We start from the raw sequence: 55731 nt of genomic DNA on the forward strand, positions 1-55731 counted from the left end.
CTTCTCCCTCTCCCCGCTTGCGGGGAGAGGGTCGGGGAGAGGGGCAGTATCGGGAGGTGGCGCTTGGTACTGCCCCACCCCAACCCCTCCCCTGAAGGGGAGGGGCTTTAGTAGCTTAAGCTTCCTTGGCCATCTTCTCGGCCTTGGCGACGACTTCGTCGATTCCGCCGACCATGTAGAAAGCGCTCTCGGGCAGGTGGTCATACTCACCGTCGACGACGGCCTTGAACGACTTCACGGTATCCTCGACCTGCACGAACTTGCCGCTGATGCCGGTGAAGACTTCTGCGACGTGGAACGGCTGCGACAGGAAACGCTGGATCTTGCGCGCGCGGCTGACGGTCGACTTATCTTCTTCCGACAGCTCGTCCATGCCCAGAATCGCGATGATGTCCTGAAGCGACTTGTAGCGCTGCAGCGTCTCCTGGACGCGGCGGGCGGTGTCGTAATGCTCCTGGCCGACGATCGCCGGGGTCAGAACGCGCGAGGTCGAGTCGAGCGGATCGACCGCCGGGTAGATGCCCAGCTCCGAAATCGCGCGGTTGAGGTTGGTCGTCGCGTCCAGATGCGCGAACGAGGTTGCCGGCGCCGGATCGGTAAGATCGTCTGCCGGCACGTAGATCGCCTGCACCGAGGTGATCGAGCCCTTGTTCGTGGACGTGATGCGCTCCTGCAGCGCGCCCATGTCGGTCGACAGCGTCGGCTGATAGCCCACTGCCGACGGGATACGGCCGAGCAGTGCCGACACTTCCGAACCCGCCTGCGTGAAGCGGAAGATGTTGTCGACGAAGAACAGAACGTCCTGGCCTTCGACGTCGCGGAAATACTCGGCGATCGTCAGGCCCGACAGCGCGACGCGGGCACGCGCGCCCGGCGGCTCGTTCATCTGACCGAACACGAGCGCGACCTTCGAGCCTTCGGGGGTCGGGTTGCCGTCGGCATCCTTGGCGATGACGCCTGCGTCGAGGAACTCGTGGTACAGATCGTTACCCTCACGGGTACGCTCGCCGACGCCGGCGAACACCGAGGTGCCGCCATGGCCCTTGGCGATGTTGTTGATCAGTTCCTGGATGAGCACGGTCTTGCCGACGCCGGCACCGCCGAACAGGCCGATCTTGCCGCCCTTTGCGTACGGCGCGAGCAGATCGATGACCTTGATGCCCGTGACGAGAATTGCGCTCTCGGTCGACTGGTCGACGAACAGCGGGGCAGGCGCGTGGATCGGCATCGTCTCGGTGTGACCGACGGGCCCACGCTCGTCGATCGGCTCGCCGATGACGTTGAGAATGCGGCCGAGCGTCTGCGGGCCGACGGGAACGCGGATCTGCGAGCCGGTGTCGGTGACTTCCTGGCCGCGGGTCAGACCTTCGGTCGAGTCCATCGCGATCGTGCGGACGGTGTTCTCACCGAGATGCTGAGCGACCTCAAGCACGAGGCGGTTGCCGTTGTTCGACGTTTCGAGCGCGTTCAAGATCGCGGGGAGGCGATCCTGCTCGAACGTCACGTCGACGACGGCGCCGATGACCTGGCTGATGCGGCCGACGCTGTTGGTGGTAGCCTTGGGAGGCGTGGTCATTTCGGGGGCGGTTGCCATGGTTCTTTCCTCGTATCGACTGCTTAGAGCGCTTCGGCGCCCGAGATGATTTCGACCAGCTCTGTCGTGATCGCGGCCTGACGTGCGCGGTTGTACTGGATGCTGAGACGCTTGATCATGTCGCCCGCGTTGCGCGTCGCATTGTCCATCGCGGTCATGCGCGAGCCCTGCTCCGACGCTGCGTTCTCGAGCAGCGCGCGGAAGATCTGGATCGCGACGTTGCGCGGGAGGAGATCGGCGAGGATCGTTTCCTCGTCGGGCTCATATTCGACCGCAGCGCCGCCGTCCGAAACCGGGGCTGCATTGGTGTCGATCGCGACCGGGATGATCTGGTTGCCGACCGGGGTCTGCACCAGCGCCGACTGGAATTTCGCGTAGAACAGATGCGCGATGTCGAACTCGCCCGCTTCGAAGCGCGCGATGACGTCGTCGGCGATCGCACGGGCGTCCGTGAACGACACCGTCTTGATGTGGCTCATTTCATGATCGGCGGCGATCTGCGTCGGGAAGAAGCGGCGGATGACCCGGCCCTTCTTGCCCGCGACATAGAACTTGACGGTCTTGCCGGCGGCTTCGAGTTCCTCGGCCTTGCGGCGCGCGGCGCGGACGATGTTCGAGTTGAACGCCCCCGCGAGGCCACGCTCGCTGGTCGCGATGATCAGCAGATGGACCTGGTCCTTGCCGGTGCCCGCGAGCAGCTTGGGGCTCGATTCACTGACCGAGACCTTCGACGCGAGGCTCGCCATCACCTGCTCGAGCCGCTCGGCATAGGGACGACCGGCGACGGCCGCTTCCTGCGCGCGACGCAGCTTGGCAGCGGCGACCATCTTCATCGCCTTGGTGATCTTCTGCGTCGACTTCACCGAGCCGATGCGGATCTTGAGGGCTTTCAAGGATGCCATTTAGTTCGTCACCATTCCCAACCTGCCGTCATAATTCGCCGTCATGCTGAACTCGTCCAGCACCTACTCCCAAACCCGCCGTCATGCTGAACTTGTTTCAGCATCCACTTCTCCACTTGCCCGCCCTGGGCCCGTTTCGCGGTGGACCCTGAAACAAGTTCAGGGTGACGGCGGCGTGGATCAGGCAAACGTCTTCGCGAAAGCACCCAGCGCCGACTTCAGCGCCTCGGTCGTCTCCTTGGACAGGTCGCGCTTGTCGCGAATGTCCTTGAGGAGATCGGCGTGATCGCTGCGCATCGTCGACAGCATCGCCTGCTCGTAGCGGACGACGGCGTTGACCGGGACCGTATCGAGGAAGCCGTTGGTGCCCGCGAAGATCGACACGGTCTGCTCTTCGAACGGCATCGGCTGGAACTGAGCCTGCTTGAGCAGTTCGGTCAGACGCGCACCGCGGTTCAGCAGGCGCTGCGTCGACGCATCGAGATCCGACCCGAACTGCGCGAACGCCGCCATTTCGCGATACTGCGCGAGCTCGAGCTTGATCGATCCCGACACCTTCTTCATCGCCTTGGTCTGCGCGGCGGAGCCGACGCGCGACACCGACAGGCCGACGTTGATCGCCGGGCGGATGCCCGCGAAGAACAGGTCGGTCTCGAGGAAGATCTGGCCGTCGGTGATCGAGATCACGTTGGTCGGGATGTAGGCCGAAACGTCGCCGGCCTGCGTCTCGATGATCGGGAGTGCGGTCAGCGAGCCGCCGCCTTCCTTGTCGTTCATCTTCGCCGCACGCTCGAGGAGACGCGAGTGAAGATAGAAGACGTCGCCCGGATAGGCTTCGCGGCCCGGCGGGCGGCGCAGCAGCAGCGACATCTGGCGGTAGGCGACGGCCTGCTTGGAGAGATCGTCATAGACGATGACCGCGTGCATGCCGTTGTCACGGAAATACTCGCCCATCGCGCAACCGGTATAGGGCGCGAGGAACTGGAGCGGGGCGGGGTCGGATGCGGTCGCCGCGATGACGATCGAGTAATCCATCGCGCCTTGCTCGGTCAGCGTGCGGACGAGCTGTGCGACGGTCGAGCGCTTCTGGCCGACCGCGACGTAGATGCAATACAGCTTCTTCGACTCGTCGTCGCCCTGATGCGCTGCCTTCTGGTTGATGAAGGTGTCGATCGCGACCGCCGACTTGCCGGTCTGGCGATCGCCGATGATCAGCTCGCGCTGGCCACGGCCGACGGGAACGAGCGCGTCGATCGCCTTGAGCCCGGTCTGGACCGGCTCGCTGACCGACTGGCGCGGGATGATGCCCGGTGCCTTGACCTCGACGCGGCTGCGCTGGTCCGAGACGATCGGGCCCTTGCCGTCGATCGGGTTGCCGAGGCCGTCGACGACGCGCCCGAGCAGGCCCTTGCCGACGGGGACGTCGACGATCGTGCCGGTCCGCTTGACGACGTCGCCTTCCTTGATCTGGCTGTCCGAGCCGAAGATCACGACGCCGACATTGTCGGCCTCGAGGTTGAGCGCCATGCCCTGCACGCCGTTCGAGAACTCGACCATTTCGCCCGCCTGGACGTTGTCGAGCCCGTGGATGCGCGCGATGCCGTCACCGACGCTGAGCACCTGACCGGTTTCCGAGACCTGCGCCTCGGTGCCGAACGATGCGATCTGGTCCTTGATGACCTTCGAGATTTCTGCGGCGCGGATATCCATTACGACTTCAGCCTTTCATCGCGTGCGCGAGGGTGTTGAGACGGGTGCGGATCGACGAATCGATCATCTGCGAGCCGATCTTCACGACCAGCCCTCCCAAAAGTGCGGGGTCGACCGACAGGTCGACCGAAACGTCGGTCCCGATCCGGGTGCGCAGCTGCTGCTTGAGCGCGTCGACCTGGTCTTCGGACAGCGGATGCGCCGACGTGACCTCTGCGGTCGTCTCGCCGCGATGGCGCGCGGCCAGATCGCGAAACGCGCGGATGATCGCGGGCAATTGCGCGAGGCGACGGTTGTCGGCGAGGACGCCGAGGAACTTGCCCGTCGTGTCGTCCACGTCGATCATCTCGGCCGCAGCCTCGACCGCCTTGGCGGCGGCGGCGCGCGAGATCACCGGGCTGGCGACCAGCGCGGCGAATTCGTCCGATTGCGCAAGCGCTTCGCGCACACGACCAAGGCTCGCCTCGACTGCGTCGATGCTACGGGTGTCTCGGGCAAGCTCGAACAATGCGGTGGCATAACGTCCGCTTAAGCTTGCTTGAATACCGCCGGATGTCTCCACGCGATTGGAATCCTCTTGGACGTCATAAGGTGGCCCCATGGGGAATGAAGGCGGCAAAAGCGCCTCCAGATGGGTTGCCGGTTCGCTAGCATCGGGTTGCCGGGGATGCAAGCCGCGCGCTGAAATGTGTCCGGGGCGGGACGGTTTTTCCCGTCCAATTTCTTTTAACTGTAATATTCGGTTAACTAGCTGTCAGCCCCTTGGTGCGCATTAGCGGCCCATGAAGATCGTTACGCCCCTGCTACCGACCCGCTTTCTGAAACCCCTGATCGGGGGTTTGCTTGTCAGATGGACGGATGGCGAACGCAATATGCGGGTGCAGCTGCGCAGGGTCGTCTGCGCGCTGCTCGCCATCCAGGCGCTTTTCGCGGTTACGCTGCTGGGCACGACGCTTGCCACCAGCCACCGCGTCACGGCGCTGGTGGTGGATCGGCTTTACCCGATCGGCGAATTGCAACGCGTCAACGCGAGCTACAGTACGGCGTTGCTGACCGCCAACAAGGTCCGCAGCGGCAATCTCTCCGCAGTGGGGGCGATTGCGATGATCGAGGCGACCCGCGGGGAGATCGCGAGCAGCTGGAACGCCTTTACCCGCCACAACCTCGACAGCCGTCGGGCCGGAGAAGTTGCCAAAGTCGCGACCGCGCGGCACGACGCGGACGCTGCGCTCGACAAGCTGCTGGCGCTGCTGCGCGGCGGGCACGTCGATCAACTCGACTTCTTCCTGAGCGGGGCGATGTACGCGGCGATCGACCCGCTGACGGTGTCCAGCGCCACATTGATCGCCGACCTGCGCGCCGACGCGGTCCGCGAGCGTGCTGCGCTGGAGCTGGGGTTCGGGCAGGTGTACCTGCTGGTGACGGTCATCACGGTCGTCGCGGTACTGGTGTCCTTCTGGGGGATGCGCATGTTGTCGCGGCGGGTCGAGCAGCCGCTGGCACAGATAGCCGCCGCGACGCGCGACATCACGCTGGACCGTCTGGACGCGGTGATCCCCGCGCTCGACCGCACCGACGAGATCGGCGAGATCGCCCGCGCGCTCGCCTTCGCGCGCGATCGTTCGGCCGAGGCGCGCCGGCTGAGCGAGGAAGCGCGCCGTACCGCGGACGCGCTCAACGCCAACGAACGGCGCGAGGATGCCGCGCGGGCGCGCCGCGCGGCGCATCTCGAAGCGCTGTTCCAGTCGTTCGAACAGGACGCTGGCACGTCGGTCAAGCGGCTCGCCTCGGCGGGCCCCGCGCTCCGCGAGACGGCGGGGGCAATGGCCGATGAGGCCGGGACGACCCAGGAACAGGCGATGGCGACCGCCGCGCTGACCGAGCAAAGCGCGAGCAACGCGCGCACGATCGCGCATTCCGCGTCGGCACTGGCGGGCGCGATCGACCAGATCAGCCGCGAGGCGAATGAATCTCGCGCCAGCGTGGCGACGGTGCGTTCGCGGACGCTGGAAGGCCGCGACCGCGCCGAATCGCTCGGCGCGCTGGTTTCGGAAATCTCGGTCGTGCTCGACATGATCGCCGCCGTTGCCGGACAGACCAATCTGCTCGCGCTCAACGCGACGATCGAGGCGGCGCGCGCGGGCGAGGCGGGGCGGGGTTTCGCGGTCGTCGCCGATGAGGTCAAAGGGCTGGCGCGCCAGACCCAGACCGCAGCGCGGCGGATCGAGGAACGGCTCGAGGCGGTCCGCGTCGCGACCGACACGGTGCTCGAGACGATCGAATCGGTCAACGGTCTGGTCGCCGAGCTCGACCGCTCCTCCGCCAATGTCGCGCAGGCGGTCGACCAGCAGCGCGGGATGACCCAGGCGATCGCTTATGCCATCGCCGAGGTCGAGGACGGCACCGCCGACGCCGCCGCCAACATGCAGACGCTGCGCGAACGCGCCGAACGCTCGCGCCATAGCGCCGACCAGGTGACTCGCACCGCCTGCGATGTGGCAGTCGGGGTGGAGACGTTGCGCGGGCAGATCAACGGGCTGATCGCCGACGTGCGCGCGGCGTGATACCTGTCGGCGGGTCGAGAGGGGGGCACGCTCCGTCACCCGCCGCCTCTACAGCTGCCGTCATGCTGAACTCGTTTCAGCATCCACCGCGCAACAGGCATAGTCCGGGCCCGTGGAGGGCTGGATCCTGAAACAAGTTCAGGATGACGGACGGTTACAAGAGGCGGGGGCAAGTATGATCCTCATCACGGCTGGGTTACGGCACCGCCCCGGCCTTCGCGATACCTCTGCGAAACCATAGGTGTTCTCCCGCGGAGGCGGGAGCCCAGGAGTCGCGAGAGCTGTACGCTGTTGCTTTAGCTTGGCCCCGGATACCCGCCTTCACGGGAAAACAGCCAAGGAGGGGGCCGCAAACCGACTGTCGGAGAGGTCTCGCCTTCGCCGGGGTGACGGGCGGGGGGCGTTGAACGTCCTTCGCCCGCGTCCGGCATCGCGCCGGCACGACGGTCCCTTGCGGCAGAAACCCGGCAAGAGACGACGCACCCCCTAGACCAATGCTCGCGGCGCGGTATGGCGCAGGCATCCCCAGCAGGAGCGACTCACATGCCCGCCACCACCATCAAGATGACCATGTCCGACGGCGCCGAAATCTCCGTTTATCACGCCGAACCAGAGGGCGAACGCCGCGGCGGCCTCGTGCTGGTGCAGGAGATCTTCGGCGTGACCGATCACATCCGCAGCCTTTGCGACGGCTATGCCGCCGACGGTTACGAAGTGCTCGCCCCCGCGGTGTTCGACCGCGAGCATCCCGGGTTCGAGGCCGAATATTCGGGCGAGGGCTTCGCGCGCGGCGTCGAGCTCGCGAGCAAGCTGCATCCGTTCGAGCTTACGCTCGCCGACGTCCAGACCTGCATCGATTCGCTTGCCGACAAGGGGCCGGTGTTCGTCGTCGGCTATTGCTACGGCGGGTCGGTCGCGTGGAAGGCGGCCACCAGCCTACGCGGCGTCGCGGCAGTCTCGGGCTATTACGGCGCGATGATCCCCGATGCCGCCGACGAGGAGCCAAAGGTCCCGACGATCCTCCACTTCGGCAAGGAGGACGACCACATTCCGCTGGCGGGCGTCGAGAAGGTGATCGCCAAGGATTGGCCCAACGCGACCGTGTATCTTTACGAGGCGGGTCACGGCTTCAACTCGGATCGCCGCGACGATTATGACGCGGAGAGCGCGAAGCTCGCCAAGCAGCGCACGCTCGACCTGTTCGCCGCGAACGGCGGCTGACACTTTGAGCGCAAACGGCGGGATGTGATCGCATCCCGCCGGAGCGTATAGCGTCGGCATGACGCAGACCTTTCTTCTCGATCCCGCGATGGCCTGGGCCGCGTTCGAAGCGCGGGACCGCCATAGCGACGGGCGCTTCGTCGGTGCGGTGAGGACCACCGGCATCTACTGCAAGCCGAGCTGCCCCGCACGCCACCCCAAGCGCGAGCACGTCACCTTCTACCGCGACCCGGCCGAGGCGCGCGCCGCGGGGTATCGCGCGTGCCTGCGCTGCAAGCCCGACGAGGTCGGGCGCGACCGGATCGCGGTGGCGCGCGCGGTCGCGTTGCTCGAGGCGGCGGAGGACATGCTCGCACTCGACGCGCTCGCGGCGCAGGTCGGTTATGCGCCGCACCATTTCCACCGCCTTTTCAAGCGCGCGACCGGGGTGACCCCGGCGGCCTATGCACGCGGGCTGCGGGCGCGGCGGGCGGCGCTGGCGTTGACTGGAGAGGCGAGCGTGACCGAGGCGATCTACGAAGCGGGCTATTCCGCGCCGAGCCGATTCTACGAAGACGGCGCGAAACGGCTCGGGATGAGCCCGAGCGCGTGGAAGCGCGGCGGGGCCGGGGTGACGATCCGGTGGACGATCGCGGACACCAGCTTGGGGGCGATGCTGGTCGCGGCAACCGACAAGGGGCTGTGTCGCGTCTCGTTCGACGAGGACGAGACCGCGTTGCGCGCACGGTTTCCCGAAGCCGAGATCCTCCCCGGGGGCGCCGCGCTCGCGGCGCTTGCCGCGCAGGTCGTCGCCAGCGTCGAATCGCCCGAGCGCGACCAGGACTTGCCGCTCGACGTGCAGGGTACCGCGTTCCAGGAGGCGATCTGGCAGGCGCTCCGGGCGATCCCGCTGGGTGAGACGCGCAGCTACGCCGAGCTCGCGGCGATGATCGGCAACCCTTCCGCGGTGCGCGCGGCGGGGACGGCGTGCGGCGCGAACCCGGTGTCGATCGTGGTGCCGTGCCATCGCGTCCAGCGCGGGGACGGGACGCTGGGGGGCTATGCCTACGGGATCGATCGGAAGGTGGTGCTGCGCAAGCGCGAGGGGGTGGTTTAGGGGGCCAGGTTTCTTGACGCCGCTTCCCCCGCGAAGGCCGGGGCCCGGTAGAAGTGGTCAAGGAAACGGGGCGCAGTCCCTCGCTGGCGCCAGTTGCGCCCCCGGACCCCGGCCTTCGCCGGGGAAGCGCAAAGGAAGCAGCGCGCCTTCCTTCCCTGACTGGCCGGTCGCGGCCCCGACCATTGTCTCCCGCCAAAACCGCGTTAGCGTCCCCCGCACAAGGGGAAACGCCAATGCTGCCGACCGAACCGAACACACCGCCCAACAGTCGAGTCTGGCGGTTTCTCCATTTTCCGCTCGTCCTTCTGTTCATCGGGTTCGTCTTCGTGTTCGGCGGGCAGATCGTGGCGAGCGCGTTCGCCAAGCTGTCGCCGCCGCTCAAGGGCTCGCCGGTCAGCGTGCTTCAGGCCGCCGCCTTCGCCGCGCTGATTGCGGGCGCGTATGTGGCGTTCGTCCGGCTGATCGAGCGGCGTCCGGTCTATGAATTCGGCGCGCAGGGGTGGGCGCGCGAGCTGGCGGCGGGGCTCGCCGGCGGGACGGTTTTGTTCAGCCTCGTCATCGGGATCATTGCGGCGCTGGGCGGGTATCGCGTGGTCGGGACCGGTCCGGTGTCGTCGATCTACGCCGCCGCGGCACTGGCGATCCTGTCGGGGGTGGTCGAGGAGATCGTGCTGCGGGGGTTGTTCTTCCGGTTGCTCGAACGGCTGCTCGGGAGCTGGATCGCGCTGGCGCTGTCCGCGGCGCTGTTCGGCGCGCTGCATCTCGGCAACCCCAATGCGACACTGTCCGCCGCAATCGCCATCGCGCTCGAAGCGGGCGTGATGCTCGCCGCACTCTACATGCTGACGCGGCGACTGTGGGCGGCGATCGGGCTGCACGCCGCGTGGAACTTCGCGCAGGGCGGGATCTACGGAATCGCGGTGTCGGGCTTCCAGCAGACCGGGTTGCTGCGCCCCGCGATCCAGGGGCCGGAGTGGCTCACCGGGGGCAGTTTCGGCGCCGAAGCGTCGCTGCCCGCGGTGCTGGTCAACACGGTGTTCGGGATCGGCTTGCTGGTCCTCGCGCAGCGGCGCGGCCTGGTCGTCGCGCCTTCATGGGTGCGACGGCGCTCAGCCGCCTGACGCGGCGGCGGGGGTGCAGCTGTAGACGATCTTCTCATTGGGTTGCGGCGGCAGCGCGGTGCGGATCGCGGCCTGCTGCGTGGCAAGGTTAGCGCGTCCCGCCTCGTCGGGCGAACAGGCCTTGAGCGTCACCTGCGAGCGGATCTTGCGGACCGACTCCATCTGGTCCGCCGACAGGAAATAGCGGCGCGTGACATAGGCGCGGGTGGCGGGGTCGAACTGCATCACCGACACGGTCTGCTCCTCGGCCGGGACGAGGATACGGTCCCATTTGCTGCCATTCTCGGCATATTGCGTGCGCCCGTTCATGCAGCCGGACGCGCCCCAGTCGATCGCGACGTCGCTCGTCTGCGACGAGACGACGCGGCTGCGCTCGGGAACGAAGCGGCACGTCATCCTGCCGAGCGCGGCGGTCGACGAGACGGCACCGGACGATGCCGGCGGCACGGTTGCCGCGACACCGCGTGGCAACATCGGTTCGCCCGAGGGCCGCAGCACGAACACGGCCACTGCGCCGAGCATCACCGCGGCACCGCCGATCCAGCCCCACACGGCGGGGCGGCGCTTTGCCTGCAACTCGAACAGCGTTCCAGCACCGACCCCCATCGCGCCGAGCACGAGCAGCAGCGTCGCGATCGCCATCACATTCTCGCGGTGCCGGTCGGCGGCGATCCGGGCGCTCGCCATCGTCGCCTGTTGCTCGGTCGCTAGGCGGCTGGCGGTATCGCGGCGCGCGGCGTCGGCGAGGCTCGAGGCCTGCGCGTCCGCGTCGCGGTCCGCCTTGTCGCTCTCGGCGATGCTGGTGCAGGGCGCGCCGACCGCAGCATAGGGTTGTTTCGCGCGGGTCAGGAACGCGGCGAGCTCGCTGTCGGCGATCGCGAAGCCGAAGCTGGTGTCGCCTTCCTCGCCCTGCGTGATCGCCGAGTTTACCCCGAGCACGCGCCCGCAGGGGTCGAGCAACGGCCCGCCCGAATTGCCGCGCGCGATTCCGGCGGTGTGGAGCAGGACGTCGGTCCCCGACATCTGACGGCGACCCGAGAACACGCCCTCCGAACGGATTGGCGACAGCGGGTGGATGTAGTCGGCGGCCGAACGCGCGGTCGCCATGTCGACATTGCCGGGATAGCCCAGCGCCGTGACCATCGCGCCTTCGTCCACCGGCCCGCTGTAAAGCGCGACGGTCGGGAGCCGCCCGCCGGTGAATTCGATCAGCGCGAGATCGTGGACCTTGTCGATCGCGATGACGCGGCCCTCATACCCCTTGCTGCCCTCCGACGGGACGACGCCGATGACGACGTTGCCGGGATAACGCGACGCGAGATCGACGACATGCGCGTTGGTGACGACCCGGTTGGGCGCGACCGCGAAGCCGCTGCCGTGGCCGAAGCCGACGACTTCGTCATCGACGATCGCGATCGAGACGACGCGGACGACGCTGCGGGCGGTGGCCGAAATGTCGTCGGCGCGCGCCGGGGGCGCGACGGCGAGCCCGGTCAGCAACAGCAGCGCGGCGGCGAGGAGCGGGCGAACGTCGCGAAGGTTGCACAGGCGGCGCACGGGTGCGGACTGGCGAGTCAGAAATGCAATGGCCATGGTGGCGTCGATTCTGACAGCATGCGGCGGTGTAGGACAGGGGAATGTTGCGCAGCGGTTCGTCACGCGCCGAAGCGCGCCCCGGGCACGACCAATCCCGGAGCGCGCGTTCCCATGCGTCGTCGGTGCTCGACGAGACAGAGGAGCGGCAATGCATGCGCCAGCGACAGTATCATCCTGGGGTCACGCTTCGAAACGGGACAGTCCCGGCGGGTTTCGGTCTTGCCTTGGCAAGAAACGACAGAAATCGGGCAAGAACGTCGCCCACCCCGATAGTCGGTTTGTTTAACAGAATTTTAATACTGTAATATAAGGTGCGTGATTGATCGATACCGCCCCGGGAACGCGAGCACTCGCGTTGGGTTGAAACCGGGGACTGAAAAACATGACGAGATTTTCGATTGCGGCCGCGCTTGGCGTCGTCGCCACGACCCTTGCGCTGAATGCAGCGCCTGCACGCGCAGCGACGACGTATGGCACGGGAACCATCGCGCTTGGCACGACGGTCTACACGCAGAGCTTCGATACGCTCGCGTCCACTGGCACGACCGGGATCGCGCTGCCGAACGGCTGGCGCGCGGTGGAGGACGGGGCCTCCGCGAACGGGACCTACGGCGTCAGCAATGGCAGCCTCAACGCCGGCAACGTCTACAGCTTCGGCGCTACGGGTTCGGCCGACCGGGCGCTGGGGACGCTGCGCAGCGGCAACCTCCTGCCGACGATCGGCGCGATCTTCACCAATGCAACCGGCAGCAAGATCACCGACCTGGTCATCGCCTATACCGGCGAGCAGTGGCGCGATGGCGGCAGCCCGGTGGATTCGCTCAACTTCCAATATTCGCTGACCTCGACCAACTTTGCCGACGCACTGACCAGCGCCGCGTGGACCTCGGTTTCGGCGCTCAATTTCCTGTCGCCGACCAACAGCAGCAACGGCGGCGCCCTCGACGGGAATGCCGCCGCGAACAGCCGCGCGCTGTCCGCCACGCTGTCGAAGCTCGCGATTGGCTCGGGCGCGACCTTCGCGTTCCGCTGGATCGATGCCGATCCGGCCGGCGCCGACGACGGGCTTGCGATCGACACCTTTCGCGTCCGCGCGACCACCGCGGTGGTGGCCGCGGTGCCCGAGCCGGCCAGCTGGGCGATGATGATCGCGGGGTTCGCGCTGATCGGCTTCGCCGTGCGACGTGGAGCGGCTGCGCGCGGGCGGGGGGCTGTCGCCGCCTGACACACGCGCGCGCTGCGATCCTGCAGGCCGTCGGTTGGGAGACCGGCGGCCTTTCGCGTCTCGGGGGGCATGATGCGACGTGAGGCACGCCCGGCACCCCAGCGCACGCCGGGCGCGCTGCGACGGTTTGCCGGCTCGGTGACCGAGGCACAGTGTTTCGGTGAAAGCAGGAACCCGAAACCTGGCAAAACACCGTCTGATGCCTCGTGCGACTCCTGGGCTTCTGCCTTCCGCAGGAGCACCGTCCTGAAGGGGCGCTGCCGACGGGCATGCCACCGCCTTTGGTGTGGCGGGCTAACGGAGAATTTCGCGTTTAATTACAGAGCGTTCGTTTCGAGTGTAGTCGATAGACGGTAACGCGCGCTGGACCACCGCCGTTCGATGGGCCTTGAACCAAACAGCAAGGTAGAACCCAGCGACGCGTGCGGCGTGATCGCGCCTCTCGTCTTTTGCCAAGCACGCGTCCGTGTCCGTTTACGGCGCGCCGTCGCTCGAGCCATCGCGTGCGCAGGGCGGTGCAACCAATGGCCACTTGTATCGGTTGTTGCTGCGTTGCAGCAGATACGCTCATCCCGGGAGCACGATCTTTTGCCCTTCCTGCAGAGTCCAACGCGGTTCATCCTTCACTATGTCGCGGCGCGGCCGGGGATGTTCCTGCTGCTCGGGCTGCTCGTCGCAGGCGCGTCGATCAGTTCGATCGGGACGCAATATGCGATGAAGCTGCTGGTCGACGCGATGACCGGCGGGGTCCGCGCGCGCGACACGGTCTATGTCGCGCTCGCGATGTTCCTCGGGCTGGTGATCCTCGAAAGCCTGTTGCAACGTTCGGCTGCGCTGACGCTGGGGCAGGCGACGGTCAGTTCGGGGGTCGGGATCCGGCTCGACATGGTCAATTACCTGACCGGGCACCAGATGCCATTCTTCCAGAACCAGCGCGCCGGGTCGCTCGGGCATCGCATCTCGGGGCTCGCGGGGATCTTCGGCGCGATCGTCCACCGGCTGCTACAGGAAGTGACGCCGCCGCTGATCGCCTTTGCCGGCGCGATGCTGATCTTCGTGACGATCGACGCAGTGATGGCTGCGATCCTCGGCGGGGTGTTCCTCGCGGTGACCGCGGCGCTGATCGTGCTGGGTTTGCGCGGGCACGTCCACCACACCGCCTTCGCGCAGCATGCCGGGACCGCGGGGGGCGAGCTGATCGACCTGATCGGCAACATCTGGGTGGTCAAGGCGTTCGCCGCGCGCGACCGGGAACTCGAGCGGCTCGAGGGGTTCCTCGACAAGGAAGCGAGCGCGCAGCGGCGCGGCTGGTTCTTCGTCGAGCAGATGCGCGGGTTGCACGACCTGTCGCTCGCGGTGCTGGTCGGCGGAACGCTGGTGTGGGCAATCGGGCGCTGGTCGATGGGCGCGATCTCGACCGGTGACGTGGTCATCATCAGCACGATGACCTTCCGCCTCCTCCACGGTTCGCGCGACCTCGCGATGGCGGTGATCGATACCAGCCAGCAGTTCAGCTATCTGCGCGAGACGCTCGACATCATCGGCGTGCCGCAGACGCTGAGCGACGCGCCCGGTGCGGCGCGGCTGCGCGTCGGCGAGGGGAGCGTCGAGATTCGCAACGTCACCTTCGGCTACGACCCCCGCGATCCGATCATCCACGACCTGTCGCTGACGGTTCCCGCCGGACAGAAGGTCGGGATCGTCGGGCCATCGGGCGCGGGCAAATCCTCGCTGCTCCAGCTCGTGCAACGCTTCCACGATCCGCAGATCGGGCATCTCGCGATCGACGGGCACCGGATCGACCGGGTGACGCAGGAGTCGCTGCGCGACGCGATCGCGGTGGTGCCGCAGGAAGTGCTGCTGTTCCATCGCTCGGTGATGGACAACATCCGGATCGCACGGCCCGATGCGAGCGACGAGGACGTTCACGAGGCGGCGGTCGCGGCGGGGTGCGACGACTTCATCCGCCGCCTGTCGCACGGGTATGACAGCATCGTCGGCGAGCGCGGCGCGAACCTGTCGGGCGGGCAACGGCAGCGGATCGGGATCGCGCGCGCGTTCCTCAAGAACGCACGGATCGTCCTGCTCGACGAGGCGACCAGCGCGCTCGACACCGAGAGCGAGCTCGAGGTGCAGAACGGGCTCGACGCACTGGTGCGCAACCGCACCGTGATCGCGGTGGCGCACCGGCTGTCGACGATCGTCGGGTTCGACCGCGTGATCGTGGTCGAGAACGGGCGGATCGTCGAGGACGGCCCGCCGCAGCTCCTGCTCCGGCAGAAGGGTGGCGCGTTCCGGCAATTGTGGGTGATGCAGGTCGAGGGACTCGACGGCGTCGCGAACCGCTCGCTGGCGCTGACCAGCGCGGGCGAACGCCTGCGCGAAGTGTCGATCGCGCGCGGGCGCAAGCTGCGCGGCGTGGTGCAGACCGCCTGGTCGAACATGGCGGAGCGATAGGGGGCACGCCGCACGGGTGACGCCGTGTGGTGGACGCGACGCCGAGTAGTACGAGAGCGGGGGCGGGCGCGCCGCTCGCCTTGTGCGCCGTCATGCTGAACTTGGTTCAACATCCGGCCCTCCGCTTGGGCGGCCAGCCAGTGTGGCGCGGTGGACCCTGAAACAAATTCAGGGTGACGCCGGGTGGTAGAAAGGGCGAACAGTCCGCCCCCGAGCCCCGTCATGCTGAACTTGTTTCAGCATCCACCCCTCCACCTGGGCAGTCAGCCAGTGTGGCGCGGTGGACCCTGAAACGCGTTCAGGGTGACGCCGGGTGGTAGAAGGGGCGAACAGTCCGCCCCCGTGCGGCGTCATGCTGAACTCGTTTCAGCATCCAGCCCTCCGCTTGGGCGGCCAGCCGGTGTGGCACGGTGGACCCTGAAACGCGTTCAGGGTGACGCCGGGCGGTGGGGGCGACCTATCCCCCGAGCCCCGTCATGCTGAACTTGTTTCAGCATCCAGCCCTCCACTTGGGCGCTCAGCCAGTGCGGCGCGGTGGACCCTGAAACGCATTCAGGGTGACGCCGGGTGGTGAGGGCGACCTACCCCCCGTGCGCCGTCATGCTGAACTTGTTTCAGCATCCAGCCCTCCACTTGGGCGGCCAGCCAGTGTGGCACGGTGGACCCTGAAACGCGTTCAGGGTGACGCCCACTTTCGGAAATACGCCGGCGAAGCGTAACATCGCACGATGGGGGAGCGCCCGAAGACCGCTCCCCCACGGTCGTCGCGGCGATCAGCCCGCGCGGGCAGGCTGCGGTGCGACCGTCCCGCGGCGCCGGCGCAGCGCGCCGCCGATCCCGCCGAAGCCCAGCAGCATCATCGCCCAGGTGCTCGGCTCGGGCACCGCGCCGCCGAGCGAGCGATAGATGTCGGCGGTGCTGAAGCGGTAGTTCGGGTTTGCGAGAACGTCGAAGCCGACGTTCCAGCCGATCGCGTCATAGGCGGCGAGATCGAGCGCGGTGACTTCCTGCATCTGGCCGCGGCCCGAGGTCGGGTCGAGGATGCCGAGCTGCGGGATGTTCGCGGCGCTGTCCTTCCAGTGCGACGCCTGCGACCCGTCGCCATTGTCGGTCCCCGTCGAGAACAGCGAATCGCCGAACAGCTGCGACTTGCCGCCGTCGAGCGAGAAGAACTTCGGGGTTTCGGACGTCGACCAGTCGAGCGCGGTGTCGTCGCTGTGGCGGAACAGGTCGAGCGTGTTCATCACGACATAGTCCTCGACCGAGGTGATCGTGTTCGTGCCGTCCGCATTGCTCAAGGCGTCATACGTATCCACGCCCGAGATGAACCCGAGCGCATGGCCGATCTCGTGGATCGCGACGCCGATGAAGTCGAACGCGTTCTTGGCGATCCCGTCGCTCGGGTTGAAGTCGAAGGCGAAGGCGTTGCTGAACGAGATCTGGCCGTCGATCGCCTTCGGATCGATCGCCTCGTCGTTGACGTCGGTCTTGATGCCGAGTGCCTTGGCGTTCGCGCTCGTCATCGCGAGCGTCGAATTGTTGACGCTGCCGTCATTGTCGAGCCGCGTGACGTTGTCGACATAGCCGTCGTTCGTCTTGTTGATCGCATTGGCGATCGCGGTGACCGCGCCTGCCCCGGGGATGCTGGTGCTGACGCCCAGCGGCTGCAGCCCGGCCACCGCCTGCGCATCGAGCAGGCTCGTCTTGTCCTGCGCCAGCGCGGAGTAAGCCGCGGCCATCGAAGTGAGCGCGGTACCGCTGCCGGTGGATCCGAGGATGTTGGGGCCGAGTGGGCGGAACCCGATCTGCAGGTTGACCGTGACGTTGTCCTTGAGGACCGAAGACCAATAGGCCGTCGCGATGTCGAAACCGCTGCGGGCCTGAGTTCCTTCGGCAGCGCCACCAATATCGATCAGGTTGAAGTTCACCGCCTGCGCAGGCGACGTCGCCAAAATCGTCGTGCTGACTGCGAACGCGATCAGTGTCCGCAACTTTAGTCTACGCATGGAAGCCCCTCTTCAACGGTCGCCATCTGGATAATGGTTAACCTTCTCTTAACCAGACTATCAGCGCATTTTGCTTGGTCAACCCGTTGCCCGGAAAGATAAAGCATAAAGGTTTGAGGGTGTTGCAACCATGTCATGCCGACACTCTCGGCCGTGGGACAGGCGGCGCGGCCAGCCGCCGCGAAAGCCATGGCGGCATTTTGCGACTTGCTCGCAACAAGCCCCTGCGCTAGTCGCTGCGAATGCGTCGCAATAAAAACAACGGACACTTGCGGTGACGCGTGCGACGGTTCGCTTCTGGATCGCGCTGCACACCTGGAGCAGCCTGGCGTGCACGCTGTTCCTGCTGATGCTGTGCATCACCGGGCTGCCGTTGATCTTCCACGAGGAAATTGATGCCGCCACCGGCGATCCGGCGGCGGTCGTGTCCGGAGTCGCAGCGTCGGGGACGGACCCCGCGTTGCGCCCGCTCGATTCGGTCCTCGCGCGCGCGCTTGCGCAGCGCCCGGGGGAGATCCCGCTCTACATGGCGTTCTACGACGATCGACCGCTGATGACCGTCACCACCGGCGCACGCCCCGACGTGCCGGTGAGCGGCATGCATATCCAGATCATCAATCGCCTGACCGGCGAACCGGTGACGGAAGTGGGCAGCGGGCATGCGATCACCGAATTCCTGCTGCAGCTCCATACCGACATGTTCCTCGGGCTCGGCGGCGAGCTGTTCCTGGGCGTGATGGGGCTGGTGTTCTTCGTCGCGATCGTCTCGGGAGTGGTCGTCTACGCGCCGTTCATGCGCAAGCACGACTTCGGCATCCTGCGCACGACCCGGAGCACGCGGCTCAAGTGGCTCGATTATCACAATCTCATCGGGATCGTCGCGCTGGCGTGGATGAGTGTCGTTGGGCTTACCGGGGTGATCAACGCGTTCGTCACGCCGATCACCAAGGTGTGGCAGGCGAACGAGCTCGCCGCGATGACCCGTGCCTATGCCGGTCGCGCGCCGCTACCACCCGCGCGCTACGGCTCGGTCGACGCGGCGATGGCGACCGCAAGGCGGGCGATCCCGGGGATGAATCCCCAGTTCGTCGCCTTTCCGGGAACGGCGTTCAGCAGCGGGCATCATTACGGCGTGTTCTTCCAGGGCACGACTCCGCTGACCAAGCATCTGCTGACCACCGCGCTGGTCGACGCGGAAACCGCGACGCTCACTGATGCACGGCCGATGCCGTGGTATTTCAAGGCGCTGTCGCTGTCGCGCCCGCTTCACTTCGGCGATTACGGGGGCATGCCGCTCAAACTGCTGTGGGCAGTGCTCGATGCGTTCACGATCATCGTGCTCGGCTCGGGGGTCTATCTGTGGGTCGGCCGCCGGCGCTCGCTCGGCGATGCCACGCGGCTCGCCGCCGACCGCGCGGTGCGCGCACCTGTGTTTCAAGAGGGAATTTCGGGATGATTCGATCGACCTTTGCGCTTCCGGTGCTGATCGCGCTGGCGACGGTGTTCGGGCTGGTCGTCGCCCTGACCGGGGACGGGATGCGCGACGCGCTGAGCTGGATCGGCCTCGGGTGCCCGATCGCGGCGGTCGGCTGGGCGATGGCGCGGGTGCCGCGGGCGAAGCGTGCGCCGCTACGGTGGGCGTCGGTCGCCACGCTGGTTCGGGACTGAGCGGATGACGACCGTGTTCCGCCGATCCGCTTCGGCTCTCTCCTTTGCCGCCGCCGCGCTGGCGACCCCGGTCTTCGCGCAGAACGCAACGCCCGACGATTCCTCGGCCGACATCGTCGTCACCGCGCAGCGCCAGAACCGCACCGAAGTGTCGCGCGACGGGTCGGTCGGCGTGCTGGGGAACAAGGCGGCGGCGGACGTGCCGTTCAGCATCAAGAGCTACACTGCCGCGCTGATCCTCAACCAGCAGCCGCAGACGCTCGGGCAGGTGCTCGAGAACGATCCCTCGGTGCGCACCACCTATGGCTTCGGCAACGCTGCCGAGCAGTTCGTGATCCGCGGCTTCACGCTGTTCGGCGACGATATCGGCTTCAACGGGCAGTACGGCCTCACTCCGCGCCAGCTCGTCGCGCCCGAATTGTACGAACAGGTCCAGATCCTCAACGGCGCGAGCGCGTTCCTCAATGGCGCGGCACCCGGCGGATCGGGGATCGGCGGGAGCGTGAACCTCGTCTCCAAGCGGGCGGGCAACACACCACTTACCCGAGTGAGCGCGACCTATAGCGGCGACCGGCATTTCGGCGGCAGCTTCGACGTTGGCCGGCGGTTCGGCGGCGGCGGGGAGATTGGCGTGCGGATCAACGGCGCGTATCGCGCGGGCGACGTCGCGATCGACGACGAGTTCCGCCGTAGCGCGGTGATCGGCGCGGGGCTCGACTATCGCGGCGAGCGGCTGCGGCTGTCGCTCGATCTCGCGTATCAGCGGGTCCAGGTCCGAGACCTGCGCCCCAAGGTGACGATCGCCAGCGCGACGATCCCGCGCGTGCCCGACTCGACCGCCAATTACGGGCAGAAGTTCGCCTACACCACGCTGCGCGACCTCTTCGGGTCGGGCCGGATCGAATATGACGTCACCGACAACGCGATGCTCTACGCCGCCGCGGGCGCGCGCGACGGGAGCGAGCAGGGGATCTACAGCGGGATCACCGTCACCAACGCGGTGACGGGCGCGGCGAGCGGCACCGCTTTGTATGTCCCGCGCACCGACAATAACGAGACCGCGCAGGCGGGGCTTCGCGTCAAGCTCGCGGCGGGGGGCGTGACGCAGGAGATCAACGTCGGCGGGTCGATGATCTGGCAGGTCAATCGCAATGCGTATGACTTCCGCTACGGGGCGAGCTTCGACGGGTTCGCGACCAACCTCTACGATACGCAGCAGGTCGCGCTGCCCGCCTCGTTGCTGGTCGGGGGCAATCTCGCGGACCCGTTCCCGGTCTCGCGGACCCGGCTCGGCAGCGCGTTCGCGTCGGACACGATCGGGGTGCTCGACGACCGTGTGCTGCTGACCGCCGGGCTGCGGCTCCAGACGATCAACCAGCGCAGCTATTCGTACACCGACGGGTCGTTGAGCGGCACCTATGACGAGAGTGCGGTGACGCCGGTCTTCGGGCTGGTGGTCAAGCCGGTCAAAGGAGTGTCGCTGTTCGCGAACCGGATCGAGGGGTTGGCCGCAGGACCGGTCGCGCCGGCGGGGACGCTGAATGCGGGCGAAATCTTCGCGCCCTACACATCCACGCAATATGAGGTCGGCGGGAAGCTCGGGCTCGGGCGGTTCAACGCGAGCCTTGCGCTGTTCCAGACCGAGCAGCCGAGCGCGTACAGCATCGCGGTGACGCCGACGACGTTCCGCTACGGGGTGTTCGGCCAGCAGCGCAATCGCGGGATCGAGCTGAGCGTCGACGGCGAACTCACGCGGGGGTTGCGGGTGATCGCGGGCGGCTCGGTCAACGATGCCAAGCTGCGCAACACCGCTGGCGGGGCGAATGACGGCAACACCGCGGTCGGCGTGCCGGAGTATCTCATCAACGGCAATGTCGAGTGGGACACGCCGTTCCTGCGCGGGGTCACGCTGACCGGTCGGGTGGTCAACACCGGCAAGCAGCAGGTGAATGCGGCGAACAGCCTGTCGATTCCGTCGTGGACCCGGGTCGATCTGGGCGCGCGCTATGTCGCGGTCGTCGCAGACCGGCCGGTGACGTTCCGCGCGGGCGTCGATAACGTCGCGGACCGGCGGTATTGGGCGTCGTCGTTCGATTCGTTCGGGGCGGCGTTGCTGCAGGGCGCGCCGCGGACGGTGAAGCTGTCGGCTTCGGTGGATCTGTAGCGATACTCTGGCTGGCGTGGATCGGTTGAACCGAAGGCGCTTCCCCGGCGGAGGCGGGGGTCCAGTCGAAACGACGGATGCAATATCATGCATCCGCCCGCCTTCCGCCGTTTCGCCAATCGGCCCCGGCCTTCGCCAGACCTCTGCAAGAAGGCGCTCGAAGGTTTATCGTCACCCTTCGCCCCAAAGGCTGCCGTCATGCTGAACTTGTTTCAGCATCCACCGCGCAACAAGCACAGTCCGGACTCGCGGAGGGCTGGATCCTGAAACGAGTTCAGGATGACGGACGGTTTTGCAGAACTCGCGCCTTCTCCGGGGAAGCGGATTAAAGGTTTACCTCGTAACCGGCCGCTACACGAAGCTGTACGGATCGACGTCCACCACCACGCGCACCTTGGACGGCCAGTCCAAGCCGCCAAGCCACTCGCGCAACATGTCCTGCACGTCGAACGCGCGCCGCGCGTGGACCAGCAACCGATAGCGATGCCGCCCGCGCAGCATCGCGAGCGGCGCAGGCGCGGGGCCGTAAACCTCCATCGCCTCATGCGTCGGCGCGGACCGGCCGATCGCGCGCGCGGTCTCCAGCGCCGCGCCCTGATCCTCGCTCGAGATGACGATCCCCGCGAACCGCCCGAACGGCGGCGCGCCCGCCTCGCGGCGATGCTCGGTCTCGGCGGCGTAGAACGCTTCCGCATCCCCCGACACCAGCGCGCGCATCACGCTTGCGTCAGGGCTGTGCGTCTGGATGAAGACATGCCCCGGCTTCGCCCCACGCCCGGCACGGCCAGCCACCTGCATGATCTGCTGGAAGGTCCGCTCGCTCGCGCGCAGATCGCCGCCGTCGAGCCCGAGATCGGCGTCGATCACCCCCACCAACGTCAGATTGGGGAAGTGATAGCCCTTGGTCACCAATTGCGTGCCGACCACGATGTCGATGTCATGCGCCTCCATCCGCGCGACGAATTCGGCGGCCTTGGCGGGGGACCACATGGTGTCGGACGTCACCACCGCAGTCTTCGCATCGGGGAACATCGCGGCGACTTCGTCCGCGATCCGCTCGACCCCCGGGCCGACCGCCGCGAGCGTGTCCTCATTCTGGCATTCGGGGCAGACGCGCGGGACCGGCTCGGTATGCCCGCAATGGTGGCAGGCGAGGCGGCGGACGAGGCGATGCTCGACCATCCACGCGGTGCAATTGGGGCATTGGAAGCGATGCCCGCAGGTCCGGCACAAGGTCAGCGGGGCATAGCCGCGTCGGTTGAGGAACAGCAGCACCTGTTCGCGCCGTGCCAGCGTCTCGCCAATCGCGGTGACGAGCTTGGGCGCGATCCAGCGGCCGCGTTCGGGCGGGTCGGCGATCAGGTCGAGCGCCTGGATCGACGGCATTTCGGCAGCGCCCCAGCGGCCGGGAAGCTTGACCTCGGCATAACGACCGTTGGCGACTTGCTGGCGCGTCTCGATCGCGGGGGTGGCGGAGGCGAGCACGACCGGGATCTGCTCAAACTTGCCCCGCATCACCGCGACGTCGCGCGCGTGGTAATGGACGCCTTCCTCCTGCTTGAAGCTCGTCTCATGCGCTTCGTCGACGACGATCAGCCCGAGATTGGCATAAGGGAGAAACAGCGCCGAACGCGCGCCGACGGTGACGAGCGCCTGACCGCTCGCGATCGCGCGCCACGCGCGACGGCGCTGCGACGAGCGCAGCCCCGAATGCCACGCGACCGGCTGCACCCCGAAGCGCGCGGCGAAGCGCTTGAGGAACGGTTCGGTCAGCGCGATCTCGGGGAGCAGGACGAGCGACTGGCGGTTCGCGCGGATCGCCTCGGCGACCGCCTCGAAATAGACTTCGGTCTTGCCCGAGCCGGTGACGCCGTCGAGCAGCGTCGGTTTGAACGCTTTTGCGGCGACGTCCGCGACGAGGACGCCCGAGGCGGCGCGTTGGTCGGCGGAGAGCGCAGGCGCGGCGAAGGCGGGGTCGGGGCGGGGGAAGGGGCTGTCGATGTCAACCTCGACCGCTTCCAGCGCGCCGACCTTGACCAGCCCGCGGATCACCGCGTCGGAGACTTCCGCGATCGCGGCGAGTTCGCGGATCAGGCCCTGCGTCGTGCCGATCCGTTCGATCGCCTGCTCGCGCTGTGGGGTGAGGCGATCGGGGAGGGTGCCGGTCGCGCGATATTCGACGATCGTCTTCGCGCCTTCCAGCGCGGACGTGGAGGCGAGCGCCATCCGCACCACCGACGCGGGGGAGGCGAGGTAGTAATCCGCGGTCCATTCGACCAGCCGCCGCAAGGGCGCGGCGAGCGGGGGGACGGGCAGGACGCTGACGAGGTTGCGCAGGCGATTGTCGCCGACCTCGGCATCGGACGGCATGTGCTCGCTTTCCCACACCACGCCGAGCAACTGGCGCGGGCCGAGCGGCGCGACGACGATCGAGCCGGGTTCGACGTGCATGCCGTGCGGGACTCGGTAATCCAGCGGGCCGAGGGCGGCGTTGAGGAGGATGACGCGGGCGCGGGACATGAGGGGCATATGGCGAGTTGCGAGGGCGGGCGCAAAGGGGGCTTCTCCTTTCGCCCCTCCCCTTCAGGGGAGGGGGGCGCCTTTCTCAAGCCCCTCCCCTTCAGGGGAGGGGTTGGGGGTGGGGCTGTGCCTCGCAGAGAGTTGAGCTCTGCTGAACTCCCCCACCCCAACCCCTCCCCTGAAGGGGAGTGGCTTTAGAAAGAAGAAGCCGATTCTTTTGTCGGGCTACATCCGCTACACCGCCCCCATGAGCGACCTCCCCCGCGCCTATGCCGAGCATCTCGCGCGTGACCGCAGGCGCTCCCCGCATACCGTGCGCGCTTATGAGGCGACCGCGGTGCGGCTGTGCGGCTTCCTCCAGGACCATTGGGGCGAAGCGGTCGACCAGGCCGCACTCGCGCGCATCACCACCGCCGACCTGCGCGCCTTCCTCGCGGCGCGGCGCGGGGAGGGGATCGGCAATGCCTCGGCTGCGCGCGAATTGTCGGCGGTGCGGGGGTTCCTCGATCACGTCACCGGCGCGGGAACCACACCGCGCCTGAAAGGCCCGCGCGTCGCCAAGGGCGTGCCGCGCCCGATCTCGCCCGCCGAGGCGGTCGCGCTTGCGGAGGACGTATCCGAAGATCCGGATGAACCGTGGATTGGCGCGCGCGATTTCGCGGTGCTGCTGCTGCTCTACGGCGCGGGGCTACGCGTGGCGGAGGCGCTCGGGCTGACCGGTGCGGCGTTGCCGCTCGGCGCGACGCTGGTCGTGACGGGCAAGCGCGACAAGACGCGGATCGTTCCGCTGTTGCCGCAGGTGCGCGCGGCGATCGAGGCGTATGTCGCGCTGTGCCCCTATGGCACCGCGCGCGATGCCGAGCTGTTTCGCGGCGCGAAGGGCGGCCCGCTCTCGCCGCGGATGGTGCGGCGCGCGGTGCAGCGGGCGCGGGTGCGGCTACAATTGCCGGATCGGACGACGCCGCACGCGCTGCGGCATTCGTTCGCGACGCATCTGCTCGGGCGCGGGGCGGATTTGCGCGCGTTGCAGGAGTTGCTGGGGCATGCGAGCCTGAGCTCGACGCAGATCTATACGCAAGTCGACGCGGCGCATCTGCTCGACGTCTATCGCAACGCGCATCCGCGGGCGTAATGCCCGCCACCCCGGCGCAGGCCGGGGTGACGGGGAGCGGCGCAGAACGCTACCGCTGACGGAGGTTTAGCGCAGCGCCTCGACCAGCGCCTGCGCCGCGGCAGCGGACGACGCCGGGTTCTGTCCGGTGATCAGCAACCCGTCGCGCACGACGTGAACGCCCCAGTCGTCGGTCTTGGAGTAGATGCCACCCGCCGCGGTCAGCATGTCCTCGACCAGGAACGGCACCACGTCGGTCAGCCCGACCGCAGCTTCCTCGGTGTTGGTGAAGCCCGTGACCTTCTTGCCAGCGACCAGCGGCTTGCCGTCGGCTGCCTGCACGTGGCGGAGCACGCCCGGTGCATGGCACACCAGAGCGACCGGCTTGTCGACGGCGATCGCACCTTCGATCAGCGCGCGCGAGGTCGAGTCCTCGGCGAGATCCCACAGCGGACCGTGGCCGCCGGGATAGAAGACCGCGTCGAAATCCTCGATCTTGACCGAGTCGAGCCGCACCGTGCTGGCGAGCTGTGCCTTGGCATCGGCATCCGCTTCGAACCGGCGGGTATCGTCGGTCTTGGCGCTCTCGTCGGCGGACTTGGGGTCGAGCGGCGGCTGGCCACCCTTGGGGGAGGCGAGCGTCAGCGTGGCACCCGCCTGCTTGAGCACGTAATACGGCGCGGCGAGCTCCTCGAGCCAGAAGCCGGTCTTGGCGCCGGTGTCGCCGAGCTGGTCATGCGAGGTGAGGACGATCAGGATGTTCATAGTGTCTACTCCAGCGGACGATCAGCCCGCGCTGATCGGCAGATGGGTAGCGCACCCCGCGATTACTACCGCAGTGCAACAATGGTACGATCAGCCGCGCGGTTTCCACGTCAGCAGCCGCCAGACATAGCCGACAACGATCGCGACCGTCAGCGCGACCGCCGCCGGGCCGATATATGCATCGAGCGCGCGGAAATTCGCGCCGAGGTAATAGCCGGCCCAGGCGAGCCCCGTGTTCCAGATCGCCGACCCGGCCGCGGTCCACAGGATGAAGCGCAGGTGCGGCATCCGCGCCATGCCGGCGGGGAGCGACACCATCGTCCGGAACGCAGGCATGAAGCGGAACACGAACACGACCCATTGCCCGCGCGCCCGAAAGAACGCCTCGAGCTGCTCGACATGCTGCCAGTCGAGCGTCAGCCAGCGGCCATGCCGGTCGATGAACGGCCGCAGCCGGTGATAGCCGAGCCGGTAGCCGATCGCGTACCAGAAGTAATTTCCCGCGACCGTCCCCGCGGTGCCCGCAACGATCAGCGGGACGAGGCCCATCTGCCCGCGCGCGACCGCGATCCCGCCGAGCCCCATGATGACCTCGGACGGGATCGGCGGGAAGACGTTCTCCAGCACCATCAGCAGGAAAATGCCGAAATAGCCGCCCCAGGCGGTGAGATCGATGATCAGCTCGGTCATCGCGGACGGGCGGTCAGCCCGCGACCTTGCGTTCGATCGCGTCCCAGATCATCCCCGCGACATCGGTCCCGTCGAACCGCTCGATCGCGACGATGCCGGTGGGGGAGGTGACGTTGATCTCGGTCAGCCACTCGCCGCCGATCACGTCGATCCCGACGAACAGCAGTCCGCGCTTCTTGAGCTCCGGCCCGAGCACCGCACAGATCTCGCGCTCCTTGTCAGTCAGCTCGGTTTTCACCGCCGACCCGCCGACCGCGAGGTTGGAGCGGATCTCGCCTTCGCCCGGCAAGCGGTTGATCGCGCCTGCGACCTCGCCGTCGACCAGCACGATGCGCTTGTCGCCCTTCGCGACGTCGGGAAGGAACGCCTGCACCATGTGCGGCTCGCGCCACATGGTGTTGAAGACCTCGATCAGCGCGGACAGGTTCGCGCCGTCGCTGCCGACCTTGAAGATCGCCTTGCCGCCGTTGCCGTGGAGCGGCTTGATCACGATTTCCTTATGCTCCGCCAGGAACGCACGCGCCTCGTCGAGCGAGCGGGTGATCAGCGTCGGCGGCATGAACTGCGCGTAATCGAGCACGAACATCTTTTCGGGCGCGTTGCGGACCTGTGCGGGGTCGTTGACCACCAGGGTCCGTCCAGCGATCCGCTCGAGCAGGTGCGTCGCGGTGATATAGCCGAGGTCGAACGGCGGATCCTGCCGCATCAGCACGACGTCTGCCTCGTCGCCCAGGTCGAGGTTCACCGGTTCGCCGAGCGTGAAATGGTTGCCCTCGACACGCTGGACGGTGACCGGCTCGGCCTTCGCCCAGACCCGGCCGTTCGAATAGTTGAGCGCCTCGGCGGTGTAGTGGAACAGCTTGTGCCCGCGCTGCTGCGCCGACAGCATCAGCGCGAAGGTCGAATCGCCCGTGATGTTGATGGAAGCGATGGGGTCCATCTGGACGGCGACTGTCAGGCTCATTGATCGTAACTCCGTCGGGGACTGTTCCGTCACCCCGGCGCAGATAGGGGGTCGATCGCACCGTGTCACCCCGGACCGCTCCGCGATGACGGGAGGGGTTCACCCGATCCACGCATTCTCGATATGCCGCGGGCGCACCCCCGGCGCGAGCAGGAGCACGTCGACGCGGATGTCGTCGCCGGGCCCCGCGAAGCGCGGCATCAGCACTTCCGCCGCCGCCGCGACGCGTGCCAGCCGCCGCTCGTCGATCGCGAAGTCGAGCGCGGCGGCAGTCTTGCGCTGCTTGACCTCGACGAACGCCACCAGCCGGTCTTTGCGCGCGACCAGATCGACCTCGCCCGCCGGCGTCCGCACGCGCCGCGCGAGGATCTCCCAGCCGTGCAGCCGCAGCCACCATCCCGCGAGCCGTTCGCCCCGTCGCCCGGCAGCTTCGGCGACGCGGCGATCTCTCACGCCTTCAATTCCAGTGCGCGCGCATACAGCGACTTGCGGTCGAGCCCGAGTTTCTTGGCGACCTCGCTCGCCGCCTGTCCGGTCGAGAGGCGCGTCAACGCCTCGGTCAGCGCGGTGTCGGCATCCTCCGCGCTCGCTGCCTCGGGCGCGCCCGGCGGGGCGACGACCACGACGATCTCCCCCTTGGGCGGCGCATCGGCATAGCGCGCGGCGAGCATCGACAGCGTTCCCGTCACCGCTTCCTCGAAATGCTTGGTGATCTCGCGCGTCACCGCCGCCTCGCGATCGCCGAGCCCCTCCGCGAGTGCTGCGAGCGTGACGCCAAGCCGCGGGCCGGATTCATACAGCACCAGCGTCGCGCGGATCGTCGCGATCTCGGCGATCGCGGTCGCGCGCGCCTGCGCCTTGGCGGGCAGGAAGCCGACGAACAGGAAGCGGTCGGTCGGCAACCCCGCGAGCGTCAGCGCCGCCACCGCCGCGCACGGCCCCGGGATCGTCCACACCGTATGCCCCGCCGCGCGCGCATCGCGGACGAGCTTGTAGCCCGGGTCCGAGATCAGCGGCGTCCCCGCATCCGAAACGAGCGCGACCGGCTCCATCCCCATCCGCGCAATCAGCCCGGGGCGGACCTCCTCGGCATTGTGGTCGTGATACGGCACCATCGGGCGCTTGACCCCGATGTGATGCAGCAGCTTCGCCGTCACGCGGCTGTCTTCCACCGCAATCACAGCGGCATGGCTCAGGATATGCGCCGCCCGCGGCGACAGATCGCCGAGATTGCCGATGGGGGTGGCAACGATGTAGAGGCCCGGGGATAGATCATTGGTCATCAGGGACGGTCATGGCAGAGCGGGATACGGACATGCAACGACGCATCGGCATCAGGCGGCTGGGACAGGCCTCCTTGGTCGCGGGTGCGATCGTCCTCAGCGGGTGCCAGACGGTGGTCCCGCGCGGCCCGGTGCCGCGCCCGCGCGCGCCGACGGGGCCGAGCCAGCCGCAGCAGCCGGTGTTCGAGCAGGGCATTCCCAAGGACACCGCGCGCCACCGCGTCGCGCTGCTCGTCCCGTTGAGCGGGAGCAATGCGGGGGTGGGGCAGAGCCTCGCCAATGCGACTCAGCTCGCGTTGCTCGATTCGCGCAACGAATCGGTCCGGATCACGACCTATGATACCGCCCCCGGTGCCGCCGCCGCCGCGCAGCGCGCGCTCGCGGACGGCAACCAGTTGATCCTCGGGCCGCTGCTGGCCGACGACGTCCGCGCGGTCGCACCGATCGCCAAACAGGCGCACGTGCCGGTGGTGAGCTATTCGAACGACACCACCGCGGCGGGCAACGGCGTGTACCTGATGGGCTATGTCCCCGCGCAGTCGATCGCCCGCGTGGTCGAGTATGCGAAGGCGCACGGCGTCACCAGCTTCGGCGGGCTCGTCCCCAACGGGGTGTATGGCGAGCGCGCGTCGACCGCGTTCCTGCGCGCGGTGGAATCCGCCGGGGGCCGGGTCGGGTCGCTCCAGACCTATGACCGGGTGACCGGATCGATGAGCGCGGCGATCACGCGGATGGCGAAGAGCGCGCCGTATCAGGCAGTGCTGATCGCCGACGGCGGCAATGCGGCGGCGGCGGGAGTTCCCGTGCTGCGCCGCAACGGCATGGGCGGCGCACGGATCATCGGGACCGAATTGTGGAATTCGGACAGCACGATCGCGGGCAAGGTGGCGTTGAACGGCGCGTGGTTCGCGAGCGTGTCGGACGGATTGTACCGGCAATATGCCGCCAAATATCGCGCGCGGTTCGGCTCGGCGCCGTTCCGGCTGTCGAGCCTCGGCTATGATTCGGTGCTGCTGACGATCCGCATCATGCGTGACTGGCCGATCGGCACGGCGTTCCCCGAGGACAAGTTGCGCGATCGTGGCGGTTTCGCCGGGATCGACGGCGCGTTCCGCTTCGGCCGCGACAGTGTGGCCGAGCGCGCGCTCGAAGTGCAGGAGATTCGTAGCGGGACGACGGTGACGGTGTCGCCTGCGCCGACCGGGTTCTGATCCAGGGCGCCGGGGTGGCGGCAAGGCGTCCGTCACCCCGGCACGCCTGATTTGCGCGCTACGCCGTTCGCACCACCAGCGGCAGGATCGCATCGAGCAGCAGCATCCCCGCTTCGGTCACCCCCATCCAGTCGCCGTCGCGCGCGACCAGTCCCAGCGTGACAAGCCGCTCCGCAGCGGGCGCATCGATCAGACCGTCGACGCTCGTCTCGCCCAAGCGCGCGATCCGCGCGAGATCGACACCCTCGCGCAGCCGCAGCCCCATCAGCAGCGCCTCGGTCGCGCGGTCGGCGGGGACGAGCGGTTCCTCGATCTGCGCGCCATGTCCGTTGCGCGCGACCGCGCCGATCCAGTTCTCGGGCTTCTTGTGCCGCGCGGTCGCGAGTCCGCCGCGTCGCCCGTGTGCGCCGGGACCGACCCCGGCGTAATCGCGGTAGCGCCAGTAGACGAGGTTGTGCCGGCTTTCCGCGCCAAGGCGCGCGTGGTTGGAGATTTCATATGCCGGCAATCCCGCCGCCGCGGTCATCGCGCGCGTTGCCTCGAACAAATCCGCCGCCGAATCCCCATCGGGAATGACGATCCGCCCCGCCGCCGCCTCGGTCGCGAAGCGGGTGCCCGGTTCGATCGTGAGCTGGTACAGCGACAGATGCTCGGTCCCGAAGCCGATCGCGCGCGCGAGCTCGGCTTCCCACGCGTCGATCCGCTGGCCGGGGCGCGCGTAGATCAGGTCGAAGCTGACGCGCGCGAACGCCGCCTGAGCGGTGGCGAGCGCGCCGAGTCCCTCGGTCACGTCATGCGCGCGGCCGAGGAAGCGGAGCGCGTCGTCGTCGAGCGCCTGCAACCCGAGCGACACGCGATTGACCCCGGCCCGCGCGATATCCGCGAAGCGCGCCGCCTCGACCGAGGAGGGGTTGGCCTCGAGCGTGATCTCGATGTCGGGCTCGGGCGGCCAATACCCGGTGGCGGCATCGATCACCGCCGCGACCGTCTCGGGTGGCATCAGCGACGGTGTGCCGCCGCCGAAGAAGATCGAGCCGAGCCGTCGTCCGGGCAATGCATCGGCTTCGTGCCTCAGGTCGGCGAGCAGCGCCTTGCGCCACGCGTCCTGGTCGACCACGTCGCGGACGTGGCTGTTGAAGTCGCAATACGGACATTTCGAGACGCAGAACGGCCAGTGCACATAAAGCGCTAACGGCGGCGGGGTAGGATCGATCGTGGCGGGCATTGTCCGCGCTATGACGGCAGACGGGCATGGTGGGAAGGTTGACGGGGTTGAAAAGGCGGATCGCGGTGGGTGTTCTCGCGCTGATGACGGTGGGGGCGTGCCAGGCACAGGAGCCAGAACGCGTGGTCGAGCCGCGCACCCGGATCGGCAATTATCCGCGCGGGGCGGCGCTGCTGCGCGCGGCGATGCTCGGCGGCCATGCCGATGCGCGCGCCGAAGTCGGTGCCCCGCCGCTGATATGGGACGAGACCCTCGTCGCCGACGCGGCGGTCTATGCCGCCGAACTGGCCGAAACCGAACGGTTCCGCCACGCCGACCAGCCGATGGGACCGGGCCGGGAGGGGGAGACGCTGTTCCGGGGAACGCGCGGGGCCTATTCGTATCGCGAGATGGTCGACCTGTGGGTCGCCGAGAAAAAGGACTTCGTCGATGCGGCGACGCCCTATTTCAGCCGGACCGGGCGCGGCGAGGATGTCGCGCATTACACCCAGATCATCTGGCGGGCGACGACCCACGTCGGCTGCGCAATGGCGAGCAGCGCGCAGGATGATTATCTGGTGTGCCGTTACTCGCCGCCGGGCAATGTGGTCGGCCAGCGCGTCAGTTGAGTCGCTCGGCCGGCGGACATGGTTAACATCGGCGGTGTGATCTGGTTCGAAGATAAAGCCAATAACAGCTGACGCAGTCGCCAAACAATATTGGCGATATTAACGTTACTCTTCCTAATTCGGAACAGATGCTGGTTAACGGGTCGTTATGATGCGTTGATGACGGTTTTTATTGGCGATACACCCGTTCTTACCAAGCGGCCTGTTGACGGCCCAGTATCAAAAGGGGTGTGACCAATGAAGATGATCAACGGCCTGTATGCCGCCGCCGCGCTTGCCAGCGCCCTCGTCGCGATGCCGGCCGTGGCCGCAACCCCGATCGTCAGCGCGGGCAAGCTGACCGGCGCGACCGGCGTCGAGATCGGTGGCAAGAGCTACGACGTCGCGTTCCTGGATGGCACCTGCGGCAGCGTCTTCGGCGCGTGCAACGCCAGCCACTTCACCTTCACCAGCCTGTCGAGCGCGATGACGGCAAGCAACGCGTTGCTGTCGCAGGTCTTCGTCAACGGCGCAGCGGGTGCGTTCGACACCCGGCCGAACCTGACCGCCGGCTGCACCAGCAGCGTCGTCTGCAACATCCTGATCCCGTACGCACAGGGCTTCGGGGTCGTGCTGGCGGGCGATGCGGTCAACAGCTTCACCACGTCGCTCGACTTCAGCGCGCCCGCCTCGATCGGGGCGAACGCCTCGACCGCGACGCTGGGCAGCTATGTCTATGCGAAGTTCACGCCATCGGTGACCGCTGCAGTGCCCGAGCCCGCGACCTGGGCGATGATGTTCGCCGGGTTCGGCCTGATGGGCGCCGCCCTGCGCTACCGCAAGCGTTCGACCAAGCTCAGCTTCGCCTGAGCTCCGGCGGAACGGTAATGAAAAACCCGGCGGTCTGGCGACCGCCGGGTTTTTTGCGTGGGCGACCGTCCCGACGGTCTGGATCGCGCGGTGCGCGTCGTTACAGCACCGCCGCGGTCATCTGCGCGAAGGCGGCGGCGCGGTGGCTGATCGCGTGTTTCTGCGCGGGGTCCATCTCGGCGTAGGTCTGTTCGCCGCCGGTGGGCACGAACACCGGGTCGTAGCCGAACCCGACGTCCCCGCGCGGCGGCCACGTCAGCGAACCCTCGGCGCGGCCCTCGAACCACTGGACGTGCCCGTCGGGCCACGCGAGCGCGAGGACGCAGACGAAATGCGCGCTGCGGCTCGCGTCAGGCCCCTTGGCGGCGAGCGCGTCCTCGACCTTGGTCATCGCCAGCGTCCAGTCGCGCCCGTTGGGCGTTTCCGCCCAATTGGCGGTGTAGACGCCCGGATCCCCGCCGAGCGCCTCGACGCACAGCCCGCTGTCATCGGCGAGCGCGGGGAGGCCCGACAGGTCGGCGGCCTGCAGCGCCTTCAGCTCGGCATTGGCGACGAAGGTCGTGCCGGTTTCCTCGGGCTCGGGCAGGTCGAGATCGGCGGCCGAGATCGCCTCGATCCCGTGTTCGGCGAGCAGCGCGCCGATTTCTCGGACCTTGCCCGCATTATGGCTGGCGATCACCAGCTTGCCGGGGGCAAGCTTGCGGATCGCCTGGGGCGGCACGCCCTCCTGCGGGGTCGGCGTCACTTGGCGACCGCGCGCGCCTGTGCCGCGAAGATGTCGGTGCAGCCGATCCGCGCCAGACGGAGCAGGCGGAGCAGCGCTTCCTCGTCATAGGTCGCGCCTTCGGCGGTCGCCTGGACTTCGGCGATGTTGCCGTTTTCGAGCAGGACGAAATTGGCGTCCGCGTCGGCGTTCGAATCCTCGTCGTAATCGAGGTCGAGCACCGGCGTGCCCTTGTAGATGCCGCAGCTGACCGCCGCGACCTTCTGCGTCAGCGGGTCGGCGGTGAGCTTGCCGCTCGCCATCAGCCCGTCGATCGCGAGCCGGAGCGCGACCCATGCGCCCGAGATCGATGCGGTGCGCGTGCCGCCATCCGCCTGGATCACGTCGCAATCGAGCACGATCTGGCGCTCGCCGAGCAGCTTGAGATCGGTGACCGCGCGCAAGGAGCGGCCGATCAGGCGCTGGATTTCCTGCGTGCGACCGGACTGTTTGCCCTTGGCGGCTTCGCGGCTGCCACGGGTGTGCGTCGCGCGCGGGAGCATGCCATATTCGGCGGTGACCCAGCCTTCGCCCTTGCCGCGCAGGAAGGGCGGGACCTTTTCCTCGATCGAGGCGGTGACGAGGACCTTGGTGTCACCAAAACCGATCAGCACCGATCCTTCGGCGTGACGCGTGAAACGCGGCTCGATCGTGATGCTGCGCATCTGGTCGGGGGTACGGCCGCTTGGGCGCATCGGGAATCTCCTGAGAATGGTCGCGACGACCTACCCGTGCGTTCGGACGGTGTCACCCCTATCTGAGGGGGCCACGACCGCGGAGCCCGACCCCCTGATGACGACCTACCAAGCTTCCTCGACTGGCGACCGGATCAAGGGGGCGGGGGGTGCTGCGTTGCTGGTGGTGGCGATCGGATACGGGCTGGTCACGGGGCTGTCGGTCGATTTCCGCACGCGCGTGGTCGAGGAGATGAAGGCGTTTTCGGTGCTGCCGCCCGCTCCGCCGCCGCCCAAGAAAGACGTCGTGCCCGCACCCCGCAAGGCGGAGAAGCGCAAGGAGGCCGAAGCCGCACCGCCCAACCTGACCGCCAAGCCGACCGAAGTCGTCGCGCTGCCGCCGGTCATCCGCCTGCCCAAGCCGCCGCCGATCGTGGTCGCGCCGGTGGCCGGGCCGGGGAGCGACTCGAAGGCGGGGGCGGCACCCGTGATTGGGCCGGGGACGGGGAGCGGGGGGCAGGGCAATGGCCGGGGCAGTGGTCGCGGTGGGGATGGCGACGGCGGCGGGGGCGGGGAGATCCCGCTCGAGCTGATCAGTGGGCCGCTTCGCTATCGCGATCTGCCGCGAGACCTGTACGCGGCAAATGTCACAGGCACCGTCGAAATGGAATTTGTCGTCGGCATCAAGGGGCGCGTCACCGCGTGCCGAATCACCCGTTCTAGCGGCAACGCCCGGCTGGACGCGGCGACGTGCGGGTTGACCGTCGCAAAGCTTCGTTACCGTCCGACCAGGACTGCGGCCGGAATGGCCGTCCCGGATACGGTTGCAGGCGAGCAGGTTTGGACGTCGGACATTGGGGAAGGCGGGGACGAGGAGGACTGACGGAGGGCGCGCTACCAACTCTGATGCTTCCCCGGCGAAGGCCGGGGCCCAGTAGAGAGATCGGAGGAGATCGGGCACAGCGTCCGCTTCTACCCGTCTCACTATTGGGCCCCGGCCTTCGCCGGGGAAGGGCTAAAAAGGGAGGCGTGGTTAGCTGTTATCCCCGACGCGCCCGGCCGGGGATAACCCTCACTCGCGCGTTACTCCTCCCCGCTGCCGGGCTCGGCCATCTTGCGATGCTGCTCGGCGACGAACGACGGGGGCAAGACGCCCGTCGCCGCGACCTGCAGCTTGTTCGACAGCCCCGAGACGATGCTGCCCTTGCCCGCGAACAACGCGTCCCAGCCGTCCTTTGCAACCTTGGCCGGGTCGCTCTTGCTGTCGCTCTGGCCGACGCTGGTGTCGTTCATGCCGGCGCGGTCGAAGAACTCGGTCTCGACCGGGCCGGGCATCAGCGTCGTGATCGTGACGCCCTTCGACTCCTTGATCTCGTTGCGCAAAGCCTCGGTCCAATTGTCCACGAACGCCTTGGTGCCGTTATAGACCGCGTTGAACGCGCCCGGGATGTAGCCCGCGACCGACCCGGTCACGAGGATCTTGCCATCGTCGCGCGCGACCATGTCCTTGAGGACACGCTGGATAAGATAGACCGTGCCCGTGATGTTGGTGTCGACCGAACGCCGCCACTTGGCGACATCCTGATCGAGGAACGCACCGCCGGTGCCGATCCCGGCATTGGCGCACAGCAGGTCGACCTGACGGCCCCCGGTGGCATCGAGCAACTGGTCGACGCCGTCGATCGACGACAGGTCGGCGTTGACCGACTGGACGTCGGTGCCGAACTGCTTGAAGTCGGCGGCGGCGGAATCGATCAGCGCCTCGTTGGCGACGACGACCAAGTCGTAGCCGTTCTGCGCCGCGAGCGTGGCGAGTTCGAAGCCGATCCCGGTCGATGCGCCGGTGACGATTGCAAGTTTGTTGGCCATGATAGTCTCTCCTGGAATAGGGGTCAGAGCGTGGGCGCGAGGCCGGGCTTGAGGACGACCTTGGTCACCTCATTCTGGTTGTCGTGGAACATCTTGTAGCCTTGCGGGGCTTCCTCCAGCGACAGCCGGTGCGAGATGAGGAAGGTCGTGTCGATCTTCTCCTCGAGGATCGCGGCGAGCAGTCCGGGCAGGTAATGCTGCACGTGCGTCTGCCCGGTCTTCAGCGTCAGGCCCTTTTCCATGAACGCCCCGAGCGGGAACTTGTCGACGAACCCGCCGTACACCGCAGGCATCGAGACACGTCCACCCTTGCGGCAGGCATAGATCGCCTGGCGGATCGCATGCGTGCGATCGGTGCCGAGGAAGGTCGACTTCTTGATCTGGTCGATCACGTTGTCGACGAAGAAGCCGTGTGCCTCGAGGCCGACGCTGTCGATCACGGCGTCGGGACCAATTCCGCCGGTCATTTCCATCAGTGCGTCATAGACGGCCGAATCTTCGAAGTTGATCGTCTCCGCGCCGAACTTCTTCGCGAGTTCGAGGCGGCGCGGGAAATGATCGATCGCGATCACGCGCTCGGCCCCCATCAGGAACGCCGACTGCACCGCGAACAGCCCGACCGGGCCGCACCCCCATACCGCTACGGTATCGCCGGGTTCGATGTCGGCATTCTCCGCCGCCATCCAGCCGGTCGGGAGGATGTCGGACAGGAACAACACCTTCTCGTCGTCGATCCCCTCGGGGATGACGATCGGGCCGACGTCGCTGAACGGGACGCGGACATATTCCGCCTGGCCCCCGGCATAACCGCCGGTCATATGGCTGTAGCCGAACAGCCCCGACATCGGCTGTCCGTACAGCGTCTGCGCGATATCCTGATTGTCCGCGGGGAGGCCGTTGTCGCACGCCGAATATTGGTGCTTGCCGCAGTGATAGCAGCTGCCGCACGCGATGGTGAACGGGACGACGACCTTCTGGCCCTTCTTGAGCGTCGACTTGGGGCCGATCTCGACCACTTCGCCCATGAATTCATGGCCGAGGATGTCGCCCGCCTGCATTGTCGGAATGAAGCCGTCGTACAGGTGCAGGTCCGAGCCGCAGATCGCGGTCGCGGTGATCTTGATGATCGCGTCGCGCGGGTTGATGATCTCGGGATCGTCGAAGGTGTCGACGCGGACGTCGTGACGGCCGTGCCAGGTCAGCGCGCGCATCAGGCCTTCTCCTCTTCATATTGCTTGCGCGTCTGCGCGGCGGTGGCGACTTCGCCGGTTTCCATCAATTGCTTGAACCGACGCAGGTCGCGGCGTGCCTGGATCGCGGGTTCGCGCTGGAACAGCTTGGCGATCAGCTTGCCGACGACACCCGCGGGCGGATCGTAGAGCAGCGTCGCGGTGACGACGGTGCCGCGTGCGCCCGCATCGCGGAAATCGATGCGGCCGCTATTGTCGATGTCCGCACCGGGTTCGGACGCCCAGGCGATATACTCGCCGTCGACCTCGTCGGTGACGACCGAGTCCCATTCAACCGTCTTGCCGCCGGGGGCCTTGACCACCCAGTGCGACCGCTTGGCGTCGAGCACGTCGATTCGCTCGACATTGTCCATGAAGCTGGGAAGATTGCTGAAGTCGCGGAAATAGGCGAACAGTTCGGCACGCGGCCGGTTGATCGTGACCGCGCGGCCGACGACCGAATCGCCGCGCTTTTCGAGCAGCGAGTCGGTCATCGCCTCGACCGCGGCAGAGGTATGTTTGGATGCGGATAAAGGGGCATCGTCGGTGGTGACGTCAGGCATCGGGCGCTCCTGGGTTGCGGTATCGTTAACGCGCCGGGGGGGCGGGGCGGTTCCTGCGGAAAGAGGATAACCTCGATCAGGTGCGACGATCCGGTCGTTGTCCGCGCCGGTTGAGCGGAGCGCCAAGGGGGGCCATATGACAGGCATGACCGCAGCCCCGATCACCGAACTCAACGACCGCGCGCGGGACATCTTCCGCGTGGTGGTGGAGAGCTATCTCGACACCGGCGCGCCGATCGGATCGCGCGCGATCGCGCATCTGTCGGGGCTCAACCTGTCGCCCGCGTCGATCCGCAACGTGATGCAGGACCTCGAGGAACTTGGGTTGCTCGCGGCACCGCATACCAGCGCGGGGCGGATGCCGACCGAAACCGGGCTGCGGCTGTTCGTCGACGGGATGATGCAGGCGCTCGAACCCTCGATGGAGGAACAGGCCGCGATCGCCGCGCGGCTGACGCATGCCGGGCCGGTGGAGGAAGCGATCGCCGCGACGACCGCAGCGCTGTCTGGCCTGTCGGCGTGCGCTGGCATGGTGATGGTGGCCAAGCGCGAACTGGTGTTGCGGCAGATGAGCTTCGTGCCGCTGTCCGCCGAGCGCGCGCTGGCGGTGCTGGTCGGTGCGGATGGATCGGTCGAGAATCGCGTGATCGCGTTGCCGCCGGGGCTGCCGGTGTCCGCGCTGGTCGAGGCGGGCAATTACATGAGCGCGATGCTCGGCGGCCTGACGATCGACGAGGCGCGCGCGCGGATCGAGATCGAGATGGCCGACGAACGCGCCGAACTCGACGGCGCCGCGCGGACGCTGATCGAGCGCGGGCTCGCGGTGTGGAGCGAGGACGGCGACCGCCGCCCGGTTCTGATCGTCCGCGGGCAGGCGCGCCTGATCGACGATGCCGCCGCCGCCGACCTCGAGCGCGTCCGCGATCTGCTCGACGATCTCGAGGGCAAGCAGGACATTGCGCGGCTGCTCGACAATGCGGCGGCGGGGGATGCGACCCGCATCTTCATCGGGGCCGAAACCAAATTGTTCGCGCTGACGGGGTCGTCGGTGATCGCCAAACCGTTCCGCGGACTGGACGGTCGCGTGGTCGGAGTCGTCGGCGTGATTGGCCCCACGAGGTTGAACTATGCGCGCGTCGTGCCCATGGTGGATTATACCGCCGCGACACTCGCGCGCTTGATGGGTTGAACCAGGGATTTTTGGACGACATGAGCGATAACGACACCAACCAGGCCCAGGACCTGCGCGAGGAAACCGCCGCAGCCGCTCCCGAGGTCGCCGAGCATGATGCCGCCGACGCGCGGTTCGAAAAGCTCGAGGCGGAGCTCGCCGAATCGAAGCAGGCGGTGCTCTACGCCCACGCCGAAGCGCAGAATATCCGCCGACGCGCGGAGAAGGAAACCGCCGACGCGCGCGCCTATGCCTCGACTGCGTTCGCGCGCGACCTGCTGTCGGTCGCGGACAATCTCGCACGCGGGCTCGATGCGATCCCCGCCGAGCTGCGCGAGGACGAGAAGATGAAGGGCCTCGTCGCCGGGCTCGACGCAACGGGCCGCGAGCTCGAGGCGGTGTTCCAGCGCCACGGCATCAAGAAGATGACGACGATCGGCGAGAAGCTCGATCCGAATTTCCACCAGGCGATGTTCGAACTGCCGAGCGACCAGCCGGCCGGCACGGTCGTCCAGGAAATGCAGTCGGGGTATATGATCAAGGACCGGCTGTTGCGCCCGGCGCTCGTCGGGGTCGCCAAGGCCCAATGACCTGTTGGCGTGGCGGTCCCGACGGGGCCGTCACGTCCACCATGACGAAGCAGAATAGCGCGACTGTCGGCGGGCGCGGTCACCTCGCGCGCCGGGTCAGGCGTAGGTCTTCATCAGTTCGGCGCGATGACGAAAGACGTCCTCGTCGGTAAACGGCGCACCGTCGCGCGCTGCCGCCATGACGAGTTCGCGCAACTGCGGCCGATCCGCGCTCAGGCTGGAAAGCGCCGCGGCAAGCGCCTCGGGCGTCTTCTTGGTCAACACGCCGCCGGCATGCTTGCTGATCAGATCTTCCGGATAGGAACTCGCATAGCCGACGATGGGCGTTCCGGACAGCAGCGCCTCGATCAGGCAGCGCGGGGACTCGCTGGTCTGATGACAGAAAAGAAACACGTCGGCGGCTTGCAGCTCCGCCAGGAACGCCTCGCGGTCCGACGCATGTCCCGGAAAGGAAATGCGGTTCTGCAGCCCGAGTTCCTCCACATAGGACCGCGCCTCGGCCAGTTTCGGGCCGTCACCCAGCCATCTCGCCTGGAAGACGACGCCGTGCTGTGCGGCCAGATGCAGCGTGTCGATCCAGTCTCGCACCCCTTTGTCGCCATGCGCGCGCCCTGCGTACAGGATCCGGAGCGGACGGCTTTCGGTAATGGCCGAAACCTTGTGGGCCAGCGCGTCCGGTTTGATTCGCGCGGCAGGGCTCAGGTGAATGTTGTGAACGAGTTGGGGGCACGGACTGAACTGCGCATAGGCTTCGTAGCAGTCTGCCCCGTGCAACAGGCCAAGCGAGCTGCGCTTGATGACGAAGCGCTCGAAATGCTTCATCACGAAGGATGTCGCGAGACGGTACGCGCGCTTCAGCCCGTGCGCTTCCTGCGCCTGGAAATGGGTGACCTGCGATTCGACGCGGTCGGTCCAGATCGCCGCGCGGCGCTGCTTGTATCGCGCAATCAACGCGCCGATCGCCGCCCAGTCGCCGGCAAGACCGCCGATAGCAAAATGGAGATGACTCGACCGGTTGATCAGGTTGGTCAGCAGTCTTGCGCCATCAGGCAGCGCGATCAGGAAGCCGACGATAGTGCGGCGGTTGGGCAAGGTGAAAAGCTGACATGACTCCGCGTCGACCTGACCGTCCCAGCGCGATGTGCCGACTGGCTGTGACCCAACGTCGATCTGGGGAACGCAAAGGATTAAGCGGTTGAAATTCTTCAGCCACATTCGTAGCCCGTTCAAAGCCTGCGTATCCAGGTACAGGATTCCGTCGCATCGCCAGATCGGCAGCGGGAGAACCAGCAGGAGGGTCGTGGTAGAGCCGCGATTGTTCATTCCAAGAATCTCTCGGGTCCATTGAAGCAATTGTACAGTTAGCCCAAGACTAATGGTCCACGCTTTACGACAGCACGTTCATCCAAAAGGTGCAAGAAGGAAATGGAGTCCAAATGCCTAGCAACATGACGATTGATCGCCCGACGTTCGTTACGCATCTCGAATGTTCGTTGACCGGGGAGCGGTATCCGGCGGATGTTCTCAGCGGTCTTTCACGGGCCGGGCGCCCCCTGCTTGTTCGGTACGATTTGGCGGCGCTCGGGGCGGCGGTTTCGCGCGAGGCGATCCTGGCGCGTCCCACCGACCTGTGGCGCTGGCGCGAGCTGCTGCCGGTGCGCCGGACCGAGAACATCGTCAGCCTCGGCGAGATCGAGACGCCGTTGCTCGCCATTCCCAGGAGCGCGGGCAGCCCCAATGTGTTGGTCAAGGACGAGGGACGCCTGCCGACTGGATCGTTCAAGGCGCGCGGGCTCGTCATGGCGGTGGCGATGGCGAAGGAACTGGGCGTGACGCGGATCGCGATGCCGACCAACGGCAATGCCGGTGCGGCGCTCGCGGCTTATGCGACGCGGTGCGGGATCGAGACGATCGTCTTCTGTCCCGACGATACGCCCGAGATCAACGTCCGCGAAATCGCGCTGCAGGGCGCGCGCGTCTACCGCGTCAACGGGCTGATCGACGATTGCGGCGCGATCGTCGGCAAGGGCGCGGCGGAAGGACGCTGGTTCGATTTCTCGACCCTCAAGGAGCCGTATCGGATCGAGGGCAAGAAGACGATGGGGCTCGAGCTTGCCGCGCAGTTCGGCTGGAAACTGCCCGATGCGATCTTTTACCCGACCGGCGGCGGCACCGGCCTGATCGGCATGTGGAAGGCGTTCGACGAGCTCGAGAAGCTCGGCTGGATCGGGTCGGAGCGTCCGCGCATGTATGCGGTGCAGGCAAGCGGCTGCGCACCGATCGTCCGCGCGTTCGAGGCGGGCGAGGAACATGCAGAACGTTGGGAAGACGCGGCGACGGTGGCGGCGGGGATCCGCGTCCCCAAGGCGGTCGGCGACTTCCTGATCCTGCGCGCGGTGCGCGAGAGCGGCGGCAAGGCGCTTGGCGTCGGCGATCCCGCAATCCTGCAGGCGGTGGACGATTGCGCGAAGAAGGACGGGCTGCTGCTCTGCCCGGAAGGGGGCGCGACGCTCGCCGCGTATCGCGAGGCGCTGCGGACCGGGGAAGTGGACGAGGACGAGCGCGTCGTGCTGTTCAACTGCGCGACCGGGCTCAAATATCCGATGCCCCGCGCCGACGCCGCGATCGACCGGTTCGCGCCGATCGACTTCGACGCGCTATAAGTACGGGGCCGGGGCCCAGGAGCGATGGTGGCAGTAACGGCACGCAGCGGCCGACCTATTCCGTCTCGCTACTGGGCCCCGGCCTTCGCCGGGGAGGCATTTTGCGCAAGTCTATGTGCGACAGACTTGCCGATCCTGCGCTGCCTCAAGCCGCCACGCTTGCGATGATATCCGCGTAGATCGCGGTCAGCGCCGCGAGATCCGCCAGCGCCACCGCTTCGTCGAGCTTGTGCATCGTCGCGTTGAGCAACCCGAACTCGACCGTCGGGCATAAGCGCGACAGGAAGCGCGCGTCGGAGGTGCCGCCCGTGGTCGACAGGTCGGGGACGATCCCCGTCTGCCGCTCGATCGCCGCCGCGACCAGCGCGGAAAGGGGGCCGGGCTCGGTCAGGAACGCCTCGCCCGAAATCCGCGCGGTGACGGTCGCGGCGGGATCGTGCCGCGCCACCAGCGCGGTGATCCGCTCGACCAGCGCGGCTCCGGTCTGTTCGTCGTTGAACCGGATGCTGAGCCGCGCGTCGGCGCGGGCCGGGATCACGTTGGTCGCGGGGTTGCCGACGGCGATGTCGGTGATCTCGATATTCGACGGCTGGAACCAGCGGTTGCCCGCATCGAGCACGATTCCCTCGATCTCGGCTAGCATCGCCACCAGCCGCGGGATCGGATTGTCGGCGAGCTGGGGGTAGGCGACATGGCCCTGCTTGCCAGGCACGTGAAGCCAGAGGTTGACCGACCCGCGCCGCCCGATCTTGATCGTATCGCCGAGCCGCTGCGCCGAGGTGGGCTCGCCAACGAGGCACAGGTCGGGCGCGATGCCGTGGTCGCGCATCCGGTCGATCAGCGCGCGGGTACCGTAGGTGGCGGGGCCTTCCTCGTCGCCGGTGATGATGAGGCTGAGCGGCGCGCCCGGGGTCGCCGGGATCGCGGCGACGAACGCCGCGATCGCCCCCTTCATGTCGACCGCACCGCGCCCGTACAGCAACCCGCCCCGCGTCGTCGGGGTGAAGGCGTCGTCGGTCCAGCCATCGCCGGGCGGGACGACGTCGAGATGCCCCGCGAACGCGAGATGCCGACCGGTACCGGTGCGGGTCGCGAGCAGGTTCTCGACCGGTCCGTCGGGCGCGTCGCCCACCACGAAGCGGTCGACCGTGAAGCCGAGCGGCGCGAGCGCGTCGGCGAGCACGTCGAACACCGCGCCGCGCGCGGGCGTGATGCTGGGGCAGGCGAGCAGGGCGGTCGCCAGCGCGGCGACGTCGAGGGCAGGGGCGGTGTGGTCCATCGGTCCGACATCGCCGATGCGACCGCCGCTTTCAATCCCGCCGCCGTCATGCCGAGACTGTCTCGGTGCCAACCGCGGCACGCTCGAACCCCACCGGCAAGACTCGGGGAGGGACAGGCGATTCAGGCGGGGGTTGTCAGCCCGGCTTACACCCTCGCAGGGCATTAACGATAAAGGGCCCCGGCAATGCTCGACTGGCACGCCGTTTGCGAAGGTGATGGGCAGAGACGCATTGAAAATAGAGAGTAAAGTTAATGACTAAGACCATCCTGTTCGCTGCTGCCGCGACCGCACTCGCACTCGTTTCGACCGGCGCCAACGCCGCTGCAAACCTCGTCAGCGCAGCGGTCACGGGATCGAACGGCGCGACCGTCTGGAACACGACCAGCTCGACCGGCTATTACACCGTCTTCCTGCAGCAGCCGCTCGGTAACGTGATGAACCCGACTGGCCAGGCGATCAACGATCTGACAGAAGCCGGCCTCAACAGCTTCACGATCAACGGCGACGGCTGGCCGATCGGTGGCAAGGCCGCCTCGGACCCGCGCTACACGCTGACGCTCAAGTTCGCTGACGGCGCGACGATCTCGGGCGTGTACGATCCGCTTTTTGAGGAGGCCCTCAATGTGACCTCGTCCACCGTCGGCAACACGACCTACACGTTTGTCGACTTCGGCTGGGACCGCGTGCACGCCAACAACGTGAGCGGCAATGTCGCGCGCCCCGGCGGCGACGACCGGGATTATGCGGGCCAGTTCTCGTTCACCGCAGTCGAGGGCGCGGTTCCCGAGCCCACCACCTGGGCGATGATGCTCGCGGGCTTCGGCATGATCGGCCTCGGGCTGCGCTCGCGCCGCAGCGCCACGCCGCGGCTCGCCCACGCCTGATTTCGATCGGCGCAGCGTAGCGGGAAGGCTGCCGGTCCGATGGGATCGGCGGCCTTTTCGGTGTCTTGTCGAAACGACCGGGAGGCGCCATTCCACCGAGCGATCAGCCGGAGGGAATGGTGCCGAAACTCGATCTCGCGATGATCCCCCAGACAAATGCAACGGGGTATCCGCCGCCGTTCGATGCCGCGGTGGAAGGGCGCCTGTACCGTCGCCTGGCGCCCGTCGCCGGGCTGGTCCACCTCGGCGCGAGCCACGTCGTGCTGGCGCCCGGCGCGTGGTCGTCGCAGCGCCACTGGCATGAGGACGAGGACGAGGTGGTCGTCATGCTGGCGGGGGAAGCCGTGCTGGTCGAGGACGCGGGGGAGACGGTCCTGCGTCCGGGCGACGTCGCGGCCTTCGCCGCGGGGACGCGGAGCGGGCATCATTTGCAGAACCGCAGCGATGCGGACTGCGTGTTCGTCGCGATCGGCGCGGGGCCGAGGCTGTTGGGCGGGGATTATCCGGACATCGACATGCGCTTCGGGCCCGACGGCTACTACCATCGCGATGGAACGCCGTATGAAACGCGGCGCTTGCCCTGATCGGGGATGACGCGTGGGTTAAACGGTCGCGGCGGGCTGCTCGTATTGTTCGATCACCCATTCCTCTTCCTGCGCCTGCGCGATCCAGTCCTGGACGAACGGGTGGTGGAGCACCGCGTCCATATACCCGTTCGCGAAGCGCGCGATCGGCAGGCCGTAGGTGATGATCCGCGTGACGACCGGCGCATACATGATGTCCGCTGCGCCGAACGCGCCGAACAGGAAGTCCCCCTCGCCACCGAAGCGCGCGCGGGCCTGCGCCCACAATTCCATGATTCGCTGCAGGTCCGCGAGGACGTCGGCATCGGGGGCGACGGGCGCGAAGATCTGGCGGACGTTCATGCTGTGCTTGCGGCGCAGAGCGGTGAAGCTCGAATGCATTTCCGCCGCCATCGAGCGCGCCATCGCGCGCGCCGAATCGTCGGCGGGCCAGAACAGGTCGCGGCTGGTCTTCTCGGCGAGATATTCAACGATCGCGAGGCTGTCCCACACCACCGCGTCGCCGTCCCACAGGATCGGCACCTTGCCCGAGGAGGGCGCGAACTCGTCGCCCTCGCGGCGCTTGTCCCATTCGGCGTCGTACAGCGGGACGACCGCCTCCTCGAACAGCAGGCCCGATTGCTTGCACGCGAGCCAGCCGCGCATGGACCAGGACGAATAGGCCTTGTTGCCGATGATCAGTTTCATATTCCCTGCCTAAGCGAGCGCCCGATCCCACGCAACGTCGCAATCCCGGGTGGCGTCCCCGGGACCGATCCCGCAAGACGCGCGGCATGAGTCGCAACATCCCCCATCTCGTCCGGCTGGTCTCCATCGTCTGGCGGCGGCGCGGGTCGCGGCAGGCGGGGGAGCATCTCGGGCGGCTGCGGCGACGCCTCGCGACCGGGGTCGGCGCGGTGCTGCTCGGGCTAGCGGCGCTGGCGTTTGCCGGGGTCAGCGACCGGGCGCAGGCATTCTTCGCGGCGTTCGTGGTCCGCTGGCCGTATGCGCCGCTGGTGCTGACGCCGGCGGTGTTCGTGCTGGTGGTGTGGATCACCCGGCGGTTCGCGCCTTATGCACGCGGCTCGGGCATTCCCCAGGTGATCGCGGCGAGCCGCGCGCCCGAATCGCGTGCGGCGGCGGCGCTGGTTTCGCTGCGGACCGCGGCGGCCAAGCTCGTGCTGACGGTGGTGATGCTGCTCGGCGGTGCCTCGGTCGGGCGCGAGGGGCCGACGGTGCAGGTCAGCGCGGCGATCATGGTCAAGGTCCATCGCTACTTCCGCGTCCCGATCACCGCGGGCGTGCTGATCGCGGGCGGCGCGGCGGGCGTGGCGGCGGCGTTTAACACCCCGCTCGCAGGGGTGGCCTTCGCGATCGAGGAACTTGCCGCCGCCTATGAACAACGCGTCGCGGTGCTGGTGATGGGTGCGGTAATGATCGCGGGCCTGACCAGCCTCGGGATCTCGGGGGATTACGTCTATTTCGGCGCGATGCACGCGACGCTCGGCGTGACCGCGGTGCTGACGCTGGCGCCGGTCGCAGGCGTGCTGGGGGGCGCGGCGGGGGGTGGCTTCGCGCGGCTGGTGCTCGGGTTCGCGACGACGCAATGGCGTCCGGTGGTGGTCGCGCGGTCTCGACCGATCCTGCTTGCGCTCGGCTGCGGTCTCGTCGTGGCGGTGCTGGGAATCGCGACCGGCGGGAGCACCTGGGGGACAGGGTATGGCGCGACTCGCGCGCTGGTCGAGGGGACGGGGCAATCGCAATATTTCGGCCCCGCCAAGTTCCTCGCGGCGCTCGCGACGACGCTCAGCGGCGCGCCGGGCGGGATCTTCGCGCCGTCGCTCGCGGTCGGGGCGGGGCTTGGCAATTTGCTGACCGGGCTGTTCAGCGCCGAACCGGCGGGGGCGGTCGTTCTCCTTGGCATGACGGCGTATTTCGTCGGCGTGGTGCGCGCGCCGCTGACCGCGGTGATCATCGTGATGGAGGCGACCGCTGCACGGGGGATGATCTTGCCGTTGTTCGCGACCGCGCTGATCGCGGACGCGGCGAGCACGCTTGTGTGCCGCGAGCGGCTGTATCACGGGCTCGCCAAGCCGTTCCTCGCGCTGGTCGAGGACAAGCGCGACTGAGCAGAGGAGTGGCGAGCGAGGGTTCTGGTCGGAACGAAACCGTCTTGCACCGTTCTCGCGCGAAGGCGGGAGTCCGGGAGCCGCAGTCACTGCCAGCGGCTGGTCCTGGGCACGGCTAGGCCCGGTTTTCCTGTTCCCGCCGCCCCGCGTGCCTTATGCTCGCGATACAAGGGGAGGTTTTTCGATGACCAAGCGTACGTTCGATCCCAGATTTCTACCCATCACCAGCGCGGTCGCGACCGCGTTGCTGGCGAGCGGCTGTGGCCCCTCGACCGACGTCGCCCGGTCCGATGTCGCGGTGTGCCGCGATGCGAACGGCGTGCGCACGGCGGACGCCAATTGCGCGCGCAGCGGTGGCGGGCACGGCATGAACGGCGCGATCATGGGCGCGGCGGCGTGGTATTACCTCTCGCGCGGCAGCGTCGTGCCCCCGATGGGGCGACCGTTGGCGGGGGGCTATATGTCGCCGCGCGCCGGGACGAGCTACGTGCGCGCGTCCGCCGCGACCGTATCGCGCGGTGGCTTCGGCATGAGCGCGCGTGGCGGCGGCGGGGGTGGCGAGTGATGCGCCGGATCGACACGACGCCGCGCGCCGACTGGCAGGCGCAGGTCGAGGCGTTGGGGCTCGTCTGGCACACTGCCGACGGCAAGCCCTATTGGGACGAAAGCGCGTGCTACAGCTTCACCGCCGCGCAGATCGCGACGATCGAGTCGGCGAGCGCCGACCTGTACGAGATGTTCATCGCGGCGGGCCAGCACGTGCTCGACCGCGAACTGTTGGGCGATTTCGGCATTCCCGATTTCTGCCACGACGCCATCCACGATTCGTGGAACGCCGAGCCGCCCGCGCTCAATTTCGGGCGCTTCGACCTTGGCTATGACGGCGTGGCACCGCCCAAATTGTTCGAGTTCAACTGCGACACGCCGACCTCGCTGGTCGAGGCGGCGGTGATCCAGTGGGACTGGAAGGAAGCGGTCTTCCCGGATGCGGACCAGTATAACCGCCTGCACGAGGCGCTGATCGCCAAGTGGCGCGACATCGCGCCGCCGCCGGGGAGCAGCGCGCTGTATCTCGCGCACGTCGCCGATGCGGCGGGGGAGGACAGCGTCACCACCGCCTATCTCGCCGATACGGCACGCGCGGCGGGGATCGAGACGCGGCTGATCGAAATGCCGGAACTCGGCTGGGACAGCGCAGGGGGGCGGTTCGTCGATCTCGACAACATGCCGATCGACGCGATCTTCCATCTTTATCCGTGGGAATGGCTGGTGAACGAGCCGTTCGGCAAGGATCTGGTCGAAAGCCTCGGCACGACGCTGTGGATCGAGCCGATCTGGAAGATGCTGTGGAGCAACAAGGCGATCCTCGCGGTTTTGTGGGAACTGTTCCCGGGGCACCCCAATCTGCTCGAGGCGCGACGGACGCCGCTGATCGGGGACCATGTCCGCAAGCCGTTGCTCGCGCGCGAGGGTGCGAACGTGACGCTGGTCAAGGGCGGCGCGACGCTGGCGGAAAGTGCCGGCGACTATGGCACGGAAGGGTTCGTCTACCAGGCGCTCTACGACCTGCCCGGCAGCGGGACGCAGCGCCCCGTGATCGGCGCGTGGGTGGTCGACGGCGCGCCCGCGGGCATGGGGATCCGCGAGGACGGCCCGATCACGGGCAATACCGCGCGCTTCGTGCCGCACATCATCGAGGGGTAGCATGGTGGGGCACGATTTCACCGCGCGGATCGCGTGGACCGGCAATCGCGGGGCGGGGACGCAAAGCTACCGGGTATACGACCGGACCTGGGACCTGGTGACGCCCGGCGGGGCGGCGGTCGCGTGCTCGAACGATCCACGGCTCGGCGGCGATCCGGCGCTGCCCAATCCCGAGGATCTGCTGCTGTCGTCGCTCGCGGCGTGCCACATGCTGTGGTTCCTGCATCTGGCGAGCAGCGCCGGGATCGTCGTGACGGGCTATGCCGACGATCCGCTCGGCTTGGGCGAAAGCGCGCCCGACGGGACCGGACGGTTCGTCCGCGCGATATTGCGGCCGCATATCACGCTGGCGGCGGGGAGCGATGTGGCGGCGGCGGATGCACTCCATGCGCAGGTCGGCGCGCATTGCTTCATCGCGCGGTCGGTGGCGTTTCCGGTGGAGCATGCGGCGACCTACGCCGAGGGCTGAACGACGGGGGAGACTCCCGGGGTTCAACACCCGCGTGGCGAATGGGTGAACCGGCGTACGGCCCTGCACGGATTGCCCAGACGCGTTGGTGGGAAAGTTTGCGCCGGCGCGGCGCGTCATAATATGTCCTGAAAAGCCCGTGCGCTGGTTACCTTCTTTCGTACGAGACTGCGTATATTTACCGAACATTAACGTTCCTTCCGCGCCTGGCGGCTGATGCGCGCCGGTGACGAGCGGGTGACCGCTGGTCCTGCTCAATCCGTTGGAAAGGGAAGTTTCATGAAGCATATCGGATTTCTGGCGATAGCGACCGCCATGGGCGTCGCGGCCGCCGCGCCGGCGAGCGCCACCGTCCTGATGCCCGGCCAGAGTGGCGTGGCTTTTTCGGCATTCAACGCCGCCACGCGCGGAACCCGGCTCGCCGAGATCGAGACCGGGACGACCGGTGCCACCACTTACACCGGTTTTCTGCGCAGCGCGGTGTATCAGAACACGCTGGGGACGCTGGATTTCTATTATCAGGTCGCAATCAGCACGATCGATGCGGGCGATGAGGTGTACAACCTGACCACCGCGGGCTTCCTCGGTTATACCGTCGATGCACTGGTCGATACGACCGACTTCGACGGCGCGGGCATCTTCGCCGCCGCCAACAACCCCAATTTGCAGGGCCCCCCCGGCTCGACCACGACCGCTTCGCGCAACGGCAGCGGTTCGGTCGTCCGGGCGGACTTCGGCGACAATGGGCTGGAAGCGGGCGACCAGACCAGCGCGACCTATATCTTCCGCACCAACGCGACCGGCTATAATTTGGGAGGCACCTTCACGACGCAGGACGGGTCGGTCGCGCAGCGCGCCAACTTCCAGCCGACCGGCGCGGTTCCCGAACCTGCGACCTGGGCGATGATGCTGCTGGGCTTCGGCGGGATCGGCTTTGCACTGCGTCGCCTGCGTACGCGCGCTCCCCGCTTGTCCTACGCCGCCTGATCCGGGTCACCCGGATACCAAGGGAAAGCCGTCGGCCTCGTGCCGGCGGCTTTCTTGTTTCGAATGTACGGGAAACGGCGCGTGGCGGCGGGCTCAGCGACCGCGGCGATACCCGCCGAACTGCGTGCTTTCGAACGACACGACCGCGCCGGCATTGTCGCCCAGCGGGATCGCCGCGACGCCGTACGCACTGCGCAGGCCGTTCGAACCGATCATCGCACCGACTTCGCCGTGGATCCCGAGGCCAGGCTTGCCGGACTCGTCGCGTTCGCCGCGAGCAATCGCTGCGCTTTCCACGGTGTTGCTGTTCAGGATCGCGTCGCGCTCGGCATCGCTGAGGCGGATCGTGTCACCTCGCGGGGTGGAGCTGGTAGGGGCAGAAGGCGCCGGATCGAGGTTTTGGGCAAAGGCGCCGCCCGACGTGCCCGTGATGCCCGCGACGCATGCGGTTGCCATGAGGAGGGGGCGAAGGGGCTTTGGCATCTTACGGCTCATGCCCCGGGTATAGAGCAGGATGCGGTGGACGTCTAATCCAGGTGAGCGATCCCGCTTTGTCTGTCCTTCCCCGGCGCAGGCCGAGGCCTAATAGGGAAGGCTGCTGTAACAGGATGTTGCGCTCGCAAACGCAACGCCCGCTCCTGGGCCCCGGCCTTCGCCGGGGAAGCAGTAGAGCAGAAGGCCGTCAGCGCGGGCAGCGCCTTCCCCTCAGCCGATCGCCTCGATCACCGCGGCGCGCAGTTCGGGGATACCAAGCCCGGTATCGCTCGACGTCACCAGAATGTCCGGATGCGCCGCGGGCCGCTTGCGGGCTTCAGCCGCCGTCGCCTCGGTCACCTCGGCGAGGTCGCTTGCCTTGATCTTGTCCGCCTTGGTCAGCACCATGCGATAGCTGACCGCCGCCTTGTCGAGCATCTCGAGGATCTCGCGGTCGACGTCCTTGATGCCGTGGCGCGAATCGATCAGCACGAGCGCGCGTTTGAGCACGTCGCGCCCGCGCAGGAAGTCGTTCACCAGGAAGCGCCACTTGCGGACAATGTCCTTGGGCGCCTTGGCAAAACCATAGCCGGGCATGTCGACGAGCCGGAACGCCAGCGGCGTTCCGACGTCGAAGAAGTTGAGCTCCTGCGTCCGGCCCGGCGTGTTCGAGGTACGCGCGAGCGAGTTGCGATGCGTCAGCGCGTTGAGCAGCGACGACTTGCCGACGTTCGAGCGGCCGGCGAACGCAACCTCCGGGACGACCGCATTGGGCAGGAATTCGAGCGCGGGCGCGGACTTCAGGAAGGCCACCGGCCCCGCGAAAATCTTGCGCGCCGCCTCGATCGCTTCGGGTTCGAAACTCATGCCTTGACGACCTTCGTAGCGGCAGGCTCACGCATGCCCGGGTGACGCGCATACAGCAGCCGCTGCTGCGCGACGGTCCACAGGTTCGACGTGATCCAGTAGACCTGCAGGCCGACCGCGAACGGCGCCATCACGAACATCAGCACCCACGGCATCAGCGCGAACACCTGCTTCTGGGCATCGTCCATCGGCGCGGGGTTCAGCTTGAACTGGAAGAACATCGACACGCCGAGCAGCACGGGCACGATTCCGATCGCGAGGAACGGCGGCAGATGGTACGGCAGATAGCCGAACAGGTTGAGGATCGTCGCAGGGTCGGGCGCGGACAGATCGTGGATCCAGCCGACGAACGGCTGGTGGCGCATTTCGATCGTCAGCAGCAGCACCTTGTACAGCGAGTACATGATCGGGATCTGGATCAGCGTCGGCAGGCAGCCCGCGAGCGGGTTGACCTTTTCGGTCTTGTAAAGCGCCATCACTTCCTGCTGCTGGCGCGCCTTGTCGTCCTTATACTTCTCCTGGATCGCCTTCATCTTGGGCTGGAGCGCCTTCATCGCCGCCATCGACGCGAACTGGCGCTGCGCGACCGGGAAGATCAGCGTGCGGATCGTGACGGTGAGCAGGATGATCGCGACGCCGAAGTTGCCGATCATGCGGAACAACCAGTCGAGATATTTGAAGATCGGCTTCTCGACGACCTCGAACCAGCCCCAGTCGATCGCCTTGCCGAAGTGGCGGACGCCGAGGCGATCCTCATAGCGGTCGAGCGTGTTGGTTTCCTTGGCACCGGCGAACAGCTTCGCGGTGGTGACGAGCGCCTTGCCCGGCGCGACGACGCGCGGGGCGAGCGTGAAGCCGCCCTGGAAGGTGTCGCCCTTGGCGGCGGTGAAGCCGGCATGGACCGAACTGTTGGCGTCGGGAATGACCGCGGCGAGCCAGTATTTGTCGCCAAAGCCGACCCAGCCGCCATTACCGTCGAACATGTTCTCGCCGGGCTTGGCGCCGCTGCCCCAGATCTTGCCGAAGAACGAGGCGTCCTTGCCCTTCAGATTGTCATAGGTGATGTCGTAGGTCGCGCCCTTGTCGAACACGCCGATCGGGCCGACGTGGTTGGTCCAGGTGTCCGGCTCGGTGCCGACACCGGTGCGCGAGATGATCGAATAGGCGCGCAGCGCGATGGGCGTCGCGCCCCCGTTGGCGGCGACCTGGCGGACGGTGAACATGTACTTGTCGTCGATCGCGACGGTCAGCGCGAACCGCTGGCCCTGCGGGTTCGCATAGGACAGCGTGACCGGCTGGCCGGGGCGCAGCACGTTGGACGAAGCGGTGTAGACAGTGTCGCCGTTGGGGACGGTCACGCCGTCGCCCGACCAGCCGAAGCCTGCGTAATAAGCGTCCTTGGTCCCGCGCGGCGAGAACAGCCGAATCGGGGGCGAGCCCTTGGCAACCGTTTCCCGATATTGCGACAGCGTCAGATCATCGACGTACGCGCCCTTGAGGTTGATCGACCCGTTGAGCTTGGGCGTCTCGATCCGGATCCGCTGGCCCGCGCTTTCGCGCAGCACGAGGTTGCGATCGCGGACTGCCATCGCACCGTCCGCGGCGGGGCCGGTCGAGGTATCGAGCGCCTTCGACTTGCCCTTGACGACCTTTGTCGCGGGCGGGTTCGCCGCGGGGAAGAACTTCTGGGTGAGGAAGTTGCTGCCGAGCAGGATGATCGCGGCAAAGAGCGCGAAGAGGATGAAATTCTTGCTGTCGTGCTTCACGCGAGTCGTATCCGTTCGTCGATCAGGGTTTCGGCGATCATGGGACCGGGTCGGGTCCGTACCCGCCCCAGGGATGACAGCGCGCGATTCGTTTCGCGGCCAGCCATCCGCCCTTCACAGCGCCATAGCGGCGAAGCGCGGTAATTGCATAGCTTGAACAGCTTGGCTGATAGCGGCAGCTTGGCGGAAGCACCGCGGACGGGCCGATCTGCCACCCGCGCGCGACCAGGATCAGCGCACGGGCGAGAAGGGTGGGGCGCGGGGCGCACATCAACAAGGACCGTCACCCCGGGCTGGCCCCGGGGTCCACCACGCCGATGGCACGGCAGCCGAATTCAGCGGCGGGAGCGCGCCGCACCGTGGATACTGGCACGAGGCCGGTATGACGGAAAAAGAGGTGAAGGTCACCGCACCACCTTCGCCAGGGCTTTGGTCAATTCGCTGCGCATCGCCGCGTAATCGCGTTCGATCCCGCCGCTACGACCGATCAGCACGTGATCCGCGCCCTCGACTCCGGCGACCGGCAACAGCTCGCGCGCCAAGGCACGCAGCCGACGCTTTAGCCGGTTGCGGATGACGGAATTGCCGACTTTCTTGGTGACGGTAAACCCCACGCGCATCGCCGGGGAACCATCGTCGCGCCGCCGCATCAACAGGACGAATCCCGGCATCGGCGCGCGTTTCCCCGCGTTCGCGGCGAGGAAATCGGCGCGGCGCGCCATCGTCTCGATGGTCGCGCCGCGGTGATCCCGGTTTACGCCGACAGCTTCTTGCGGCCGCGGTTGCGGCGGGCGCGAATCACGTTGCGGCCACCCGGGGTCGCCATGCGCGAGCGGAACCCGTGGCGGCGTGCACGCACCAGATTGCTCGGCTGAAAGGTCCGCTTCATCGTTCATTCCCTAGGACTGCAAACAGAAAAGGGCCGCCACGCGGACAGCCTCGTAAGCTGTCCCCCTAGGCAAAAAGGGCGGCCTAGTCAATTGCGCGATCACGCGCACGGCGGCGGGCGGCGCTGCGGCGGCGTAGCCCCATGTCCGCATAATGGCCGACCTTGGGCCAGCGGCGCTTGGCGTGGACGAAACGCTTCTTCGCCCACAGCGAATTCTGCAGCATCAGCGCGAGTCCCGCCGCGAACACGAAGATCCCGCCAGGCCCCGGAATCGCCCCGACGATCGGCGAGGCGACGACGAGCACGACCCCCGTCGAGAACAGCGTGAGCCGGAGCATCGGGTGGCGGGTGGATCGCATCGCGCTAGCATGTGGGAAGCCGGGCGCGCTTGGCAAGACGGTGGACTTCATCGGCCGTGCCGTTAAGCCCCGTCGCAGGCCCGGGGGGGAAGCAATGGTAGCAAGTGTGTCGACGGTGGCATATCTGGGGCTGGAGGCGCGCGCGGTCGAGGTGCAGGTCCAGTTGATCCCGGGATTGCCCGCGTTCAACGTGGTGGGCTTGGGCGACAAGGCGGTCGGCGAAAGCCGCGAGCGCGTGCGCGGCGCGATCGCCGCGATGGGGCTGGCGCTGCCGCCCAAGCGGATCGTGGTCAATCTGTCCCCCGCCGATCTGCCCAAGGAAGGCTCGCATTTCGACTTGCCGATCGCGCTGGCGTTGCTCGCGGCGATGGGGATCGTCGATGCCGAGGACCTTGGCGACTATGTCGTCGTCGGCGAACTCGGGCTCGATGCGCGGATCGCGCCGTCGCCGGGGGTGTTGCTCGCGGCGTTGCATGCGTCGGAACTCGGCAAGGGGCTGATCTGCCCGGTCGCGCAGGGGGCGGAGGCGGCGTGGGCGGGGCAGGGCGTGCTCGCGGCGCCTGACATCCTGGCGCTGATCAACCACTTCAAGGGCCACGGGCTGCTCTCCCCGCCGCCGCCAGGGCAGGCGGAACCGATCCTGCCCGGCCCCGACCTGCGGCAGGTCAAAGGGCAGGAAACCGCCAAGCGCGCGCTCGAGATCGCGGCGGCGGGCGGGCATAATCTGGCGATGATCGGGCCGCCCGGGTCGGGCAAGTCGCTGATGGCGTCGTGCCTGCCCGGCATCCTCCCGCCGCTCGACGCGGCCGAGGCACTCGAGGTGTCGATGGTCGCGAGCGTCGCGGGGACGCTGACCGGTGGGCGACTGACCCGCACGCGGCCGTTCCGTGCGCCGCATCACTCGGCGTCGATGGCGGCGCTGGTCGGCGGTGGGCTCAAGGTCAAGCCGGGCGAGGTGAGCCTCGCGCATCTCGGCGTGCTGTTCCTCGACGAACTTCCCGAATTCCAGCGCGTCGTGCTCGATTCGCTGCGCCAGCCGCTGGAGACCGGGACGGTGAGCGTCGCGCGCGCCAATGCGCACGTGACCTTCCCGGCGCGGGTCCAGCTAATCGCGGCGATGAACCCCTGCCGCTGCGGACATCTCGGCGATGCCGCGCTCGCCTGCTCGCGCGCGCCAAGATGCGCGGTGGATTATCAGGCGAAGGTGTCGGGGCCGCTGCTCGACCGGATCGATCTCCACATCGAGGTGCAGGCCGTCAGCGCCGCCGATCTCGTCCTGCCGCCCC

The 55731-nt window shown here is 67.4% G+C and carries 52 protein-coding genes and 2 pseudogenes (1 of these 54 cut by a window edge); 25 read left to right on the forward strand and 29 right to left on the reverse strand.

Annotation, left to right across the window (positions count from 1 at the left end):
* Positions 1–115: 115 nt before the first annotated feature.
* The 4 genes from atpD to RH91_RS11505 form a co-directional block, all read right to left on the reverse strand.
* Entirely contained in the window at positions 116–1576 is a 1461-nt protein-coding gene (atpD, locus tag RH91_RS11490) for a F0F1 ATP synthase subunit beta (RefSeq protein WP_010162901.1), read from the reverse strand.
* Between the two features lie 41 nt (positions 1577–1617).
* On the reverse strand, positions 1618–2496 hold the full coding sequence (locus RH91_RS11495; RefSeq protein WP_010162902.1) for a F0F1 ATP synthase subunit gamma: 879 nt from the start codon (positions 2494–2496) through the stop codon (positions 1618–1620).
* Positions 2497–2676: 180 nt separating this feature from the next.
* Complete coding sequence (gene atpA / locus RH91_RS11500) at positions 2677–4206, reverse strand: F0F1 ATP synthase subunit alpha (protein WP_010162903.1); 1530 nt, start codon at positions 4204–4206, stop codon at positions 2677–2679.
* Positions 4207–4213: 7 nt separating this feature from the next.
* Positions 4214–4768, reverse strand: a complete 555-nt coding sequence (locus RH91_RS11505) for a F0F1 ATP synthase subunit delta (RefSeq protein WP_026046494.1) — start codon at positions 4766–4768, stop codon at positions 4214–4216.
* Between the two features lie 310 nt (positions 4769–5078).
* Here RH91_RS11505 and RH91_RS11510 point away from each other — a divergent pair, with 310 nt between their 5' ends.
* The 4 genes from RH91_RS11510 to RH91_RS11525 all read left to right on the forward strand — a co-directional run bounded on the left by RH91_RS11510 (position 5079) and on the right by RH91_RS11525 (position 10208).
* Positions 5079–6770 (forward strand): methyl-accepting chemotaxis protein, encoded by a 1692-nt coding sequence (locus RH91_RS11510; RefSeq protein WP_232283484.1) that lies wholly within the window; start codon positions 5079–5081, stop codon positions 6768–6770.
* Between the two features lie 543 nt (positions 6771–7313).
* Complete coding sequence (locus RH91_RS11515) at positions 7314–7991, forward strand: dienelactone hydrolase family protein (protein WP_010162907.1); 678 nt, start codon at positions 7314–7316, stop codon at positions 7989–7991.
* 58 nt (positions 7992–8049) lie between these two features.
* Complete coding sequence (ada, locus tag RH91_RS11520) at positions 8050–9087, forward strand: bifunctional DNA-binding transcriptional regulator/O6-methylguanine-DNA methyltransferase Ada (protein WP_010162908.1); 1038 nt, start codon at positions 8050–8052, stop codon at positions 9085–9087.
* A 233-nt stretch (positions 9088–9320) separates the two neighbouring features.
* The gene (locus tag RH91_RS11525; RefSeq protein ID WP_010162909.1) at positions 9321–10208 is read left to right on the forward strand and encodes a CPBP family intramembrane glutamic endopeptidase; all 888 of its coding nucleotides are present in this window, start codon (positions 9321–9323) and stop codon (positions 10206–10208) included.
* On the opposite strand, the gene RH91_RS11530 is transcribed toward RH91_RS11525, so the two are convergent.
* Positions 10197–11801, reverse strand: coding sequence for a S1C family serine protease (locus tag RH91_RS11530; RefSeq protein WP_010162910.1), 1605 nt, complete (start codon positions 11799–11801; stop codon positions 10197–10199). The two genes, RH91_RS11525 and RH91_RS11530, sit on opposite strands and share 12 nt — an antisense overlap.
* Before the next feature lie 385 nt (positions 11802–12186).
* Here RH91_RS11530 and RH91_RS11535 point away from each other — a divergent pair, with 385 nt between their 5' ends.
* Both RH91_RS11535 and RH91_RS11540 read left to right on the forward strand, forming a co-directional pair.
* Positions 12187–13029 (forward strand): PEPxxWA-CTERM sorting domain-containing protein, encoded by an 843-nt coding sequence (locus tag RH91_RS11535; RefSeq protein WP_010162911.1) that lies wholly within the window; start codon positions 12187–12189, stop codon positions 13027–13029.
* Between the two features lie 588 nt (positions 13030–13617).
* Positions 13618–15486, forward strand: a complete 1869-nt coding sequence (locus RH91_RS11540; RefSeq protein ID WP_010162912.1) for an ABC transporter ATP-binding protein — start codon at positions 13618–13620, stop codon at positions 15484–15486.
* Between the two features lie 773 nt (positions 15487–16259).
* On the opposite strand, the pseudogene RH91_RS23605 reads toward RH91_RS11540, so the two are convergent.
* Both RH91_RS23605 and RH91_RS11545 read right to left on the reverse strand, forming a co-directional pair.
* A pseudogene (locus RH91_RS23605) lies at positions 16260–16376 on the reverse strand (PEPxxWA-CTERM sorting domain-containing protein); the annotation flags it as partial.
* 81 nt (positions 16377–16457) lie between these two features.
* Positions 16458–17492, reverse strand: a pseudogene (locus RH91_RS11545) (NF038122 family metalloprotease); the annotation flags it as partial.
* A gap of 274 nt (positions 17493–17766) precedes the next feature.
* On the opposite strand from RH91_RS11545, the gene RH91_RS11555 reads away from it, so the two are divergent.
* From RH91_RS11555 to RH91_RS11565, 3 genes are read left to right on the forward strand one after another with little or no spacing between them, the layout of a single operon-like run.
* On the forward strand, positions 17767–18948 hold the full coding sequence (locus RH91_RS11555) for a PepSY-associated TM helix domain-containing protein (RefSeq protein WP_010162914.1): 1182 nt from the start codon (positions 17767–17769) through the stop codon (positions 18946–18948).
* Positions 18945–19160 (forward strand): hypothetical protein, encoded by a 216-nt coding sequence (locus RH91_RS11560; RefSeq protein ID WP_010162915.1) that lies wholly within the window; start codon positions 18945–18947, stop codon positions 19158–19160. The genes RH91_RS11555 and RH91_RS11560 overlap by 4 nt, the downstream gene beginning before the upstream one ends.
* A 4-nt stretch (positions 19161–19164) precedes the next feature.
* Positions 19165–21324: a TonB-dependent receptor gene (locus RH91_RS11565; protein WP_010162916.1), complete on the forward strand. Its 2160-nt coding sequence runs from the start codon at positions 19165–19167 to the stop codon at positions 21322–21324.
* 351 nt (positions 21325–21675) lie between these two features.
* Here RH91_RS11565 and RH91_RS11570 read toward each other — a convergent pair whose 3' ends face one another.
* Positions 21676–23844 (reverse strand): primosomal protein N', encoded by a 2169-nt coding sequence (locus RH91_RS11570; protein ID WP_010162917.1) that lies wholly within the window; start codon positions 23842–23844, stop codon positions 21676–21678.
* 247 nt (positions 23845–24091) lie between these two features.
* Here RH91_RS11570 and RH91_RS11575 point away from each other — a divergent pair, with 247 nt between their 5' ends.
* Entirely contained in the window at positions 24092–24976 is an 885-nt protein-coding gene (locus tag RH91_RS11575) for a tyrosine recombinase XerC (protein WP_029623802.1), read from the forward strand.
* 66 nt (positions 24977–25042) lie between these two features.
* Here RH91_RS11575 and RH91_RS11580 read toward each other — a convergent pair whose 3' ends face one another.
* From RH91_RS11580 to rsmI, 5 genes are all read right to left on the reverse strand, one after another.
* The gene (locus RH91_RS11580; protein WP_010162919.1) at positions 25043–25720 is read right to left on the reverse strand and encodes a type 1 glutamine amidotransferase domain-containing protein; all 678 of its coding nucleotides are present in this window, start codon (positions 25718–25720) and stop codon (positions 25043–25045) included.
* 90 nt (positions 25721–25810) lie between these two features.
* Positions 25811–26410: a DedA family protein gene (locus RH91_RS11585; RefSeq protein WP_010162920.1), complete on the reverse strand. Its 600-nt coding sequence runs from the start codon at positions 26408–26410 to the stop codon at positions 25811–25813.
* Positions 26411–26423: 13 nt separating this feature from the next.
* The gene (gene gshB / locus RH91_RS11590) at positions 26424–27374 is read right to left on the reverse strand and encodes a glutathione synthase (protein WP_010162921.1); all 951 of its coding nucleotides are present in this window, start codon (positions 27372–27374) and stop codon (positions 26424–26426) included.
* A gap of 99 nt (positions 27375–27473) precedes the next feature.
* Positions 27474–27827 carry a YraN family protein gene (locus tag RH91_RS11595; RefSeq protein ID WP_010162922.1) on the reverse strand — a complete coding sequence of 118 codons (354 nt, stop codon included), beginning with the start codon at positions 27825–27827 and terminating at the stop codon, positions 27474–27476.
* Positions 27824–28657: a 16S rRNA (cytidine(1402)-2'-O)-methyltransferase gene (gene rsmI, locus RH91_RS11600; protein ID WP_010162923.1), complete on the reverse strand. Its 834-nt coding sequence runs from the start codon at positions 28655–28657 to the stop codon at positions 27824–27826. The genes RH91_RS11595 and rsmI overlap by 4 nt, the downstream gene beginning before the upstream one ends.
* Before the next feature lie 32 nt (positions 28658–28689).
* Between rsmI and RH91_RS11605 the strand changes: the two genes are divergently transcribed.
* On the forward strand, positions 28690–29868 hold the full coding sequence (locus RH91_RS11605; protein WP_232283486.1) for a penicillin-binding protein activator: 1179 nt from the start codon (positions 28690–28692) through the stop codon (positions 29866–29868).
* A 58-nt stretch (positions 29869–29926) separates the two neighbouring features.
* On the opposite strand, the gene hemW is transcribed toward RH91_RS11605, so the two are convergent.
* Positions 29927–31093, reverse strand: coding sequence for a radical SAM family heme chaperone HemW (gene hemW, locus RH91_RS11610; RefSeq protein ID WP_010162925.1), 1167 nt, complete (start codon positions 31091–31093; stop codon positions 29927–29929).
* 83 nt (positions 31094–31176) lie between these two features.
* On the opposite strand from hemW, the gene RH91_RS11615 reads away from it, so the two are divergent.
* Entirely contained in the window at positions 31177–31701 is a 525-nt protein-coding gene (locus RH91_RS11615) for a CAP domain-containing protein (protein ID WP_081469580.1), read from the forward strand.
* A gap of 237 nt (positions 31702–31938) precedes the next feature.
* A complete protein-coding gene (locus RH91_RS11620; protein WP_010162927.1) occupies positions 31939–32550 on the forward strand; it encodes a PEPxxWA-CTERM sorting domain-containing protein in 612 nt (203 codons plus the stop codon).
* Positions 32551–32650: 100 nt separating this feature from the next.
* Here RH91_RS11620 and rdgB read toward each other — a convergent pair whose 3' ends face one another.
* Complete coding sequence (rdgB, locus tag RH91_RS11625) at positions 32651–33295, reverse strand: RdgB/HAM1 family non-canonical purine NTP pyrophosphatase (RefSeq protein WP_010162928.1); 645 nt, start codon at positions 33293–33295, stop codon at positions 32651–32653.
* Complete coding sequence (gene rph / locus RH91_RS11630; RefSeq protein WP_010162929.1) at positions 33292–34008, reverse strand: ribonuclease PH; 717 nt, start codon at positions 34006–34008, stop codon at positions 33292–33294. Before rph ends, rdgB begins: the two co-directional genes overlap by 4 nt.
* Before the next feature lie 97 nt (positions 34009–34105).
* Here rph and RH91_RS11635 point away from each other — a divergent pair, with 97 nt between their 5' ends.
* On the forward strand, positions 34106–34870 hold the full coding sequence (locus RH91_RS11635; protein ID WP_010162931.1) for an energy transducer TonB: 765 nt from the start codon (positions 34106–34108) through the stop codon (positions 34868–34870).
* Positions 34871–35070: 200 nt separating this feature from the next.
* Here the strand turns inward: RH91_RS11635 and RH91_RS11640 are convergent, their stop codons facing one another.
* The 3 genes from RH91_RS11640 to RH91_RS11650 are packed head-to-tail and all read right to left on the reverse strand — an operon-like array spanning position 35071 to position 37648.
* A complete protein-coding gene (locus tag RH91_RS11640) occupies positions 35071–35856 on the reverse strand; it encodes an SDR family NAD(P)-dependent oxidoreductase (RefSeq protein ID WP_010162932.1) in 786 nt (261 codons plus the stop codon).
* Between the two features lie 23 nt (positions 35857–35879).
* Positions 35880–37067, reverse strand: a complete 1188-nt coding sequence (locus tag RH91_RS11645) for a zinc-dependent alcohol dehydrogenase (RefSeq protein WP_010162933.1) — start codon at positions 37065–37067, stop codon at positions 35880–35882.
* The gene (locus RH91_RS11650; RefSeq protein ID WP_010162934.1) at positions 37067–37648 is read right to left on the reverse strand and encodes an SRPBCC family protein; all 582 of its coding nucleotides are present in this window, start codon (positions 37646–37648) and stop codon (positions 37067–37069) included. Before RH91_RS11650 ends, RH91_RS11645 begins: the two co-directional genes overlap by 1 nt.
* Positions 37649–37793: 145 nt before the next feature.
* Here RH91_RS11650 and hrcA point away from each other — a divergent pair, with 145 nt between their 5' ends.
* Positions 37794–38837 carry a heat-inducible transcriptional repressor HrcA gene (hrcA, locus tag RH91_RS11655; protein ID WP_010162935.1) on the forward strand — a complete coding sequence of 348 codons (1044 nt, stop codon included), beginning with the start codon at positions 37794–37796 and terminating at the stop codon, positions 38835–38837.
* 20 nt (positions 38838–38857) lie between these two features.
* Positions 38858–39409 carry a nucleotide exchange factor GrpE gene (gene grpE, locus RH91_RS11660; RefSeq protein ID WP_010162936.1) on the forward strand — a complete coding sequence of 184 codons (552 nt, stop codon included), beginning with the start codon at positions 38858–38860 and terminating at the stop codon, positions 39407–39409.
* Positions 39410–39505: 96 nt separating this feature from the next.
* On the opposite strand, the gene RH91_RS11665 is transcribed toward grpE, so the two are convergent.
* On the reverse strand, positions 39506–40732 hold the full coding sequence (locus RH91_RS11665) for a glycosyltransferase (protein WP_010162938.1): 1227 nt from the start codon (positions 40730–40732) through the stop codon (positions 39506–39508).
* A gap of 113 nt (positions 40733–40845) precedes the next feature.
* Here RH91_RS11665 and RH91_RS11670 point away from each other — a divergent pair, with 113 nt between their 5' ends.
* A complete protein-coding gene (locus tag RH91_RS11670) occupies positions 40846–42072 on the forward strand; it encodes a threonine synthase (RefSeq protein ID WP_029623803.1) in 1227 nt (408 codons plus the stop codon).
* A gap of 145 nt (positions 42073–42217) precedes the next feature.
* Here RH91_RS11670 and dapE read toward each other — a convergent pair whose 3' ends face one another.
* Positions 42218–43351: a succinyl-diaminopimelate desuccinylase gene (dapE, locus tag RH91_RS11675; protein WP_010162940.1), complete on the reverse strand. Its 1134-nt coding sequence runs from the start codon at positions 43349–43351 to the stop codon at positions 42218–42220.
* Positions 43352–43605: 254 nt separating this feature from the next.
* On the opposite strand from dapE, the gene RH91_RS11680 reads away from it, so the two are divergent.
* Both RH91_RS11680 and RH91_RS11685 read left to right on the forward strand, forming a co-directional pair.
* The gene (locus tag RH91_RS11680) at positions 43606–44238 is read left to right on the forward strand and encodes a PEPxxWA-CTERM sorting domain-containing protein (RefSeq protein WP_010162941.1); all 633 of its coding nucleotides are present in this window, start codon (positions 43606–43608) and stop codon (positions 44236–44238) included.
* A 116-nt stretch (positions 44239–44354) separates the two neighbouring features.
* The gene (locus RH91_RS11685; RefSeq protein ID WP_010162942.1) at positions 44355–44822 is read left to right on the forward strand and encodes a cupin domain-containing protein; all 468 of its coding nucleotides are present in this window, start codon (positions 44355–44357) and stop codon (positions 44820–44822) included.
* Between the two features lie 18 nt (positions 44823–44840).
* On the opposite strand, the gene RH91_RS11690 is transcribed toward RH91_RS11685, so the two are convergent.
* Positions 44841–45509, reverse strand: a complete 669-nt coding sequence (locus RH91_RS11690) for a glutathione S-transferase family protein (protein ID WP_010162943.1) — start codon at positions 45507–45509, stop codon at positions 44841–44843.
* A gap of 86 nt (positions 45510–45595) precedes the next feature.
* Between RH91_RS11690 and RH91_RS11695 the strand changes: the two genes are divergently transcribed.
* The 5 genes from RH91_RS11695 (at position 45596) to RH91_RS11715 (ending at position 50090) form a co-directional block, all read left to right on the forward strand.
* Positions 45596–46930, forward strand: coding sequence for a chloride channel protein (locus tag RH91_RS11695; RefSeq protein WP_010162944.1), 1335 nt, complete (start codon positions 45596–45598; stop codon positions 46928–46930).
* 184 nt (positions 46931–47114) lie between these two features.
* The gene (locus tag RH91_RS11700; RefSeq protein WP_010162945.1) at positions 47115–47495 is read left to right on the forward strand and encodes a hypothetical protein; all 381 of its coding nucleotides are present in this window, start codon (positions 47115–47117) and stop codon (positions 47493–47495) included.
* Entirely contained in the window at positions 47495–48634 is a 1140-nt protein-coding gene (locus RH91_RS11705; RefSeq protein WP_010162946.1) for a glutathionylspermidine synthase family protein, read from the forward strand. The genes RH91_RS11700 and RH91_RS11705 overlap by 1 nt, the downstream gene beginning before the upstream one ends.
* Before the next feature lies 1 nt (position 48635).
* Entirely contained in the window at positions 48636–49103 is a 468-nt protein-coding gene (locus tag RH91_RS11710; RefSeq protein ID WP_010162947.1) for an OsmC family protein, read from the forward strand.
* 279 nt (positions 49104–49382) lie between these two features.
* On the forward strand, positions 49383–50090 hold the full coding sequence (locus RH91_RS11715; RefSeq protein ID WP_010162948.1) for a PEPxxWA-CTERM sorting domain-containing protein: 708 nt from the start codon (positions 49383–49385) through the stop codon (positions 50088–50090).
* Positions 50091–50183: 93 nt separating this feature from the next.
* On the opposite strand, the gene RH91_RS11720 is transcribed toward RH91_RS11715, so the two are convergent.
* From RH91_RS11720 to RH91_RS11745, 7 genes are all read right to left on the reverse strand, one after another.
* Positions 50184–50546, reverse strand: a complete 363-nt coding sequence (locus RH91_RS11720) for a hypothetical protein (protein ID WP_010162949.1) — start codon at positions 50544–50546, stop codon at positions 50184–50186.
* Between the two features lie 249 nt (positions 50547–50795).
* Positions 50796–51431, reverse strand: coding sequence for a ribosome biogenesis GTP-binding protein YihA/YsxC (gene yihA, locus RH91_RS11725; RefSeq protein WP_010162950.1), 636 nt, complete (start codon positions 51429–51431; stop codon positions 50796–50798).
* On the reverse strand, positions 51428–53197 hold the full coding sequence (yidC, locus tag RH91_RS11730; protein WP_010162951.1) for a membrane protein insertase YidC: 1770 nt from the start codon (positions 53195–53197) through the stop codon (positions 51428–51430). Before yidC ends, yihA begins: the two co-directional genes overlap by 4 nt.
* A gap of 37 nt (positions 53198–53234) precedes the next feature.
* A complete protein-coding gene (gene yidD / locus RH91_RS21650; protein ID WP_010162952.1) occupies positions 53235–53468 on the reverse strand; it encodes a membrane protein insertion efficiency factor YidD in 234 nt (77 codons plus the stop codon).
* Positions 53469–53601: 133 nt separating this feature from the next.
* The gene (gene rnpA, locus RH91_RS11735; protein WP_010162953.1) at positions 53602–53919 is read right to left on the reverse strand and encodes a ribonuclease P protein component; all 318 of its coding nucleotides are present in this window, start codon (positions 53917–53919) and stop codon (positions 53602–53604) included.
* 32 nt (positions 53920–53951) lie between these two features.
* The gene (gene rpmH, locus RH91_RS11740; protein ID WP_010162954.1) at positions 53952–54086 is read right to left on the reverse strand and encodes a 50S ribosomal protein L34; all 135 of its coding nucleotides are present in this window, start codon (positions 54084–54086) and stop codon (positions 53952–53954) included.
* Positions 54087–54169: 83 nt separating this feature from the next.
* The gene (locus RH91_RS11745; RefSeq protein WP_232283487.1) at positions 54170–54445 is read right to left on the reverse strand and encodes a hypothetical protein; all 276 of its coding nucleotides are present in this window, start codon (positions 54443–54445) and stop codon (positions 54170–54172) included.
* A gap of 94 nt (positions 54446–54539) precedes the next feature.
* Here RH91_RS11745 and RH91_RS11750 point away from each other — a divergent pair, with 94 nt between their 5' ends.
* Positions 54540–55731, forward strand: partial view of a YifB family Mg chelatase-like AAA ATPase gene (locus RH91_RS11750; protein ID WP_010162957.1) — the 5' portion only. Its footprint extends 314 nt past the window's final position; 1192 of the gene's 1506 nt are visible here — the first part of the coding sequence; the start codon lies at positions 54540–54542; its stop codon lies off the right edge, out of view.

The sequence above is a fragment of the Sphingomonas sp. PAMC 26617 genome (assembly GCF_000242835.1).
Taxonomy (GTDB): domain Bacteria; phylum Pseudomonadota; class Alphaproteobacteria; order Sphingomonadales; family Sphingomonadaceae; genus Sphingomonas.

Bases quoted from the DNA above. Each gene is read 5' to 3' on its own strand.
- atpD (WP_010162901.1), bottom strand. From the start codon at position 1,576: ATGACCACGCCTCCCAAGGCTACCACCAACAGCGTCGGCCGCATCAGC.
- RH91_RS11495 (WP_010162902.1), bottom strand. From the start codon at position 2,496: ATGGCATCCTTGAAAGCCCTCAAGATCCGCATCGGCTCGGTGAAGTCG.
- atpA (WP_010162903.1), bottom strand. From the start codon at position 4,206: ATGGATATCCGCGCCGCAGAAATCTCGAAGGTCATCAAGGACCAGATC.
- RH91_RS11510 (WP_232283484.1), top strand. From the start codon at position 5,079: ATGCGGGTGCAGCTGCGCAGGGTCGTCTGCGCGCTGCTCGCCATCCAG.
- RH91_RS11515 (WP_010162907.1), top strand. From the start codon at position 7,314: ATGCCCGCCACCACCATCAAGATGACCATGTCCGACGGCGCCGAAATC.
- ada (WP_010162908.1), top strand. From the start codon at position 8,050: ATGACGCAGACCTTTCTTCTCGATCCCGCGATGGCCTGGGCCGCGTTC.
- RH91_RS11525 (WP_010162909.1), top strand. From the start codon at position 9,321: ATGCTGCCGACCGAACCGAACACACCGCCCAACAGTCGAGTCTGGCGG.
- RH91_RS11530 (WP_010162910.1), bottom strand. From the start codon at position 11,801: ATGGCCATTGCATTTCTGACTCGCCAGTCCGCACCCGTGCGCCGCCTG.
- RH91_RS11535 (WP_010162911.1), top strand. From the start codon at position 12,187: ATGACGAGATTTTCGATTGCGGCCGCGCTTGGCGTCGTCGCCACGACC.
- RH91_RS11560 (WP_010162915.1), top strand. From the start codon at position 18,945: ATGATTCGATCGACCTTTGCGCTTCCGGTGCTGATCGCGCTGGCGACG.
- RH91_RS11565 (WP_010162916.1), top strand. From the start codon at position 19,165: ATGACGACCGTGTTCCGCCGATCCGCTTCGGCTCTCTCCTTTGCCGCC.
- RH91_RS11570 (WP_010162917.1), bottom strand. From the start codon at position 23,844: ATGTCCCGCGCCCGCGTCATCCTCCTCAACGCCGCCCTCGGCCCGCTG.
- RH91_RS11575 (WP_029623802.1), top strand. From the start codon at position 24,092: ATGAGCGACCTCCCCCGCGCCTATGCCGAGCATCTCGCGCGTGACCGC.
- RH91_RS11580 (WP_010162919.1), bottom strand. From the start codon at position 25,720: ATGAACATCCTGATCGTCCTCACCTCGCATGACCAGCTCGGCGACACC.
- RH91_RS11585 (WP_010162920.1), bottom strand. From the start codon at position 26,410: ATGACCGAGCTGATCATCGATCTCACCGCCTGGGGCGGCTATTTCGGC.
- gshB (WP_010162921.1), bottom strand. From the start codon at position 27,374: ATGAGCCTGACAGTCGCCGTCCAGATGGACCCCATCGCTTCCATCAAC.
- rsmI (WP_010162923.1), bottom strand. From the start codon at position 28,657: ATGACCAATGATCTATCCCCGGGCCTCTACATCGTTGCCACCCCCATC.
- RH91_RS11605 (WP_232283486.1), top strand. From the start codon at position 28,690: ATGCAACGACGCATCGGCATCAGGCGGCTGGGACAGGCCTCCTTGGTC.
- hemW (WP_010162925.1), bottom strand. From the start codon at position 31,093: ATGCCCGCCACGATCGATCCTACCCCGCCGCCGTTAGCGCTTTATGTG.
- RH91_RS11615 (WP_081469580.1), top strand. From the start codon at position 31,177: ATGACGGTGGGGGCGTGCCAGGCACAGGAGCCAGAACGCGTGGTCGAG.
- RH91_RS11620 (WP_010162927.1), top strand. From the start codon at position 31,939: ATGAAGATGATCAACGGCCTGTATGCCGCCGCCGCGCTTGCCAGCGCC.
- rph (WP_010162929.1), bottom strand. From the start codon at position 34,008: ATGCGCCCAAGCGGCCGTACCCCCGACCAGATGCGCAGCATCACGATC.
- RH91_RS11635 (WP_010162931.1), top strand. From the start codon at position 34,106: ATGACGACCTACCAAGCTTCCTCGACTGGCGACCGGATCAAGGGGGCG.
- RH91_RS11640 (WP_010162932.1), bottom strand. From the start codon at position 35,856: ATGGCCAACAAACTTGCAATCGTCACCGGCGCATCGACCGGGATCGGC.
- RH91_RS11645 (WP_010162933.1), bottom strand. From the start codon at position 37,067: ATGCGCGCGCTGACCTGGCACGGCCGTCACGACGTCCGCGTCGACACC.
- RH91_RS11650 (WP_010162934.1), bottom strand. From the start codon at position 37,648: ATGCCTGACGTCACCACCGACGATGCCCCTTTATCCGCATCCAAACAT.
- hrcA (WP_010162935.1), top strand. From the start codon at position 37,794: ATGACCGCAGCCCCGATCACCGAACTCAACGACCGCGCGCGGGACATC.
- grpE (WP_010162936.1), top strand. From the start codon at position 38,858: ATGAGCGATAACGACACCAACCAGGCCCAGGACCTGCGCGAGGAAACC.
- RH91_RS11665 (WP_010162938.1), bottom strand. From the start codon at position 40,732: ATGAACAATCGCGGCTCTACCACGACCCTCCTGCTGGTTCTCCCGCTG.
- RH91_RS11670 (WP_029623803.1), top strand. From the start codon at position 40,846: ATGCCTAGCAACATGACGATTGATCGCCCGACGTTCGTTACGCATCTC.
- dapE (WP_010162940.1), bottom strand. From the start codon at position 43,351: ATGGACCACACCGCCCCTGCCCTCGACGTCGCCGCGCTGGCGACCGCC.
- RH91_RS11680 (WP_010162941.1), top strand. From the start codon at position 43,606: ATGACTAAGACCATCCTGTTCGCTGCTGCCGCGACCGCACTCGCACTC.
- RH91_RS11685 (WP_010162942.1), top strand. From the start codon at position 44,355: ATGGTGCCGAAACTCGATCTCGCGATGATCCCCCAGACAAATGCAACG.
- RH91_RS11690 (WP_010162943.1), bottom strand. From the start codon at position 45,509: ATGAAACTGATCATCGGCAACAAGGCCTATTCGTCCTGGTCCATGCGC.
- RH91_RS11695 (WP_010162944.1), top strand. From the start codon at position 45,596: ATGAGTCGCAACATCCCCCATCTCGTCCGGCTGGTCTCCATCGTCTGG.
- RH91_RS11700 (WP_010162945.1), top strand. From the start codon at position 47,115: ATGACCAAGCGTACGTTCGATCCCAGATTTCTACCCATCACCAGCGCG.
- RH91_RS11705 (WP_010162946.1), top strand. From the start codon at position 47,495: ATGCGCCGGATCGACACGACGCCGCGCGCCGACTGGCAGGCGCAGGTC.
- RH91_RS11710 (WP_010162947.1), top strand. From the start codon at position 48,636: ATGGTGGGGCACGATTTCACCGCGCGGATCGCGTGGACCGGCAATCGC.
- RH91_RS11715 (WP_010162948.1), top strand. From the start codon at position 49,383: ATGAAGCATATCGGATTTCTGGCGATAGCGACCGCCATGGGCGTCGCG.
- RH91_RS11720 (WP_010162949.1), bottom strand. From the start codon at position 50,546: ATGGCAACCGCATGCGTCGCGGGCATCACGGGCACGTCGGGCGGCGCC.
- yihA (WP_010162950.1), bottom strand. From the start codon at position 51,431: ATGAGTTTCGAACCCGAAGCGATCGAGGCGGCGCGCAAGATTTTCGCG.
- yidD (WP_010162952.1), bottom strand. From the start codon at position 53,468: ATGTGCGCCCCGCGCCCCACCCTTCTCGCCCGTGCGCTGATCCTGGTC.
- rnpA (WP_010162953.1), bottom strand. From the start codon at position 53,919: ATGGCGCGCCGCGCCGATTTCCTCGCCGCGAACGCGGGGAAACGCGCG.
- rpmH (WP_010162954.1), bottom strand. From the start codon at position 54,086: ATGAAGCGGACCTTTCAGCCGAGCAATCTGGTGCGTGCACGCCGCCAC.
- RH91_RS11745 (WP_232283487.1), bottom strand. From the start codon at position 54,445: ATGCGATCCACCCGCCACCCGATGCTCCGGCTCACGCTGTTCTCGACG.